Here is a 53,157-nt window from a genome sequence, read left to right on the forward strand (position 1 = left end):
CCTCAACCCCGACCCCTGGCCGGCCCACCCCTCGCTGCCCAACCCCTAGACGGCGGCGGAGGCCAGCGCCAGGCAGGCCGCGGCCAGCACGAGGAAGGTCCCGGGAAAGGGCAGGTGCGCGAGGACGCGGGCGCGCGCGACGGCGAACACGGCGCCGGCGAAGAAGAGCACCAGCCCTGCCGCAGCGGCGATGCCGATCGCGGGTACGGCCAGCCCGGCCAGCAGCCCGACCGCCCCCGCCGCCTTGGCCACGCCCAGCCAGGTGATCCACGAACGCGGCACGCCGTACTTGTCCATGTTGACGAGGACCCACTTGGCGCGGGCGAAGTCGACGGCGGCCGCCGCGAAGTTGCATGCGGCGGCCACCACGACCACCACGACATAGGCGGTGAACACCGGCTGTTCCCCCTTCGCTGGATGTGTGTTCCACCCTTGCCGAGCCGCGCCGAAGGCGTCCAATAGCTGTATCGATAACCTGATGGAATGGATGTGGACACGCGGCTCGTCCGCTCCTTCCTCGCCGTCGCCGAGGAGGGCAACCTGACCAGGGCCGCCGAGCGGCTCTACGTGTCCCAGCCCGCGCTGACCAAGCAGATCAAGAGCCTGGAGACGCAGCTCGGCGTGCGGCTGTTCACCCGCTCGCGGGCCGGGATGGCGCTCACCGAGGCGGGGCGGGCGTTGCGCGAGCGGGCGCCCGGCATGCTGGCCGCCTGCGACCAGGCGCTGCGCGAGACGAAGAGCGCCGCGAGCATGGCCGCCCGCGTGCTGAGGGTCGGGTTCCTGGCCAGCGCGGCCAACGAGGCCACGCCGGACATCGTCGCCGCGTTCGGCCGGCTGCGTCCCGGCTGGCGGGTGGAGATGCGACAGGCCGCCTGGTCCGACCCGAGTGCCGGGCTGGCGGACGGCGAGGTGGACGCGGCCCTGCTCCGCCTGCCGTTCCCCGGACAGGAAGCGCTGCGGCACGAGGTGCTGCTTGAGGAGCCGCGCTGGGTCGCGCTGCCCTCCTCCCACCCGCTCGCCGTACGCGCCGAGATCGCCTTCGCCGACCTGTGGGACGAGGCCTTCGTCGCCGCGCCGCAGGAGACCGGCCCGTGGCGCGACTACTGGCTGGCCGCCGACGAGCGCGACGGCCGCCCGCCGCGCGTCGGTGCCACCACCGACCAGCCCGACGCCTGGCTCCAGGCCATCGCCAACGGGTACGGCGTCGCCCTCGCCCCCGCCTCATCGGCCCGCTACTACGCCCGGCCCGGGGTCACCTATCGCCCGGTGACCGGCGTCAGCCCGACCCGGGTCGGCATCGCCTGGCCACCCGCCGCCGACACCGACCCCGTCGTCCAGGACTTCGTACGCTGCTGCCGGGACGCCTGCGGGTAGGGCTCATGCGGCGGGCTTCATGCAGTGGGCAGGCCCATACAGCGCGTAGGGCTCTTTCAGCGGGTGGGGCTCTTTCAGTCGTCGGTGAACTGCTCGGTGGCGGTGCGGCCGGCGCCGGTGGTGCGCTGGAGGAACCCGGCGATGAGCGCGAGCTCGCTGTCGGTGTAGTCCTCGCAGAGCGCGTCCATCTGCGCGTTCATGCCGGAGAAGAGCCGGTAGACCTCCCGGTTGCGTTCGCGGCGGGCCCGCACGGTGATGGCGCGGCGGTCGGGGCCGTCGGGGTCGCGTTCGCGCACGATCCAGCCGCCGCGCTGGAGCCGGTCGAGGATGCCGGTCAGCGTGGCGGGGTGCAGACCGGCCTGGCGCGCCAGCGCGCCGGGGGTGAGCGGGCCGTGCCGGTTGAGCAGGTCGAGGCAGCTCCAGTCGACGTCCTTGAGGTTGACCTGCGCACCGATCTGGCGGTTGAGCAGTGCCAGCTGGATGTTCAGGTCGCGCAGGGACTCCTTGACCGCCCTGACGACCCGCCTCCGCTCACGCGGATCACCTTCTACGAAACTCATATCGTATGACTCTCAAACTATATGTTACGGTTTCCATATGATACGACTTCCGAACGCCACCGTCCTGGTAACCGGAGCCACCGGCATCGTCGGCCGCCCGCTGATCGACCTCCTGCTCGCCCAGGGAGCCAAGGTGCGCGCGGTGACCCGCGACGCGCGCGCCGCCGCCCTGCCCGACGGGGTCGACGTCGTGGAGGGCGACCCGGCCGGCGCCCTGGACGGCGTCTCCAGCCTGTTCCTCAACCCGCGCGCCCTCGGCCTGCACCCCGACCCGCGCGCCGTCACGGCCGCCGCCGACCGGCTGCTGAGCCTGGCCCGCGAGCACGGGGTCGGGCGAGTGGTCACCATGTCCGCCCTGAACGTCGACCACGACCTCGACGAGCAGCCCTCCCGGCTGCGCGGCGAGTACAACAAGGAGACCGAGGCGGCCGTCACGGCCTCCGGCATGGAGTGGACGGCCCTGCGCTCCGGCTACTACGCCGTCAACACGATCGGCTCGTGGGCCACCCAGATCCGCGCCGGTGACACCGTGCGCGGCGCGTACGCCGCGGCGGCATGGGCGCCCCTGCACGAGCGCGACCTCGCCGCCGTGGCCGCGCATGCCCTGCTCACCGGCGACCTGGCCGGCGAACGCCCGGTCCTGACCGGCCCCCGGGCCCTCACCCAGCAGGAGATGATCGAGACCATCGGCGCGGCGATCGGCCGGCCGCTGCGCTTCGAGGAGGTGGCGCCGGAAGCCGCGCGGCAGGGGTTCCTGCGCGCCGGGATACCCGAGGCGCTGGCCGACGGCTTCCTGACCCTGCAGGCCCGCTCCTACCTCCAGCACGACCTGGTCACCGGCGAGGTCGAGAGAATCCTCGGCCGCCCCGGACTCACCTTCACCGAATGGGCTACCGAACACGCCACCGACTTCCACCCATAGCCGCCACAAGACCCAAGAGCCCATAGCCGCCGCCTCAAGAGGCTGTAGCGGCCCCAGAGGGCCATGGACGCCTTGGAGCGGCCTAAAGGCAGGAGGCCCGGGGTACGCCGTGGAGCCGGGAGAGACTGGGGAGACCGGGGAGGCTGGGGAGAGCGGCCAAGGCTGGGAGACCGGGAGGCCGCGGGACCGGGAGACCGGGGAGGGTGGGGAGGCCTTTAGAGGGTGGCGGGGGTGGGTTCGGCTAGGTGGGTGGCCTGGCGTCCTGTCTGGGTCCAGTACCAGCCGAGCGAGCCCGTGAGCCGCGTGGCCAGGCGGGTGTCGCCCAGCAGTTCGGCCGCCTCCCGCGCGCCGCGCAGGTTGGCGCTCTCCACGTCCAGCCGGCTCACCCAGCGGTGCCGGGCGGGACCCGACCTGTACGCCTCGGCGCACTCGGCGAGCTGTGTGTAGTACGTGGCATACCACCGCAGGACGAGGTCGTGCTCGCCCGACTCGCGCAGCCGTTCCATGCCATAGGCGGACACGGACTCCAGCAGCCGGTACCGCCCCCCGGAGCGCACGACCAGCGACCGGTCCACCAGCCGGGCCAGCAGGTCGGCGACGCCGGCCGGGTCGAGGTGGTCGGGCCCGAGCCCGGCCGCCTGCGCCTCTGCGGCCAGTTCGACGTCACCGGGCGGGCCGCCGGGCAGCGGCATGGGCACCGCGCACACCCGTTCCGCCGCCTCCAGCGTGCACCCGCCCACCTGTACGGCCAGCCGCCGCAACACCACGCGCTCCGGCTCGCTGAGCAGGTCCCAGCTCCAGTCGATGGCCGCCTTGAGCGTGCGCTGATGGGCGGGCCCGGCCCGGCGTCCGGCCGACAGCAGCCGGAACCGGTCATCCAGCCGGTCGGCCAGGGCGCGGATGCCCATCGAACGCACCCGGGCCGCCGCCAGCTCCAGGGCCAGCGGGATGCCGTCCAGCCGGCGGCAGATCACCTCGACGGCTTCGGCGTCCCGGGGCGGTAGCGGCGTACCGGGGAGGGCTCGGGTGGTGAACAGGCGCGCGGCGGCGGCGGGGTCCAGCGGCGCGACCTCCCGCACGACCTCGCCCGCGACGCCCAGCGGCTCCCTGCTGGTGGCCAGGACGCGCAGGTCCGGTGCGGCGCGCAGCAGCAGGTCGGCGAGCTTGGCCACGGGCTCGACGACGTGCTCGCAGTTGTCGAGGATCAGCAGCGCCCGCCGTGTACCCAGGGCGGCGGCGAGGTCGCCGTCGTCACGCAGCCCGAGCGCCGCGGCCACCATCCCGGGCACCTCCGGCTCCGAGGAGGCGGACAGCTCCACCAGATGGGCGCCGTCGGGGAAGCCGTCGGACAGGCGGCGGGCGGCTTCCAGAGCCAGGCGGCTCTTGCCCACCCCGCCGCTGCCGGTCAGCGTGACCAGGCGGGCCGAGGCGGGCAGGCCGAGCAGGTCGGCCAGCGCCTTTTCCCTGCCGACGAGTTCGGTCAGCGGCTCGGGCAGGCGGGCGGGCGCGGGCGCCGGGGCGGGCGCGGGGCGGCGGAGGGCGGGGCGCTGTTCGAGGATCGCCTGGTGCAGGGCGGCGAGTTCGGGGGCGGTGTCGAGGCCCAGCTCCTCGCGCTTGCGCTCACGCAGGGCGCGGTAGACCTCCAGGGCGTCGGCCTGCCGTCCCGACCGGTAGAGGGCGCGCATGAGCAGCGCGTGGAAACGCTCCCGCAGCGGGTGCTGGGCGGTGAGCTCGCTCAGCTCGCCGACCAGCGCGGCGTCCTGGCCGAGCGCGAGCCGTACGTCGGCATAGTCCTCGACGGCGGCCAGGCGCTGCTCCTCCAGCCGGAGGGCGGTCCTGTGCACGAGCGGCGAGTCGGCGAAGTCGGCGAACGCGGGCCCGCGCCACCACGCCAGCGCCTCGGCGAGCACGGCGGCCCGCTCGCCGGGCCCGCCGGACGCGAGGCCGGGGCCGCCCGTGGACGGGAAGCGGTCCAGGGTCGCCTGGAAGCGGTGCGCGTCGGTGTCGGCCTCGATCAGGTAGCCGGGCGCGCGGGTGACGACGAGCAGCCTGGCCCCGGGCTCGGCCTCGTCCAGCGCCCGGCGCAGCTGCGACACCTTGGCGCGCAGCGCGGCCAGCGGGTTGCCCGGTGGTTCTGGCCCCCAGAGGCTCTCGATCAGCCGTACCGCCGGAACGACCCGCCCGTTGTGGGCGAGCAGCCCGGCCAGCAGGGCCCGTACCTTGCGCTCGGGCACCCCCACGGCACGGCCGTCGGCGATCACCTCAAGCGGCCCCAACACGGCGAAGCGCATGAAGCTCACCCTAAACACCTCCGAACATTTCCCGAACGTCCGCCCTTGAGGCTGATCACATGACTACTACTGTTCCCCGTACCGGGGCCGGGGCGTGGCTGGGGCTGTCCGTGCTCGCCCTGGCCACGTTGTTGCTCGCTGTGGACAACACCGTTCTGCTGCTGGCTCTGCCCCATCTGGCCGCCGATCTGAATCCCAGCGCCACCGAGCTGCTGTGGATCACCGACGTGTACGGCTTCATGATCGCCGGATTCATCATCACCATGGGCTCGCTCGGCGACCGGATCGGACGGCGCAGGCTGCTGCTGATCGGCTCGGTCATGTTCGGCGCCGCCTCCGCGCTGGCCGCCTACTCCACCTCGACGACCATGCTGATCGTCGCGCGGGTGCTCCTGGGCGTCGCCGGGGCGGCGATCGGGCCGTCGGCGCTGGCGCTGGTGGCCGGGTTGTTCCCGGGGGCCAGGCAGCGGGCCATCGCGATCGGCGTGTTCACCGCGTGCTTCATGGGCGGGGCGGCGGCCGGGCCGGTGATCGGCGGGCTGCTGCTGGAGCACTTCTGGTGGGGGTCGGTGTTCCTGATGGGCGTGCCGATCATGGCGTTGGTCGTGCTTGGCGGGCTCGCCTATCTGCCGGAGACCGGGGGCGGCGGCTCGGCCCGGCTCGACCTGGCCAGCGTTGCCCTGTCGATGGCCGCGCTCCTGCCGCTCGTCTACGGGCTGAAGGAACTGGCCGACGATCCCGGCCAGGTGGTGGCGTACGTGGCCGTTCTGGTCGGGCTGGTGTGCGGCGCGGCGTTCGTACGGCGGCAGCGCACGCTGGCCGAGCCGCTGCTGGACATGAGCCTGTTCGCCAACCGGTCCTTCAGGACGGCGCTGCTGATCCTGGCGCTGGCGATGGTGACGCAGGGCGGCGTGTACCTGTTCGTGAGCCAGCACCTCCAGCTCGTCGAGGGCCTGTCTCCGCTGAGCGCCGGGCTGTGGATGGCGCTGCCCGCGCTCGGTCTGGTCGGCGGCTCGCTCGCGGCACCGGTGATCGCCGGGAGGTTCCGGCCCGGACTGGTGGTCGGGGTGGGGCTCGTGGTGTCGGCGGCCGGCTTCGTCGTGATGGTGGCCGGCGACGGGCTCGTCATGCTCTTCACCGGCGTCACGATCGCCTTCCTCGGCATGGCTCCCGTGGGCGCCCTGGGTCTCGGCCTCATCGTGGGTTCGGCGCCGGAGGAACGGGCCGGGTCCGCCTCGGCCATCGGGGAGTGCGGCGGCGAGCTGGGCATCGCGCTCGGCGTCGCGCTGCTCGGCAGCGTCGGCACCGCCGTCTATGGCGGCCTCGCCACCTCACCGCAGGCGGGCGACTCGCTCAGCGAGGCACTCGACGCCGCCTCCGGCCTCGCTCCCGCGCAGGCCGCCGCCCTGATCGCGGAGGCGCAGAGCGCGTTCACCCAGGGGCTGGTCGTCGTCTCGGTCATCAGCGCGGTGATCGTGCTCGCCCTGGCCGTCTCCTCCCTGACCCTGCTCAGGCACCTACGCCCGATCGGGCAGTCGGGCGACGGCGCGGCGATCCTGCGCGAACCCTGATCCGCTGGCGTTCCCTGTCACATCTCCCGATCGACGTGGAAGCGGAACCACCGAGAAGGAGAAACCCATGAGAAAGATCGTCGCCGGCCTGTTCGTCTCGCTCGACGGAGTGGTGGAGGCGCCGGACAAGTGGCACTTCCCCTACGTCAACGACGAGCTGACCGGGGCCGTCATGGCCCAGCAGCAGGGCGCCGACACCCTGCTGCTCGGCCGGGCCACCTACGAGGTGTTCGCCGCGTCCTGGCCGCACCGCAGCGACCCGATGGCCGACCACCTCAACAACGTCCGCAAGCTGGTCGTCTCCACCACGCTGCCCAGCGCCGACTGGAACAACTCCACCCTGATCAGCGGCGACGCGATCGAGGAGCTGCGCCGGATCAAGGAGGGGCCCGGCGGGAACATCGGCATGACCGGCAGCGTCAAGCTGACCCGCGCCCTGCTCGGCGCGGGTCTCGTCGACGACCTGCACCTGTACGTCCACCCGATCGTGCTGGGCCCGGGGACCCGCCTGTTCGACGAGACGGCGGAACGGCTGCCGCTCAGGCTGGCCGGCTCCGCCACCTTCACCACCGGCGTCGTCCACCTTCACTACCAGCCCGCGTGATCAGCCCGCGTTGCTGATCACGCGCTGCGGAGTCAGCCGGATCACCACGCGGACCGCCTCCTCTGGCAACTCCAGGTACGCCCGCCCGGCGCCCTCGCCCTCGTACTTCTCCGCCAGCTCCACCGCCAGCCGCCGGCCCTCGTCCTCGGTGACCGTCGTCAGGCCGCGGACCTCGACGTACCGGTCGGGGTCCGTGAGCTCGAACACGCTCAGGCTGGCCCGCGGGTCGCGCTCCAGGTTGGTGACCTTGCGCCGGCCCGACTGGGAGGAGATCACGACGTCGTCACCGTCCGTGCCCACCCACACGACGGAGGTCTGCGGACTGCCGTCGGGGTTGAGGGTGGCCAGAATGCCGATGTTGGGAGCGTCGAGGATCTTTCTGGCGGTGTCACTCAGAGACAAGTTCATGACCGGATCACATCACACAGGCACCCGGCGCGGGGATCCCGCACCGGGTGCCTGCCACAAGACGTCAACCGGGAGAACGGCTACCGGCGGCCGGACGTACGGTCATCGTCGTCGTCCTCAGCGCCGTAGTCATCGGCGTAATCGGCATAGCGATCCGCCAGCTCATCGTTGAGGTCGTCGGCGTCGTCGTCGGTCTGGCCGGAGTCTCCGACCCCGAGTTCATCGCGAAGACGTTCAAGATCTGTGCCACCGCTGTTGTACTTCAGCTGGCGAGCAACCTTGACCTGCTTGGCCTTTGCTCGGCCGCGCCCCATTGGCTCGACCCCCTCGTGTGGGGTCGTCCCCGACCCCTCGTCGCTAACGCACCACTCGCTGACGCCGCTGTCTTCGGACGTCAGCCTCTCGTTCGCCTATTACCGTACCTGTTTTGTGCCCAGCTCGGTACGTCGTATGGGCGCGGGGCGTCAGGCGCCCAGCCAAATGCCCCTGATTCGCCCGACTTCCGACATTCTGCGCTCCGCCAGCCTATCGGCTGCCACCGCAGGAGGTACGCCCTCCTCAGCGGCGATTCCGAAGATCTTCAAGGTCGTGTCGTAGATCTTGGCGGCCCTGGACCGCGCGCGGTCCATGTTGAAGCCCTCGATCTCGTCGGCGACCTGGATGACCCCGCCGGAGTTCACCACGTAGTCGGGAGCGTAGAGGATGCCCCGGTCGGCGAGCTGCTTCTCCACGCCGGGGTGGGCGAGCTGGTTGTTGGCGGCGCCGCACACGATCTTGGCACGGAGCGTCTCCACCACCGCGTCGGTCAGCGCGCCGCCCAGGGCGCACGGGGCGAAGACGTCGATGTCGGAGACGGCCATGGCGGCGGCGTCTGCCACCACCTCGACCTCCGGATGGCGCTGGCGCACCCGCTCGATCGCCTCCTGGCTGACGTCGCAGACGACCACCTCGGCGCCGTCCTCGCGCAACAGGTCGACGAGCCGGTGACCGACCTTGCCCACGCCCTCGACGCCGACCCGCCTGCCGTGCAGGGACGGCGTGCCGTAGACCCGCTCGGCCGAGGCGCGCATGCCCTGGAAGACGCCGAACGAGGTGAGGATCGAAGAGTCTCCGGCGCCGCCGTGCTCCACGGTGCGGCCGGTGACGAAACGCGACTCCCTGGCGACGATGTCCATGTCGGGGCTGTAGGTGCCCACGTCGCAGGCGGTGATGTAACGTCCGCCGAGCGACTGGATGAAGCGGCCGTAGGCCCGTAGCAGAGGCTCGGACTTCTGTGTCGCGGGGTCGCCGATGATGACGGCCTTGCCGCCGCCGTGGTCGAGGCCGGCGAGGGCGTTCTTGTACGCCATGCCCTTGGCCAGGTTGAGCACGTCGGCCAGCGCGGCCGCCTCACTCTCGTAGGGGTAGAAACGTGTACCCCCGAGTGCGGGCCCGAGCTGGGTGTTGTGGATCGCGATGATCGCGCGGAGGCCGCTCTGCTCGTCGGCGCAGAAGACGACCTGTTCGTGTACGTCCTTGTGGGACGTGCCGAAGACGTCGGTCACGGTAGTGACTCCCTGTCCGGTTCCGCCGCATCTTCGCGGCGGAGATCACCTCTCAGGGTAGTGGCAGCAACGGTGCAAGCAGGCTGTCTTCATGACACGATGCCTTCCGTGCTGCCCTACGCCGCGTACCTCCGCGTCTATGAGCCGCTGACCGCCTTCAGCGAGTCTGAGCGGAAGGTCTGGGCCGAATACGCCGAGTCGCGTGACCGCCCCCGCCGGGCGAACGCGCTGCAGGCCGAGCACGGCGAGTCCGTCCGGCGCCTGCTCGGCATGCCGCCGAACCCCGCACCGGCCCAGGAGAGCCCCAACGCCTATTTGCGCCGCGTTGAGGATCGTCTCTATGTCTGCCCCTGGCAGACGCGGCTGCGCTCGTGGCTGGCGTTCTCACGGCTGCGCGGGACGGTTCCCGTGAAGATGATGGACCGATTGGTCCCGAAGACGATCGCCGAGCAGACGGCCGACGACTTCGACCGGTTCAAGCGCACGGGCGGCTCCTCGGTGCTGCGCACCCACATCAGGACCACGACCTGGCACGTGCCACCGGCGTGGTTCATCCCCTTCGACGGCAACGAGCGGTGGCTGGTGCTGGGCTCGACGCCGCCCAAGGGCCAGGACCTCACCACCACGACCGGCCGCAACCTCATCTACGTGACCTCCATGGCGCAGGCCAGGCGGCGCTCGGCCAAGGCGCTCCAGGTGCTGCGCAAGCATCTGGGGGACGTGGCGGCGGGTCTGGACGTGGAGGACGTGGCCCGCTGGCTGGAGGAGTTCCATCCGCACTCGCTGGTGGAGCTCGACTACGGCGGCCTCGTCCATCTGATGGACGACGACGCGCTCCAGGCGGACCAGTCTGTAGCGGAGCTTTCTGCGGCTTTGACCGGATTGGACACGGGTCAAGAAGAACTTGCGTTCGCGATGTATCAGCGGGTGATCTTGCGCTGGAAGTCAATGCAACTTCTGGAATCTGCCAACTGAACCCCATACAGGGGTCCTGACCAGCAAGAGCACGGCATGAGTGGGTCACGTGTCACGCCTGCTGGCTTCTGCGAACTGAGTAGTTTGCCGTTTTCACTGCGATACCACGAAACGTGTCGCTAGAATCACCGAGCGTGACATCGCCATGTGGGCGGGCAGTTGGGTCAAAGAAGGGCTCGCCAATCGCTCTGCGTGGCGGTATGGTCACTTCGGGTGATGCCGCATATGGCTCAGAAAAGCCGCACGCTCTGGGCTATAGGGGGACATCCGTGACACGCGCAAAGGCAGTCGCAGGGATCGCAGATGCCGGTCCACACGGAGGAGAGGCCGCACAAATGTCAGCTCGTACACCCGAGGCCGAGCCACTGCTCACGCCCGCCGAGGTCGCGACCATGTTCAGGGTCGACCCCAAGACCGTTACCCGGTGGGCCAAGGCGGGCAAGTTGACGTCGATTCGCACCCTCGGCGGTCACCGGCGATACCGGGAGACCGAGGTCCGCGCGCTGCTGGCGGGGATTCCGCAGCAGCGCTCGGAGTAACTCCGAGGTCGTCACGGACCTATAGGGGGGTTTCACGGTGGGCCAGGGTCTCCGGCCCGGTCCACCCGCGTGACGACGTCATGTCGCCCCGCGCGTCGGGGGACGCATACGGGAGTTGGCGCCGCCCGCCCGGCGCCATCCTTCCCACTCCTGGGCGGCCCGCTCTCCTGGCGCGAGAGCCGGGCGAGAGAGCCGGGCGAGAGAGCCGGGCGAGAGAGCCGGGCGAGAGAGCCGGGCGAGAGAGCCGGGCGCGACCGCCCGTTCAGGCGGGGAACTGCTGGTGGGCCAGGCCCTCGAAGAGGGTGCGCACCTCGCGGTCGTAGTTCGCCGCGACGCCGAGCAAGGCGATCATGTGGTCCACGAGCATCTTCTCCAGCACGGGACGCTCGATGTCGCGGTGCTCCAGCCAGTCGAGCCCGGCCGTCTCCACCGAGGCGATCCACGACACGATCGTGGTGCGCAGCACCGGCGAGGGCTGCTCGACGCGCATCTGCTTCTGGATGAGGCGGAACAACCGCTGCCGGACCCCGTCGACGATCTCGCCGACCTCGCCGGCCCGGTTGGCCGGCCCGCCGCGCAGCAGCGCGGCGAACCCGGGCGCGTGCTCTTCCACGAAGTCGAAGTAGCGCCTGAGCCCGGCGGCCAGCTCGTCGAGCGGCCTGCCGCCCTCCTGCGGCCGAAGCCGGGACTCCAACTGTTGTGCCGCGCTTTTCAGCGCGGCGACATAGAGCTCCTGCTTGCCGCCGAAATAGTGGTACACGAGCGCCCGTGAGGCGCCCGCGGCGCTGGCCACGTCGTCGATGGAGACGTCTTCCGCATCGCGCTTACTGAACAGCTCAAGCGCCGCAGCCATGAGCTCTTCGCGACGCCGGTCGACGCTGAGCCTGCGCCGTGCAGGGCGCGCTGCTTCGGCGGAGGACTTCCCGGGTGTCACACCTGCACAGTATCCGACTCCATGCCCAATAACGGCCGCCTGCCGTCCGGGTCAACATCAGGCTTACCTCATGAAAGCCGTACCCTGCGGCGAACTCGATCGTTCTGTGAGGCAGGTGCCCGTATCCGCATCGCGGGGGAGACACATGTCAGGACCGCCCGTCAACACGACCGTCGCCGAGGTAGACACCCTGCCCCGGCCCAGGCCAACCATCCGCAACGTCGCCGAGCGAGCAGGCGTCTCGAAATCGCTCGTCTCACTCGTGCTGCGTGGGTCGCCCCACGTGAGCGAGCATCGGCGACAGGCGGTGCTAGCCGCCGCACGCGAGCTCGGCTACCGCCCCAATGCCGTGGCGCGCAGCCTCGTCGAAGGCCGTACCCATCTCGTCGGCGCGCTCGTCGCCGACCTACACAACCCGTTCTACGCCGAGTTCCTGGACGGTCTCCAGGAAAGTCTGCACGGCGACGGGCTACGCATGCTGATCGGCAACAGCCAGTGGGACCCCGCGTTCGAGGACGAAGCGGTGGAAGCCTTCCTGGAGCTCCGGGTCGACGGCCTGGTGCTCTTAGGCATAGCCCCGACCAGCGAAACCCTCATCGAGGCGACCTCCTACACGCCCACGGTCGTCGTAGGGGAACGTGACATCGAGCTCGACGGCGTCGACATCGTGGTCGACGACGATCAGCTCGGCGCCCGGCTGGCCATCGACCACCTGGTCGAACACGGCCACAAGCGCATCGCCCACATCGAGGGCAACCGCTCCTCGCGCTGCGAGGGGTATCTGGTCGCGATGCGGCGGCACGCGCTGGCGCCGTACATCATGGTCGAGCACGCCGAGTGCTCGGAGGAAAGCGGCAGGGAGGCGGCGACGGCGCTGCTGACCCGTGAGCCGCGACCCACCGCGATCTTCGCGGCCAATGACATGGTCGCGCTGGGTGTCATGTCGGCGGCGGTGGATCTGGGGCTGCGCATCCCCGAGGATCTGTCGGTGATCGGCTACGACAACACGCATCTCGCGGCCTCACGCCACATCTCACTCACCTCGGTCGACCAGCCCAGACGTACGATGGGCCGCTCGGCCGCCGCCCTGCTCAGCGACCGCATCGGCGACCCCGCGAAGGCCTCCCGGCTGCGCGAGGTCACCCCAGAGCTGATCGTACGGCGGAGCACGGGACCGGCCTAAAGAGCTACCCAAGGGCTGGTCAATCCCGGATGCCATGGCGAGTCTCCCCGCTTTACTCGTCAGCGTCATGGCGTCATTTCCGGGGGGAACAGTCATGCGTGATCCAGAACTGGTGTCCTGTGCCCAGCGCGCGGCGGCCGAGCTCGAACGCGCCTGGGCACACTGGCGCGCCGGCAGGGGCAGGGGGAGCGACGTCGGCGCCGAGTCCGTGGCCAGTTACGTCGCCCACTCCCTCGACCATCCGTGGGGCCGCCCGCGCGTGGTTCTCGGCCTCGACGCGGAGGACGCGAGGGACCTCGCGGCCCTCCTCCAGCGGCAGGAAGTGGGGGAACACGTCTGGTGAGACCGGATCGTGACGTACCTTGGAGCTCATGCGTGCTCTACCTGCCACCGTTCTCGCCCTGCTCGGCCTGACCGCCGCCGCTTGTGGCGGCGTCGCCAACAGTGACGCCGCGGGCGGTCAGGACCTGGCCGTGTCGGCACAACCACAGCAACCCGCGCGGGCCGCGACCACCGAGGCCAGGAAGCCGCTCGACGGCAAGGTCATCGTCATCGACCCCGGCCACAACGGCGGCAACTTCCGCGACCCCAAGGCCGTCAACCGCAAGGTGAACGTGCTGACCAAGTGGAAGGCCTGCGACACCACCGGTACGGAGACCGCCGACCGCTACACCGAGGCGGCCTTCACCTGGGACGTGTCCAACCGCCTGGTCAAGATCCTCAAGCAGCGCGGCGCGAGCGTGAAGCTGACCAGGGCCGACAACGACAGCGTGGGCCCGTGCATCACCGAGCGCGCGGCGATCGGGAACAAGGCCAAGGCCGACGCCGCGCTCTCGGTGCACGCCGACGGCTCCTCGCCGGGCAACAAGGGCTTCCACGTGATCATGCCCGAGAAGATCAACGGGCCGGTGGACCCGGTGGTGGGCGACTCCAAGAAGCTCGGCCTCGCGGTACGGCAGGCGTTCAAGACCGGCACGGGCCTGCCGTACTCGACCTACATCGGCAAGGACGCCCTCGACTTCCGCGACGACCTCGGCGGGCTCAACCTCTCGACGGTGCCGAAGATCTTCGTCGAGTGCGGGAACATGAAGAACGCCGGCGAGGCGGCGAAGTTCCGCGACCCCGAGTTCCGGCAGCGCATCGCGTTGGCGTTGGCCAACGGGTTGCAGCAGTATCTCAAGGCATGATCCCTCGCCCCAATCTGCTCAGCCAGCTGTCCGGCTCCTACGAGCTGACCACGGGCGCCGTGGTGTCCGGCCCCGCCGACCTGGTCGAGGCGGTACGCCTGGCGCTGCCCGTCCTCGACCTGCGGCCGGGTGACTCCGGCGCCGTCGACATCCGGCTCGACCCGGCCCTGGGGCCCGAGTCGTACCGGCTGACGGCCGGCTCGCGGGGCGTCGAGATCTCGGCCGGCGACCGGGCGGGGGCGTTCTACGCCGGGCAGTCGCTGCACCAGTTGCTGCCCGACGCCTCCTACCGGCATACGCCGGGGGCGGAGTGGCGGGTGCCCGGCGTGCGGATCGAGGACGCGCCGCGCTACTCCTGGCGCGGCCTGCACGTGGACGTGGCACGGCACTTCTTCCCCAAGCGGGAGATCCTGCGCGTCGTCGACCTGATGGCCGTGCACAAGCTGAACCGGCTCCACCTCCACCTGGTCGACGACCAGGGCTGGCGGGTGGAGAGCCGGGCCTTCCCGCGCCTGCACGAGGTGGCCTCGCACCGCCCGCGCACCGCGACGCATCACTACCGGGAGCCCGAGTCGTTCGACGACCTCCCGCACGGCGGCTACTACACGCTGGACGATCTCGCGGAGATCGCCGGGTACGCGCGGGCGCGGGCGGTCACGATCGTGCCGGAGATCGACGTGCCGGGTCACGCGTCGGCGATCCTGGCCGCCTACCCCGAGTTCGGGGCCACGGGCGAGCCGGTCGAGGTGCTGGAGCGGTGGGGCATCTCCCCCGCGATCCTGTCGCCGCTGCCGGCGACGGTCGGCTTCCTGACCACGATCTTCGACGAACTGCTGGGCGCGCTGGGCGAGACGCCGTACGTGCACGTCGGCGGGGACGAGGTCGTCCTCGACCAGTGGGACGCCTCCCCCGAGATCACCGCCTACGCGCGGGAGCTGGGGCTGGAGTCGGTGGCGGCGCTGCACGCGTGGTTCCTGCGGCGGCTGGCGGACGTGCTGGCCGAGCGGGGCACGCGGGCCGTGGTGTGGGACGAGGCGTTCGTCGCCGGTGACCTGCGGCCGGACACGCTCGTCATGCCGTGGCGCGGCATGCCGGTCGGCCGGCGGGCCGCTGCGGCCGGCCACGACGTGGTGGCCACGCCGGTCTTCCCGCTGTACTTCGACTACGCCGAGGCCGCCTCGTCCGACGAGCCGATGGCGATCGGCGACGCGGTCACCGTCGCGGACGTGGCCGCCTTCGACCCCGCGCCGGCCACCTGGTCGCTCGCCGAGCGCAGGCACGTGCTCGGGCTCCAGGCACAGCTGTGGAGCGAGCGCATCCCGGACGCCCGCACGCTGGACTACAAGGCGTGGCCCCGGGCGTGCGCGCTGGCCGAGGTGGGCTGGTCGGGCGCTGCGGGTCCCGATTTCCCCGAACGGCTCCGCGCCCACCTGGGGCGGCTGGACGCGCTCGGGGTGGAGTACCGGCCGCTGGAGGGGCCGAGGCCGTGGCAGCGCCGCCGTCCCCACCGGCCGGGCGTGGTCTCGGTGGCCGAGGTCATGAACCACGTGGAACAGATGGCCGAGAGCGCCACCTCGACCCGGCCCAGCATGTGAGTCAGGCGACCTGGTAGCCGGCTTCCTTGATGGCGGCGCGGATGAGGGAGTCGTCGGCCGCGCCGGTGACCGCGACGCGGCCGGAGGCCAGGTCGACGTCCACGGCTGTGACGCCGGGGACCTCCCCCACCTCTTCCTTCACGGAGGCGACGCAGTGGCCGCAGGTCATGCCGGTGACGGTGTACGTGGTGCTCATGGGAACAAGCGTATGCCCCCGGCCGGTATGCAGGGGGCGGTTGCCGTACAACCTCAGTGTCCTTCTTCGCGGGCGAACCTGGGGAGCAGGAACGAGAGCGCGAACGTGGCGGCCAGCAGCCCGATCTCCACGGCGATCGTGATCTGGAGGGCGTCGGGGAAGGCCATCCGGCTCTTGAGCAGGTTGAAGAACAGCGTCCCGAGTACGGCGGCGCCGAGCGCGCCACCGAGCTGCTGGACGGCGGTGAGGGTACCGGAGGCCGAGCCGGACTCGTGGGGTTCGACGCCGGCCAGGATGATGTCGAAGAACGGGGCCATGGTCAGGCCCATGCCGATGCCGACCAGGGCGAGCCCGGGGGCCAGCTCCCAGTAGCCGATCTGCGTGCCGTTCAGGTGGATGAACAGGGAGAGGACGGCGGCGCCGAGCGCCATCACGACCGCGCCGATCTGCATGAGGCCGCGACCGAGCCTGGCCTGCAGGCCGGACATCGCGAGGCCGAAGCCGATCACGCCGCCGATGGCCTGCGGGAGGCCGGCCATGCCGGCCTGGAGCGGTCCCCAGCCGAGACCGACCTGGGTGAAGAGGTTGAAGACCACGCCGAACCCGACCATGCCGGAGAAGAACGCGAGCCCGGCGATGAGGCCGGTGGTGAAGGCGCGCTTGCGGAAGAGGGCGGGCACGACGAGCGGGTCCTTGCCGTTGCGGACGCGGGCGCTCTCGTAGCGGCCGAAGAGGGCGAAGACGACGATCGAGGCGGCCATGGAGACGAAGGTCCAGGCGGGCCAGTCGTGCTCCTGTCCCTGGATGAGCGGGAAGATCAGCAGGAACGCGGCCACCGAGACCAGGAGCATGCCGACGAGGTCGAGCCTGGTGGCGTTGGAGAGCCGGTACTCCGGCAGGAACTTGATCGCGGCGAACGCGGCGGCCAGGCCGAGCGGCAGGTTGATCAGGAAGATCATGCGCCAGCCGGTGCCGAAGAGGTCGGCGTCGATGAGCCAGCCGGCCAGCACGGGGCCGCCGACGGACGAGATGGTCATGACGGGCCCGAAGGCGGCGAACGCCTTGCCGATCTCCTTCGGCGGGAACATCTCCTTGATCAGGCCGAGGCCCTGGGGGATCATCACGGCGCCGAACAAGCCCTGCACGACGCGGAAGACGATCAGCATCTCGGGACTGCCGCTGATGCCGCACAGCAGTGAGGCGGCGGTGAAGCCGAAGGCGCCGATCACGAACATGCGCTTGCGGCCGTAGAGGTCGCCGAGGCGGCCTCCGGTGATCAGGCCGACGGCCATGGCCAGCGCGTAGCCGGCGGTCAGCCACTGGACCATCGCGTTCGAGCCGCCCAGCTCACGCTGGATGGTCGGGGCGGCGATCGTGGTGATCAGCGCGTCGAGCAGGTCCATCACCTCGGCGGCGAGGATGACGAAGAGGGCGACCCAGCGCCATCTGTAGGGCTGGACGTCTGCGGGGGTCCCCGCGGGGGCGGTGACGGTCATGCGTACTCCTAGAGGGAACATCGTTCTTAGAACGAACAGCGTTCGTGTACGGACACTGTTCTAATGACGAACGGCGTTCGTGTCAAGTACACTGTTCCACGAGGAGGAGAACATGACGTCAGTGCCCACCCCGCCGTGGCGCAAGTCGCCCAAGCCGGTGAAACAGCAGCTCAGTCAGGCGTTGATCGTGGAGACCGGGTTGCGGATCCTCGACGCGGAAGGACTCGACGCGCTGAGCATGCGCAGGGTCGCCCAGGAGCTCGACACGGGCCCGGCCTCGCTGTACGCGCACGTGTCCAACAAGGAAGAGCTGCTGGAGCTGATCTACGACCTGGTTCTCGGCGAGATCGAGGTAGGCGAGGCCGACCCGGCCAACTGGAAGGCGCAACTGCGTGAGTACGCGATGGAGTCGCACCGGGTCCTGGCCCGCCACGCCGACATCGCCAGGGCGGCCATGGCGGCCGTGCCGACCGGACCCAACGCGCTGCGGCTCGGGGAGTACATGATGGCGTTGCTGATCTCGGCGGGGATGGATCCGCGCGACGCCTCGTTCGGGGTGGACCGGCTGTCGCTGTACATCGCCGGCGACGCCTACGAGGGCTCGCTGCACTACGCGCGGATGCGAGCCAGAGGCCTGAACGACCGGGAGACCTACCTCAACAGCTTCGTGGGCCAGATCAAGGACTACTACAGATCGCTGCCTCCCGAGCGGTTTCCCATGCTCGTGACCTATGTGGACGAGCTGACCGACCCCGACGGGGAGGCCCGGTTCGAGTACGGGCTCGACCTGTTGATCGACGGCATGGCGGCCCGGATGAAGTAGACGCGCTCGTATGCGATCAAGCGTTCAGGCCATGGACCGTCTCAGGGCGAGTGCGTCACGATAGTCGCATGATGACACTCGCTCTGATCACCCTCGTCCTGCACGGCGCCATCGCCGGCCTCTTCTACACCTTCTCGATGTCGGTCATGCCCGGACTCAACGCGATCGACCCCGCCCAGGCCGAGACGGCCATGCGGAGCATCAACCGGAAGATCCTCAACCCGTGGCTCTACATCCCCTTCATGGGGGCTCCGGTCGCGGCCCTGGCGGCCGGGTTCCTCGCGGGCTCCCCGGCCGCCCTGTGGTTCTTCCTCGCCGCCGGCGTCAACTTCGTCGGCTCGTTCCTGGTCACCGTCGCCATCAACGTGCCGATGAACAACAAGCTCGACGCGGGCACGATGACCTACCCGGAGTACTCGCCCCGGTGGACGGGGTGGAACACGCTGCGCGCGGTGGCCGGCTTCGCCTCGGTCGTGCTGGTCGGCATCGGTATCGCCTACCTGTAGGCGGCTACATGTTGATCATGTGGCCGGCCAGACCGTGGACGGCCTCCTTGACGGCCTCGCCGAGCGTGGGGTGGGCGTGGATGTTACGCCCCACCTCATGCACGGTGAGGTCCCACTGCTGTGCCAGGGTCAGCTCGGGCAGCAGCTCGGTGACCTCGGGGCCGATCAGGTGGGCGCCGATGATCTCGCCGTGGGTGTCGTCCGCGATGATCTTGACGAAGCCGTTGGCGTCGCCCAGGCCATGGGCCTTGCCGTTCGCGGTGAACGGGAACTTCTGCACCTTGACGTCGTACCCCAGGTCGCGGGCCTGGGCTTCGGTGTATCCGAAGCTGGCGACCTGCGGCTGGCAGTACGTGGCCCGCGGCACCATCGCGAAGTCGATCTCCATCGTCTCCGCGCCCGCGATCGTCTCGGCCGCGACGACCGCCATGGCCTCGGCGGCATGCGCCAGCATGAGCTTCGCCGTGACGTCACCGATGGCGTAGATGTGCGGCACGTTGGTACGGCCACGGCCGTCCACCTGGATGGCGCCCCTGTCGGTGAGCGCGACCCCGGTCTTCTCCAGGCCGTAGCCCTCGACCCGAGCCTGGAAGCCGATCGCCTGCAGGACCTTGTCCGCTTCGAGCACCTGGGTCTGCTGGTCGCGGGTGACCGTGACCTTGACCGAGGAGCCGGTGTCCTCGATGTTCTCCACGCGGGTCGAGGTGAGCACCTCGATGCCGAGCCGCTTGTAGCGCTTGGCCAGCTCCGCGGAGACCTCTTCGTCCTCGAGCGGCACGACCCGGTCGAGGAACTCCACGATCGTCACCTTGACGCCGTAGTTGTGCAGCACGTAGGCGAACTCGACGCCGATGGCGCCCGCGCCGGCGATGATGATGCTGCCCGGCAGGTCCTCGCTGAGGATCTGCTCCTCGTACGTCACGACCCGCTCCGACAGCGAGGTGCCGGGGATGAGCCGGGTGGTGGCGCCGGCCGCGATGATGCAGTGGCCGAAGGTGACCGTCTCGCCGTTCACCTGCAGGGTGTTGGCGTCGAGGAACTGGCCACGGCCGTTGTACTCCGTGATGCCGTTCTTCTTCATCAGGAAGTGCACGCCCTTGACCCGGCCGTCGGCCACCTTGCGGCTGCGCTGGAAGGCGGCGCCGTAGTCGAAGGTGACCTCGCCGCTGATGCCGAAGGTCTTGGCCTCCTTGGTGAAGATGTGGGCCAGCTCGGCATTGCGCAGCAGCGCCTTGGAGGGGATACAGCCCACGTTCAGGCAGACGCCACCCCAGTACTTCTCCTCGATGACCGCAGCCTTGAGGCCAAGCTGGGCGGCGCGGACCGCAGCCGTGTATCCCCCGGGTCCAGCGCCGAGAACGACGACGTCATAGTGAGTGCTCATGCGTCGGACGATACCGCCCGCCGGACCCCCACCTTGTACGGCACTGCCAGGGGCCAAGATAGAGACCGTGATTCGCATCCTCCTCGCCGACGACGAGGCCATGATCAGGGCCGGCATCAAGGCCATCCTCGGGGCCGACCCCGAGCTTGACGTGGTCGCCGAGGCCGCCGACGGCAAGGAGGCCGTCGACCTGGCCATCAGCCACCACCCCGACGTGGTCCTGCTCGACATCCGCATGCCCAGGATGGACGGCCTGGCCGCCGCCGCCGAGATCCGCCGGGCCGCGCCCGGCAGCGCGGTCGTCATCCTGACCACGTTCGGCGAGGACGACTACATCGCCAAGGCGCTCGACGTCGGCGCCAGCGGCTTCCTGCTCAAGTCCGGCGACCCGCGCGAACTCCTGGCCGGCATCCACGCCGTCGCCGGCGGCGCCGCCTACCTGTCACCCAAGGTGGCCCAGCGGGTCATCTCCCAGCTCGCCGGCGGCCAGATGTCGCGCGGCGCCGCGGCCCGCGACCGCATCGAGCCGCTCACCGAACGCGAACGCGAGGTCCTCGCCCTCGTCGGCGCCGGCCTTTCCAACGCCGAGATCGCCGCCAGGCTCTTCATCGTCGAGGGCACCGTCAAGGCGTACGTGAGCGCCATCCTGACCCGACTCGGCGTGCGCAACAGAGTGCAGGCCGCGATCATCGCCCACGAGGCCGGATTGGTAGCCTGACCTGTGATGTACCGCCTCTTCTTCACGCTCGTCCTGCGCCGGTTCGACGCCGAGAGCGTGCACCACGCCACCGTCCGCGCGCTCGCCGTGCTGTCCGCGCTGCCGTTCGTCAAGCGCCTGCTGCACCGGTGGCTCGCGCCGCACGACCCGGCGCTGCGGGTCACCGCGTTCGGCGTGCACTTCCCCGGGCCGTTCGGGCTGGCCGCCGGGTTCGACAAGGACGCCGCCTGCGCCGAGGCGATCTCCGCGCTCGGCTTCGGGCACGTCGAGGTCGGCACCATCACCGCCCACGCCCAGCCGGGCAACCCCCGGCCGCGGCTGTTCCGCCGGGTCGGGCAGGCCGCGATCATCAACCGGATGGGGTTCAACAACCACGGCGCCGCGGCGGCCGAGCGGCGGCTGCGCCGTACGCGGGGGCTGCCGGTGGTGGTCGGGGTCAACATCGGCAAGACCAAGGTGGTGCCGGAGTCCGGCGCCGCCGCCGACTACGTGGCCAGCGCCAGGCGGCTCGCGCCGCTGGCCGACTACCTCGTGGTCAACGTGAGCTCGCCCAACACCCCGGGGCTGCGGAACCTGCAGGCGGTCGAGCTGCTGCGGCCCCTGCTGTCGGCGGTGAAGGAGGTGGCGGACGGGACGGCGCGCCGTACACCCTTGCTGGTGAAGATCGCGCCCGACCTCGCCGACGAGGACGTCGACGCCGTGGCGGACCTCGCCCTTGAGCTGGGGCTCGACGGCATCATCGCGACCAACACCACGATCAGGCACGACGGCGAGCAGGGCGGCCTGTCCGGCCGCCCGCTGAAGGCGCGTTCGCTGGCGGTCCTGCGCCGCCTGCGCGCCAGGGTCGGCGACCGCCTCACGCTGGTGTCCGTGGGCGGCGTCGAGGACGTGGACGACGTGTGGGAACGCCTGCTCGCCGGCGCCACCCTGGTCCAGGGCTACACGGGCTGGATCTACAACGGCCCGTTCTGGCCCTCTCGCATCAACCGCCGGCTGAGCCGCCGCCTGCGCCGCCACAGCATGAAGTCCATCACCGAGGCCATCGCCCGCACCGCCTGAGCGCCCGCCTGCCCCGCGCGGCCCAGGGGCCGATCGGCTCTGGGCCGCGCCGGCGTGGTTCGCTTGCCGGGCGCCGCCATCGCTAGGCCGTCAGGGCGACCGTCGGGGACAGGCGGGCGGCGCGCATGGCCGGGTAGATGCCGGCGATGGTGCCGATCAGGAGGGTGGCGGCCACGGCGCCGCCGATCGCCCAGGGCGGGACCACGGGGGGCCAGTCGCGGGAGACGGCGTAGCCGACCGTGGCCACGGCGCCCAGGAAGGCTCCCGCCACTCCGCCCAGCGCCGACAGCAGCAGCGACTCGGCCAGGAACTGGATGCGGACCTGTCCCCTCGTGGCGCCCAGGGAGCGGCGCAGGCCGATCTCCTTGCGGCGTTCGAGGACGGAGATGACCATGGTGTTGGCCACTCCCACCCCGCCCACCAGCAGGGCCACCGCGCCCAGGCCCAGCAGGAGGTTGGTGAAGGCGCCCGCGGCGGCGGCCTTGGCGGCCAGCGCGTCGGAAGGACGGCTGACCTCCACCTCGTTCGGGTTCTCCGGGTTGACGGTGCGGGGCAGGGCCTCGCGGACCGCGCCGACCGCCGCGTCGTCGGAGCGCTCGTAGATGGTGGTCGGGTGGCCGTCGAAGCCCAGGTACTTCTCGGCGGCGGGGAAGCCGACCAGCGCGGAGCGCTCGATCTCGGGGGCCAGCGGCATCGGGCCGAGGATGCCGAGGACGGTGAACCAGCGGTTGCCGATCCACACCCGCACGCCGGTTCTGGTGATGCCCAGCCGTTCGGCGGCCTTGGCGCCGAGCACGACGGCCGGCTGGCGGCCGGTGGCGGCGTTGAGCCAGGCCCCCTCCACCACGCTGCCTTCCAGGGTCTTGAGCAGCGGAACCGTCGCAGCCTGTACGGCGATGCCCCCGGTGACCGCCTCCGGGATGTGGCCGGTCCTGCGCACGCTCGTCTTGATGGAGCCGGTGGCCCCCGCTGTCTGCACGTGCTCCATGCGCTCGACCATGCCCGCGGCGTCCTCGGGCAGCTTGGCCTGCTGGCCGAAGAGCGTCTGCCCGGCCGAGACCGTGAGCAGGTTGGTGCCGAGCTGGTCGAGCTGGCGCAGCAGTTGTTCCCTGGAGGACGACGAGATCCCGATGACCGCGATCATCGTGGCGATGCCGATGGCGATGCCGAGCGCGGACAGCACCACCCTGGTCGGACGGCTGCGCAGCCCGGCCGCGCCGACCCGGAAGACGTCCGACGGGCTGAGCCTGGCGGGCTTCATGACACGGCTCCGTCCCGCACCTTGACCTGGCGCGGGCACCAGGAGGCCACGTCCATGTCGTGGGTGATGATCGCGATGGTGGTGCCGGAGGCGTGCAGTTCGCCCAGGATGCGCAGGACCTCGGCGCCGGAGGCGGAGTCGAGGTTGCCGGTCGGCTCGTCGGCCAGGAGCAGCGGCGGGTCGCCCGCCACCGCCCTGGCGACGGCCACCCGCTGCTGCTCGCCGCCGGACAACTGGTTGGGCCGGTGGCCGAGCCGGTGGCCGAGGCCCACGCGTTCGAGCGCCGCGGCGGCCTTCTCGCGACGTACGCGCCGGGGCGTGCCGGTGTAGAGCAGGCCGTCGGCCACGTTGTCCAGCGCGCTGACGCCGGGCGCCAGGTGGAACTGCTGGAAGACGAAGCCCAGGTTCTTGGCGCGCAGCGCCGACAGCTCGCGGTCGCTCAGCTTGGAGATGTCGTGCCCGGCGATGCGTACCACCCCGCTGGTCGGCCGGTCGAGCGTGCCGATCAGGTTGAGCATCGTGGACTTGCCGGAGCCGGAGGGCCCGACGATCGCGACCAGCTCGCCGTAGTCGACCTTGAGGTCCACGCCGCGCAGCGCGTGCACGTCGCCGTTGTAGGTCTTGGTCACCTCGCGGAGCTCGATGACGCTCATGCCGTGGGCACCCCGACCTTCATGCCCTCCGCGAGGCCTGAGCCGGTGACCTCGACCCGGCCGCTGCCGAACGCGCCGAGCTCGACCGGCACGATACGGCTGCCGGAACCCTCGACGACCTCGACGCCGAATCCGCCCTCGCGGGTGGCGAGCAGCGCCTCGACCGGGACGGTCAGCACGCCCTTGACCCGCTTGCTCTCCAGCTCCACGTCCACGGGCGCCTGGTCGAGCTTGGTCTTGGGCTTCTTGTCCAGCGTGATGTCCACGTCGATGGTGGTCGTCTTGTCGTCGTCGCGGCCTGAGGTCTGGGCGACGGTGCCGACCTCGGTGATCTTTCCCTTGGCCCGCTCGCCGCCGGGCAGCTCAACGGTGACCTTGGCGCCCTTCCTGGCGAGATGCTGCTCGTCGGTGTCGAGGTCCACGTGGACGAGCCGCTGGGTGCCGGTGGCCTTGAGCGCCTCCTGGCCCGGCATCGCCTTGCCGCCGACGGTGGCCTTGACGTCGCCGACGCGTACCTCGCCGGGCTGGAAGACCACCTGGGTGGCGTCGACCCTGCCGGTCTCCTCCAGGTCGCGGTCCTCCTGCCATTCGAGGACGGCCAGGTAGGTGGCGTAGGTGAACTCGTCGTCCACGGTCAGGTCGTCGCCGTAGCCGAGCGCCTTGAGGTTGCGCTCCAGCTGGGTCACGTCCGGGCCCTCGACGCCGCGTTCCAGGGTGCGGTAGAGGGGCAGCTTGCCGTACATGAGCGTGACGGGCTTGCGGTCCACCTTGAGCAGCGAGCGGCCGCGCTTGATCAGCGCGCCTTCCTCCGGCACCCAGGTCACGGTGCCCCGGGCGTCGGTGGTGATGGCGCGCTCGTCGTTGTAGGCGAGCGTGCCGTCCACGGTCTGGGTGTCGACGAGGTCCTGCTTGGTGATCTCCGTGGTGGCCGGCGCGGGCGGGCGGGTGGGCGCCGCCGTTCCCGTGCCACTGTCACTCAGTACGGCTGTCGCCGTCCACGCGGCGGCCGCGCCCACGAGCGCGACCGCCGCCGCTGCCAGGAGCTTTCTCACGACTGCTTCTCCGCGCCCGGCTGGAACTGCTTGCAGGCCTCCTGGGCCTTCTTCATCTTCTCTTCGTCGCCGGGCCCGCCGGTCATCATGATGCCGCCGTTGGCCGTGGGGTCGGGGACGTCGATGCCGTTCTCGCGCATGCACTGGGCGAACTTCACCATCTGGTCGCGGCGCTTCGGGTCCATGGCCCCGCCCTGGTCGCCCATGACGCCCTTGAGGTGCTTCTGGCACTCCTTCTGCGCCTTCTCCATTTTGGACCGGTCGGTGCGCTGACCGACCTTGAACTGGATACGGCCGTCCTCGGCTGGGTCGTCCATCTCGACGCCGTTCTCCCGCATGCACTGGGCGAACTTGAGCTGGGCGTCGCGGGCGTTGCCCGACGGGCTGGCGGAGGCGCCGGAGGTGGTGGCGCCGGTGCCTGTGGTGGCGCTGGTGGAGCCGCAGGCGGCGAGTGCCAGGAGCATGGCCGCTGCGGCCGGAATGAGGCGAAGGTTCATGGCACCGCACTTCATCGGAGCGGGTGCTAAACGCGGATAAGCCGCCGGACTTACCCCCCGCTAACACCGCGTCGGTGAGTCTTTGCAGCATGCGGGTGCTTGTCGTGGAAGACGAGGAACAGATGGCCGACGCCATCGCGCGGGGGCTGCGGCTGAACGCGATGGCCGTCGACGTGGCCTACGACGGGCAGGAGGCGCTCGACCTGGCCTCCTACGTCGACTACTCGGTCATCGTGCTGGACCGGGACCTGCCCGAGGTGCACGGGGACGACGTCTGCCGCGAGCTCATGGCGCGCAGCCGGATCATCATGCTCACCGCCGCCGGGCAGCTGCACGACCGGGTGGACGGGCTGACCATCGGCGCGGACGACTACCTGGTGAAGCCGTTCGCGTTCGCCGAGCTGGTGGCCAGGGTGCGTACGCTGGCCCGCCGTACGGGCCGGGCGAGCGCGCCGGTCGTCGAGCGGGCGGGCATCCGGCTGGACCCGGCCTGCCGTACGGTCACCCGCGACGGCAGGGACGTGAGCCTGAACCGCAAGGAGTTCGACGTGCTGCACGAGCTGCTGCGCGCGGACGGCGAGCTGATCACTTCGACCGGGCTGCGCAAGAGCGTGTGGGACGAGTTCGCGGAGAGTGGCACGGGAGTGCTGCGCGTCACGCTGACCTCGCTGCGCAGGAAGCTGGGCGCGCCCGCTGTGATCACGAACGTGCCCGGCCAGGGGTATCGCCTGTGAAGCGGCTCGGGCTGCGCATGCGGCTCACCCTGATCTACGGCGGTCTGTTCTTCGTCGCCGGCTCGGCCTTGTTGTGGATCACCTATCTGCTGACCGCCCGCTCGCTTGAGGCGAAGTTCGTCAAGGTCATCGGAACCGGGCCGCCGCTCCCGACCGGTGCCCAGTCCAGGGACGCCGTGTTCTTCCAGGCCCAGGCCCAGGCTCAGGCGGAGGTGGGCGAGCGCGCGGACAAGGCGCTCAGCGAGATCCTGCAGTGGTCGGTCAGCGCCATGGTGATGATCGGGCTTGCCGCGGTGGTCATCGGCTATCTGGTCGCCGACCGGGCGCTGAAGCCGCTGAACAGGGTGACCGAGACCGCGCAGCGCCTGTCCGAGAGCACGCTGCACGAGCGGATCGCGCTGGAGGGCCCGCAGGACGAGGTCAAGCGGCTGGCCGACACCTTCGACGCGATGCTCGGCCGCCTGCACCGGGTCTTCGACGCGCAGCGCAGGTTCATCGCCAACGCCTCGCACGAGCTGCGCACCCCGCTGGCGATCAACCGGACGGTGCTGGAGGTGTCGCTGGAGGAGCCGGAGGCCTCTCCCGACCTGAAGGCGCTGGCCAGGGCGCTGCTCGGCACCAACGCGCGCTACGAGCGGCTGATCGAGGGCCTGCTGCTGCTCGCGCAGTCCGAGCAGGAGCTGACCACGCGCAAGCCGGTCCGGCTGGAGCGGGTGATACGCACCGCGCTGGAGCTCACGCCCGTCAAGCGGGGGGTGACGATCGTCGAGGACCTGCGGCCCGCCGTGGCCGAGGGCGATCCGCTGTTCCTGGAGCGCTGCGTGTTCAACCTGGTCGAGAACGCGATCAAGTACAACGTCCGCGGCGGGCAGGTGTGGATCACCCTGCGCGAGTCGTACGGCGGCGGCGGAACCGTCACCGTCGAGAACACCGGGCCCGTGGTCTCCCCGTTCGAGGTGGAGGACCTGTTCGAGCCATTCCGGCGCAACGGCGACCGGGTGCAGTCCGGGCGCGGCGCGGGCCTCGGCCTGTCGATCGTGCGGGCGATCACCGAGGCCCACGGCGGCACCGTGACCGCCAAGCCCCGCCCCGAGGGCGGGCTCTCGGTGACCCTGCGCCTGCCCGCCTGACCGTCAGGGCAGCAGGCCCGTGACCACCGTCGCGTGGAACTCCTCTGAGCGCAGCACCCGCGCCTTCAGCCCGCTGGAAGTGACCGCGTCGACGGCCTGATCGGCCTGGCGCTCGCTGGTCTCGAACAGCAGCAGCCCGCCGGGAGCCAGCCAGCGCGGCGCGCCCTCGGTGACCCGCCGCAGCACGTCCAGGCCGTCGGGGCCGCCGTCCAGCGTGACCCGCGGCTCGTGGTTCCTGGCCTCGGTCGGCAGCAGGGCCAGGTCGGCGGTCGGGACGTAGGGGACGTTCGCCAGCAGCACGTCCACCCGGCCGCGCAGCCTCGGCGGCAGCGGGTCGAACAGGTCGCCCAGGTACACGTTCTCGCCCAGGTTGCGGCGCGCGCAGGCGACCGCCGCCGGGTCGACGTCGGCCGCGTGCAGTTCGCCGCCGGTCAGGACGGCCAGCGCCGCGCCCATGGCGCCGGAGCCGCAGCACAGGTCGAGGATCACGCCTGGGCCGGGGGCCAGCGCGGCGGCCCGCCGTACCAGGAACTCGGTACGGCGGCGCGGCACGAACACGCCGGGATCGATGCGCACGCGCAGGCCGCAGAACTCCGCCCAGCCCACGACCTGCTCCAGGGGAAAGCCCTCGGCCCGCCGGGCCACCATGGCGGCCAGTTCGCCGGGGTCGGCGGCGGTGGAGAGGATGAGCTCCGCCTCGTCCTCGGCGAACACGCAGCCGGCGGAACGGAGCTTGGTGACGACTTCTTCGGGTGACACGGAACGCCTCTCGGGGTTACCCGCGGGCGTCTCCGAACGTCACTGGTGAGATCGCCCGCGTCTCGGTTGCGGAAATCGGTCTCACCTCCTCAAGTCGCTCACAGGATATAGGGGACGCCACGGACCGGTCACCGGCGGGCTCGGGGGCTCCAGCCGAGGTCGCGTTCGGCCGGTGTCCAGTCGAGGATCCGGCGTTCGTGGTCGCCGGTGATCGTGTACGCGGCGAAGGCGGGCCGCGGGTGGTCCAGGGCGGCCAGGAAGGCGGCGGCCACGTCGCTGCCCGCCGTCATCACCGGGGAGACGTCCGGTGCCAGCCACTCGTCGTCGTTCATCGGCCCGACCAGGCGCAACGCGGTCGCGGTCAGGCCATGGGCGGTGACGGCGGCGGCGCACACCTGCTCGCCCAGGCGCTTGCTGAGGCCGTAGGCGTCGGTGTTGTCGGGCTCGGGGTCCGTGCTGTAGTCGCGGGACTGGTATCCGGCGAAGACGGACATGCTGCTGGCATAGACGACGTGCCGGACGCCGGCCGCCGCGCAGGCCTCGATGGTCAGGTACAGGCCGGTCACGCTGACGGTGAAGTGGGTACGCGCCCATTCGAGGCCGTCGCGCCAGCCCGTCTTCCTGCCCATGGCCAGGTAGAGGAGGGCGTCCTGGCCGTCGGCCGCCCGCTTCAGCGCGGCCGGGTCGGTGACGCTGCCCTCGACGAACTCCACGTATCCGACGGGCTCGGCGGGCGGGCGCAGGTCCATGACGCGCACCGTGTGGTGGGCGGCCAGGGCGGGCAGCACCAGCGCGCCGACCGCCCCGGAGCCTCCGGCGACCAGGACGCGCATCATTCCTCCTCGGCGAAGGCGCGGGCGAACTCCAGCGCCCGGCCGTAGGCGGTGTCGACGATCTTGTGCCCCATCTCGGGCGTGGCCAGCCTGGCGTCGCCCAGCGCGCCCGTGGCCGACAGGCGGTGGTAGGCGAGCGCGAGATCCACCCTCGGCGCGGGCGGGGCGGCGTGCGGGAGGACGGGCAGCGGGTCGGCGGGCGGGCCGATCCGGTCGGCGCGTACGAGGTGCGGCGCGAGCACCATGGCCACGGAGGTCTCGCCTTCGCAGGCGTGGCCGTAGCGCTCGCTGCCCATGAGTTCGGCGATGACGTCGCCGGCCAGGCCCGCCCACATGACGTGGGCCATCGTCACCTGGTGGTCGCGGCGCAGGACGCGGGCGGCCAGCCGTACGGCGTCGACGTTGCCGCCGTGGCCGTTGACCACGAGGACCTTGCGCACGCCCGCCTCGGCCAGCGACTCGGCCAGGTCGCGCAGCAGGGCCAGCAACGTCTCCGGGCGCAACGTCATCGTGCCGGGGAACCCCAGGTGGTGCTCCGACAGCCCGTACGGCACGCCGGGACACAGCACCGCGTCAGGACCGAGGTCGGCGGCGAGCCTGCGGGCGAACGCGGCGGCGATGGCGAAGTCGGTCTCCAGTGTCAGGTGCCTGCCGTGCTGCTCGGTCGCCCCGATCGGCAGCAGCGCCAGCCTGGCCGTGCGCAGCGCCAGCGCGGCCTCCTCGGCGACCATGGCGGCCAGTTCGTTCATCGTGCTCCCCACTCGTGCAGCACCCGCGTCGCGGGCAGGATGTCGGCCGCGGAGCAGCCGGGCGGCCGTCCGAGGGTGATCGCGTCGAGGAAGTCGGCGTCCTGGCGGGCCAGGCCGTCGGCTTCCATCCGGTCGCCGCAGTCGAGCAGGACCGTGCCGTCGTGCTCGCGCAGCAGGCCGCCGGACAGGTGCAGGGTGCGTTCTTCGCCGATGATCGTCAGCTCGCGGGCGGGCAGCCGCGAGTGGTAGGACAGCGCGATTGTGGCCAGCGCGCCGCCGGGCGTTCGCAGGACCGCTCCGGCGTCCATGGGCGGCCCGCCCCGCCACGGCTCGCCGCGCACGCCGCGCACGTCGGCCCGCCATGGCTCTTCGCCGGTGCCTTGCTCGTCTGCCCGCTGGGCGCCGAGCAGCCACAGGGCCGCGTCCACGGTGTGCGCGCCGTGGTGCCAGAGCACGTCGTCGGTCCAGTCGCGCGGCCGTCCGTCCATTCCGCTGTCGTCCTGGCGCAGCATCAGCGTGCGCGCCACGATGTGCGTGACGGTCAGCGCGCCCCGCTCGATCTCCTCCCGCACACGCTGGTACGGCCGGCAGAACCGCAGCGTGTGCGCCACCGCGACCAGCCTGCCGGTGGCGCGCGCCCGCTCGGCCACCGCCTCGGCCCCGGCCAGGCTCAGGGCCAGCGGGATCTCGCACAGCACGTGCAGTCCGGCGTCGAGCGCGGCCAGGGTCTGGGCGGTGTGGTGGGCGTGCGGGGTGGCGATGACGACCGCGTCGAGACCGGGGTGGGCGTAGAGGTCGCCGGCGGTGCCGTACACCTGCTTGATCCCGAAGCGCGCGGCGAACGCGTCAGTCTGCCCGCGGTCGGGACCGGCGACGGCGGCCAGGTCGGCGCCGGCCGCGGTGAGCGCGGCGGCGTGCCGCTCCGCGATGGCGCCGGGGCCGACGATGCCCAGGCGGGGCGTCATCCGCCCATGCCGAACAGCGCGGCGGAGGCGCCGCCGAGGATCCAGCGCTTGTCCTCGTCGGTGAGGTAGGGACGCTCCAGCACGTGGTTGATCGCGGACTTGTAGTCGCCGGGCGCGGGGTCGGGCCGGTTCCAGTCGCCGCTCCAGGTGACGCGCCGGGCGCCGTAGGCGGCGACCGCCTCGCGCAGGAAGGGGTCGGCGTCGGGGTGCGGGTACGGCCGGCCGCTGTTGGCGTGGAAGCCCGCCCACATGGTGTGGACGAGTGGGCGTTCGGCCAGCGCCAGGAAGTTTCTGAAGTGGGCGGGATCGGCGTCGGGGTAGGTGGTGAAGCCGAGGTGCTCCAGGCGTACCGTGAGGCCGGGCACCTCGTCGAGCAGCGTGGCGAAGGCCGGGTCCGCGATGTCGGCGAGCGGGCCGCGCACGCTTGCCACGAGCCCGGCGGCGGCGATGGCGCGCCACAGCGCGTAGGGGTCGGGGCCGGGTGAGCGGGTGGCCGCCCACAGCCGCACGCCCTTGACGTGGGGGGACGCGACCAGGCGGGCGACGTGCTCGGGCGCGCCGTGCGTCTCGGTGTCGACCATGGCGACGACCGCGAACCTGCCGGGGTGGGCCTCGGCGCAGCGCAGCAGGTAGGAGTTGTCGGTGTTGCCGACGAACTGGACAAGGACGGCGGCGTCGACGTCGGCCAACTGCGGGAGGTAGGCCGAAATTTCGGGGTACTTCCAGGTGCCGACGTGCACGTGCGAGTCGATGATCATTCGGCCGCCTTGATCAGCGCCTGCGTGCCCCGGTCGCCGCCGTGAACGGCTCTGACCCGCTCGGCCACCTCGATCACGTTGGCCAGTCCGGACAGTTCCAGCCCGCCCCCGGCCTCGCCGGCCAGCGTGAGGTCCTTGATGAAGTGGTCGAGCTTGAAGCCCGGCTCCAGGTCGCCCGCGCGCAGCTTGCCCCACAGGAAGTCCAGCAGAGGTGAACCGGCGACGCCCGGCCGTACGGAGGCCAGGACCTTCTCGATGTCGAGCCCGCCGTGCCCGGCCAGCGCGTACGCCTCGCAGGCGGCCAGCGTCACCCCGGCCACCAGCGTCTGGTTGACCAGCTTGGCCAGTTGCCCGGCGCCCGGCCCGCCGTGGTGCACCACGGTGCCGGCGACGGCCGCGAGCACCGGCCCGATCCGCTCCAGGGCCGTGGCGTCGCCGCCGACCATCACCGACAGGGTGCCCGCCTGGGCTCCGGCGGGGCCGCCGCTGACCGGCGCGTCCAGGACGGCGACGCCACGCGCCGCGCCCCGCTCGGCCAGGTCCCGCGCCAGCGCCGGCGCGGAGGTGGAGCAGTCCACGGCGACCAGGTCCGCGCCCGCGTGCTCGAAGACCTCGCCGTAGACCCGCTCGACGTCGGCCGGGTAGGGCAGCATCGTGACCACCACCTCGCTGCCCGCCACGGCCGCGGCGACCGACCCGGCGACGTCGGCTCCCCTGGAGGCCAGGTCCGCTGTCCTGGCCGGTGTCCTGTTGAAGACCGTGACCCGATGGCCCGCCTCCAGCACGCGTCGTGCCATCGGCTCGCCCATCAGTCCGGTGCCTATCCATGCCACTCGCACGGCCCCGACTCTAAGCGGACATCGGCCGAAAGAAAAGACCTAGGTCCTATTTCAGGCCGGGGCGCGGGGACTCCAGGGTGATCTGCCCGTCCTGGACCGCCATGAACGCCAGGCCGTCGTTGGCCCGCGGGGCGTACTGCCTGCTGTTGCACTCGAACGGCGGCCACGACCACGGCAGCGTCGCGGCCAGCCGGGCCGAGTGCGCGAGGGCCAGGTCCACGGCGGTGAGGTCCTGGATCATCACGGCCAGGCCGTTCTCTCTCGCGTAGGCCCAGCTGCGCAGGGCGAGGCTCTGGCCCTTGGCGGCCTTGACGACCACGCCGCTCCAGCCGCCCGCCGCGAGCCGGTCGAGGTCGGCGACGCCGGCCAGCGACTCGTCGGCCAGGACGGGGATGCGGCGGGCCAGTTCCCGCATGCCGTCAGGGTCCGGGGGCGCGTCCCTGGGTACGGGCTGCTCCAGGTAGGCCACGTCGGCTAGGACCCCGGACGGCAGGGCGTCCAGCATCTCGGCGGCGTCGGCGGCGCTCCGGCAGCCCTCGTTCGGGTCCACGGAGACACTTGCGCCGGGGCCGAGCAGGGCGTGGATCGCGGTGATCCGGGCGGCGTCGGCCTGGGGGTCCTGGCCGGCGACCTTGACCTTGACGTGCCGGATGCCGTCGCGTTCGAGCCAGACGCGTACCTCGTCGAGTGAGTCGCCTACGCCTACCACGTGCTGGACGGGCAGGCGGGTCCTGGGCTCGCCGAGCCCCTCCTTCAGCAGGGCCGACAGCCGGGCGTCGGCCAGCGCCTCCGGGTACAGCTCGGCGGCCGGGCGGCCGGCCGCGCGGGCCCAGCCGTCGTGCACCGCGTTGTCCACGGCCCCGAGCACCAGCGACGCCGCCAGCCTCGGCACCCCGCGCGGCCCGGACAGGCGCGCCTCCAGGTCGGCGCAGATCTCCAGCGGGTCGCCCGAAACGGACCCGGCGTCCGCGCACAGGCCGGTGACCATGTCGCGCAACGTCTGATCGCGCGCGTGCCAGCTCAGCGGCGAACGCGGCCAGGCCCACGGGACCGACAGCACGCTCGCGCCGCTCCCCTCGGCCAGGCGCCCGTCCACGGCCTCCACCTCGGCCGTCACCACCGCGAGCGTGAACCGGTCGACCGTGGCGCCGGCCAGCCTGAGGGGGTGGTCGAGGATCACCTCCCTGAAGTCGGCACCGGCCTGTCTGATGCGCACATCCGTCATCTGCCGTCCTCCAAACTTAGGACCTAGGATCTAGCCATGAGCATTCGTGTCCTGCCGTACGACGGCCCGCCGCACCCGCGCCGCCGGCTCGACCTGCTGCACCCGCCGGCCGCGCACGCACCCTACGCGCTGTGCTTCGTGCACGGCGGCGGCTGGCGCGCGGGCGAGGCCGCCCAGTGGCACCGGCAGATGCGGCGGGCCGGGGCGCGGGGCGTCATCAGCGCCTCGCTCGGCTACCGGGTGGGCGAGCGGCTGCCCGCGCTGCTGGAGGACGTCACCGACGGGTACCGGCGCCTCCAGACCCACCTGGACGAGCGCGGGCTCGACGAGCTGCCGGTCTTCCTGGTCGGCAGCTCGGCCGGCGCCCACCTGGCCACGCTGCTGTCGCTGTCGCCCAACGGCCTGGAGCCCGCCGGGTGCGTCAGCGTCAACGGGCCGGGCGCGAGCCTGCGGCCCTGGCCGGGAATGGACCCCGAGATCCGCGCGGCCGTCGAGCACCTGGCCGACGGCGACTACGCCGCCGCCTCGCCCGCGCACCACGCCGACCCGGCGACCGCGCCGCCCATGCTGTTCATCGTGGTCGGCAAGGAGCGCTTCTTCCCGCACGAGCACGTGCGCGAACTGGCCGCGACGCTCCCCGGCGCGCGCGTGGTGCTGCTGCCGGGCGCCGAGCACGGCTTCTTCTACGAGCCGGGCAGCAAGGACAGCGGGCGGGCGCAGGCCGAGATCGACGTGTTCATCGCGGAGGTACTGCGCGGGTGAGCGCCTCCAGCATCCGGACCGGCGCCAGCAGGGCCGCCTCGTCCAAAGGCGGCTTTCCGCTCTGCACCATCTCGGCGAACAGCCGCAGCGCGGGCAGCGTGTAGTCCTTGCCCAGCGAGAGCTGCTCGGCGAGGACCCCTCGGGCGCCCGTCACCTGGACGGCGAAGGGGACCGCGCCGCCGGCGTCGCGCTCGACCAGGTTGAGCACGGCGTGAGCGGCGCCCGCTCGCGCCACGGCCAGCACCCCGCCGGGCAGCACCGAGATCCGCGGCTCGTCCTCGGGCGGGGGCAGCAGGTGCAGGGCCATCTCCACGACGTGCACGCCGTAGAAGGCCACTCCGCCGTACGGGCTCTCGCGCTGCACGGGGCCGGTGGCGACCACAGAGCGGATCGGCCCGAGCGCCTCCAGCCGATCGCGCATCGCCTCCACCGCCCAGCGCAGCGCACTGGAGGAGGTCACGGGTACGCCGCCCGTCCTGGCCGCGGCCAGGATCGCCTCGGCGTCGGCCGAAGTCCCGGCCAGCGGCTTGTCCACGAAGACCGGCACGCCCGCCTTGAGCAGGGGTTCGGCGTGAGGTCTGTGCAGGTCGCCGTCCCTGTCCATGACGATGGCCGCGTCGATCCGGCCGATCAGGTCCTCGGGCCGGTCCACGCCGAACTCGACGCCGCCCTGGCCGGAGAGCTGGGCGGTGCGCTCCGCCGTACCTCCGCAAAGAGCCACGATGCGGACGTCGCCCAGGGCGCGCTCGGTGTTGAGGTGGCGGATGGCGTGGTCGGCGTGGGTGTTGTCGAGCCCGATCAGTCCGAGCCTCATGGTGCACTCCTTCTCTCGTTATACCGGCATATTGACCTATTTCCCGGAAGACATCTAGAGTCCTAGGTCATAAGTTACGACGTGGAGGTGGTCCGTGCGGTTCGGGATCGTCGGGAGCGGAGTCATCGGCGGCTTGCACGCCAGGCTCATCGCGGACATGGCAGGAACGGCGGAGCTCGTCGCCGTCGCCGACAACGACCTGGCGCGGGCGAGGGAGCTCGCCGGAAAGCACGGCTGCGCGGCACTCGGCTCGACCCAGGAGCTCTACGCCCGCGACGACGTGGACGCCGTGGTGATCTGCCTGCCCAGCGGCCTGCACGCGGACGCGGCGGTGCCCGCGCTGAAGGCGGGCAAGCACGTGGTCGTCGAGAAGCCGATCGACATCTCGCTGGCCGCGGCCGACCGGATCATCGCGGCCGAGCGCGAGAGCGGCAAGAGCGTGACCGTGATCAGCCAGCGCCGCTTCGAGCCGTCCTTCCGCGCGGTGAAGGCGGCCGTCGACCGCGGCGAACTGGGCCGGCTGACCTCCGGGACGGCCGAGGTCACGCTGTGGCGTCCCCAGTCGTACTACGACTCGGGCGGCTGGCGCGGCACCTGGGCGATGGACGGCGGCGGCGCGCTCATGAACCAGGGCGTGCACGTCGTGGACCTGCTGCTGGCCCTGCTCGGGCCGGTGGAGTCGGTCAGCGCCTACTCGGGGCTGCTCGCGCATGAGAACATCGAGGTCGAGGACACGGTCGTGGCCGCCATCCGGTTCGCGAACGGCGCGCTCGGCCGCGTCTTCGCCAGCACCGCCGCGTACGGCGGGGCCAGCGTGCGCGTCTCGGTCCATGGCGACGCCGGGCACGCGATCGTGGACAACGAGGTGCCGACCAGCTTCCGGGTGGGCGAGGAGGACCGGGCGCGGAACGCCCCCGCCCGCCTGGGTCCTGAGTCGCACCGCGCCCAGCTCACCGACTTCATCGCCGCTGCCGCCGAGGGGCGCGCCCCCGAGGTCACCTCGGCCGACGGCCGGGCCGCGCTCGCACTGGTCCTGGCCGTGTACGAGTCCGCCCGCAACGGCGGCGCCCCCATCAAGCCCGCCTGACCCACGAAACCCCGCCCAGACCTCGGGCCCGCCTGAGGTCCGGCCAGATTTCCCTGCCTTCCGAGGCCGCTAAAGGCAGGGAAAACCGGGGCGGGAGGGAGAAAATACCGCATCCCCCTCCCGCCCCGGTCACCTACAGAAGCGGTCATTCCGGGTAGCGGAAGCGGTAGACCGCGTCCAGCCGCCAGATGTCCCCAGGCGCCACCTGCTCGCTGCCCGGCTTGCTGACCCTGGTCGGGTAGACCTTGTTGTACTTGTCGCCGTCGTAGACCCAGACCCCGCGCCCGTCCGACTGCGCGTAGCCGTTGAAGAAACCGGGCTCGACCTCGACCGACATCGTCGCCCCGTTGACGGTGTTGTACAGCTCCGCGCCGTAGCTGTCGGCCGGCGGCGCCCGGTGCCCCGCCGTGCCGATCTTGTGCTCGATCGCCTGGTCCAGGTAGCGGAACCGGGTGGTGACCCCGTCGGCCCTGACCGCCGGGAGCATGGCGCCGTAGGCGTACTCGATGGCCCGCGCGGCCCGCCAGCGCAGCACCCACCGGAGCCGCAGCCCCGCGGCGGTGAAGACGTGGCGCACGTTCATGTCGCCGAGGACCGTCGGCGCCTCGACGGCCGGATCGAGCACCTGGGTGTCCTGGGCCAGCTCGAACTCCCCCGCCCGGAGGATGCCGGACGGGACGGCGGCGCGGCCGTCCACGAGGAAGAGCAGGCTCCGCAGGAGCTCGTCGCCGTGCAGGCCGCCGAAGTGGTCGGGCGCGCCGGCCGGTTTGATGGCGTACGGGTAGGCGGCGGCCGTGGCGAGCTGGATGCCCTCGGCCGTGGCAGGAGGCGGGCCCGCCTGCCGGACGGCGGTGATCTCCTGGATGCGCCAGGCGTCCATGCGTTTGGTGGTGTCGGTGAAGTGGCGCAGGTCGTAGCGGATCCACAGGTGGCCGGGTTCGCGGGTCCAGACCATGAGCTGCCGGGGGCCGAGCCGTTCCACGTAGAGGCCCGCGGTGTCACCGGGGGCGGCGAGCACGAGCCCGCTCGCGGCCAGGGCGGCGGTGCCGCCGAACAGGGCGCGGCGCTCCATCAGGCCGGACCCGGCAGGGGCAGCCAGGTGCCGGGCTTGCCGGAGACGGTGCACACCCAGCCGAACGGCTGACCGGCGGCGGGGTTGCGGTTCTGGACGACCATGCCCTTCTCCCACCAGCCCTCGGTGGGCGCGGCGGTGCGGGTCACTGTGAAGGAGTAGCTGATGTCCTCCTGCGTGCCGGTGCGGAACATGCCCTCCTTGTTGCCGGTGAGCGTGTTGGCGCCGATGTCCACGCCGCGGGTCCTGGCGTGGATGAAGATGCCGTAGTCCTGGGTCTTGACCTCCTGGTCGTCGAAGCTGCGGTTGCCGCTGATGACCACGTTCTCGGCCTTGAAGCCGGTGCGGGCGTAGGTCCTGATGCCGCCGCGCGGCTCGTTGCTGAGGCCGCCGCCGTAGTTCTGGTGGTTGTTGTAGACGACGTTGCCGGTGACGGTGACGTCGTTGGACTGCCAGACGTTGATGCCGACGGTGTTGCAGTGGCCGACGATGTTGTCGGAGATGACCAGCTTTCTGCAGCGGTCGGTGGACAGGCCGGCGTCGCCGCCGTAGAAGAGCGTGTTGCGCTCGAAGACGCCGTCGAAGATGTCGTAGACGGCGAGCAGGTCGGCGTTGCCGCCCTGGCCGTAGGCGAGCTTGTTGCCGATGACCAGGTTGTCCATCGCGCGGACGAAGCGGTGTTTGTGCGCGGCCGGGTTGTTGCCGCCGCAGGTGATGTAGATCGGATAGCCGACCTGGCCGGGCTTGCCGCCGATGCGTTCGAGGCGGTTGCGGCTGACGGTGAGGTATTCGGTGTGCGACTCGGTGTTGCCGAGCACGTGCAGGCCGAACTGGGTGACGTCCTGGAAGTCGCAGTCGTCGACCGTGATGTTGGTTCCGTTGCCGTTGACGTTGATCCCGACGTAGGCCTTGCTGATCCGGCAGCCGCCGACGTGGACGCGGTGGCAGCCGGTCAGGCGCAGCAGCGCGGTGGAGGCGGTGCCGGGCAGGGGTTCGTACGAGCCGGCCTTGAGTCCCTCCAGGTGCACGTTCTCGATCAGCACGTCCGTGCAGCCCGTCAGATGTACGGCCCGCGTCAGTGAGGCCCGGTCGTCGCAGAGGATCGCCAGGTTCAGCAGGCCCACGACGGACAGCCCGCTCCCTTCGATCACGTGGTTCTGGCCGTATCCCGCGGAGAGCACGAGCGTGGCCCTGGTCCGCTCCGACCGCAGGCTCACCCCGTTCTTGAGCCGCAGAGGGGCGCCGAGCAGGTAGCGCTTGCCCGCGCCGAGGTGCACCGACCCGCCTCCGGCGGCGGAGGCGGCGTCGATCGCGCGTTGTAACGCCGCGGAGTCGTCGGTGGTGCCGTTGCCCACCGCGCCGAACGCGGCGGCGGGGTAGAGGTTGAGGTCGTTCTCCTTGAACCGGGTCTGGGCCTGAGCAGGGCTCGCGGCCAGCGGGACCACCGCCGCCGCCGACACTCCCAGCAACCCCAGCACACGCCGTCGATCCGTTGAAGTCACGATAAGTCCTTTCAAGTAGGACCTAGGACGGAAGATTGAGCGGAATGTATGCCTCGGCGACATGTCCGTCAAGTGGGCTATTGACCCACCAGCATTGCGCTGTACCGTGAGCACACACGATGGTCTGTCCTATGTCTTACTTGGCGAGAGGCAAGAAACATGAGGTTAAGAATCGCTGCGAGCCTGCTCGCCCTCCCCCTGGCCGCCACCGCCTGCGGCTCCGGAGGAAGCGGCGAGAAGGCGGCGGAACTGCGCGTCTGGAGCATGTGGTCGGAAGGCGAGCCGAACCAGAAGGTGCTCGCCGAGGCGTTCAAGGACTTCGAGAAGGCCACCGGCGTCAAGGTCAGGGTGCAGTGGAAGGGCCGCACCGCGATGAAGTCGTTCCTGCCCAGCCTGAACACCGCCAACGTGCCCGCCGACCTGATCGAGGGCAACAACAGGGAGCTGACCCGCCAGTTCGCCGCCGCCAAGGGCGCGCTCGACCTGTCCGACGTGTACGCGGCCACGATCCAGGGCGAGCAGGCCACGGTCGGGCAGACCGTCGGAGACGCCTACAAGCGCATGGCCACCTCGTCGCAGGGCGTGCTGGCCCAGCTCCCGTACCAGGTCTCCACGTACGGGTGGTTCTACAACGGCAAGGACTTCCCCACCACGCCCAAGACCTGGGAGGAGTTCGTGAAGGTCCTCGACGAGCGCAAGGCCCAGGGCCGCAGGCCGCTCGGCCAGGACGGCAGCATCCCCAACTACAACATGCGCTACCTGGAGCACTTCGCCCGCGCGATCATGGGCGACGAGGGCTGGCACGCGCTGGCCCCCGACAAGAGCGGCCAGGGCTGGCTCAAGCCCGAGGTGCTCAAGGCGGCCCAGATGGTGGAGGCGCTGGCCAAGGGCGGCTACTTCCCCGACGGCTTCAACGCCGCCAAGTTCCCCGCCATGCAGCAGAAGTGGGCCAACGGCGAGTCCGACTTCCTCTACCAGGGCACCTACCTGCCCAAGGAGGTCGCGCCGTACGCCAAGCCCGGCCTGGAGTTCCGGGCGTTCCGCTTCCCGTCGGTCGAGGGCAAGGCGCCCACGATGAACGTCACCACCACCGGCTTCGGCATCCCGGTCAAGGCGGCCAACCCTGACGCGGCCAAGAAATTCCTGGCCTTCTTCCTGCAGAAGAAGTACCAGGACAAGGTGGCCGGGGTGGCGCTGGAGATGTCGGTGCGCAAGGACGTGCCCGCCGCGCCGCAGGTGGCCGACCTGAAGGCCGCCCTCGACAGCGGCGAGATCAACAAGGCCGACGTCCTGGACATGGGCGACTTCAACACCAAGGTCCTGCTGCCGCTCAGCGACCAGCTCCTGTTCGGCAAGATCGGCGCCGCCGACTTCACCAAGCAGATGGCCGAGCAGTCGGCCGCCTACTGGAAGTCCAAAGGATGACCGCGGTCCTGGAGCGGCCTCCGGTCGAGGCCGCTCCCCGATCACGGCGTGGCGGCAGCCCGTTCGAGGCCGCGCGGCGGCGGATGATCGGCCCGTTCCTGCTGCCCGCTTTGCTGGTCTACGCGCTGGTGATGATCGTGCCGAGCGTGATCACGGTCTGGATCAGCTTCAACGAGTGGGCCGGGGTCGGCGCCATGGAGTGGGCGGGTCTGGCCAACTACCGTGAGATGGTCGCCGACCCCGTCTTCGGCACCTCCTTCGCCAACACCATGAAGATCCTGGTGCTGGTGGGCGCGGCGGTCTTCGTCATCGCGTTCACGCTGACCATGCTGCTGCAGGACATGGTCGGCAGGAAGTTCGTGCGGGCGGTGATCTTCTTTCCGAGCCTGGTGCCCGGACTGGTGATCGCGATCCTGTGGGGCTTCCTGCTGGACCCCGACGGGCTGGCCAACTCGGTGCTGAAGTCGCTCGGGGTGGCCGAGCCGCCGCTGTGGCTGGCGCCGGAGAACATGTTCACCACGGTCATGGCCGGGATGACCTGGCTGGCCGCGGGCACGTACACGGTCATCTTCATGGCCGCGGCCGACCGCATCCCCCGCTACTTCTACGAGGCCGCCGAGCTCGACGGCGCCGGTCCGCTCACGCGCTTCTGGCACATCACGCTGCCGTTGATGTGGGACGTCATCGGCGTCTGCGCGGTGCTGTGGGCGATCGGCGCGCTGAAGACGTTCGAGTTCGTGCTGGTCTTCGCGGGCGCGACCGGCAGCCTGCCGCCGACCGGCCTGTGGACGTTCTCCGTCTACGCCTACGCCGGCGCCTTCCCCTCCGACGGCGTCCCCAGGTACGGCATCGCCTCGGCTGCCGCCGTCCTGACCATGCTGCTCACGGTCGTGCTCACCATCCTGGTCCGGCGGGTCATGGGCCGCCGCGAGCAGGCCACCTACTGACGCAAGGAGGTCACATGAGACTCCTCGCCATGCCGCTGGCCTGGTCGCTGGCGTTGTTCGACCTGTTCGTCGTGGCCTGGATGGCCCTGTCGTCGCTGAAGACCACGCGGGAGGTGGTCCAGGACCCCTGGGGTCTGCCCGCCTCCCCGCAGTGGGGCAACTACGGCGAGGCCTGGACCTCGGCCGCCTTCGGCGACGGCGTCGTCAACTCGCTGCTGCTGGTGATCGGCAGCGGGCTCGGCACGATCGTGCTGGCCGCGCCCGCCGCGTACGTGCTGGCCCGCTTCCGCTGGCGGCTGTCCGGCCCGGTCACCATCTTCTTCGCGCTGGGTCTCGGCATCCCCGCCCCGGCCATCATGATCCCGATCTACCTGGGCCTCGACCGGGTCGGGCTGATCGACTCGCTCGGCGGCCTGCTGATCGTCTACATCGCCACCAACCTGCCGTTCGCCGTCTTCTTCCTGACCGCCTTCTTCTCCTCGCTCCCCCGCGAGCTGGAGGAGGCCGCGGCGCTGGACGGCTCCGGCCCGTACCGCACGTACTGGCGGATCATGCTGCCGCTGACCAGGTCGGGACTGCTGGCGCTGTTCATCCTGCAGGCCATCGGCGACTGGGGCGAGACGTTCTTCGCCCTGTCGTTCCTTCAGGAGAAGAAGACGATCTCGCTGACGTTGCTGAACTTCATCCAGACCATGCAGTACACCGGCGCCCGCTGGTCGGTGCTGTTCGCCGGGATCTGCATCGTCGTCATCCCCCTACTGCTGCTCTACCTGTGGATGAGCAGCCGCCTCATCGAGGGCATCGCCGCCGGATACGGGAAGTGATCATGAAACGCCGCCAGTTGTTCGGCCTCGCCGGGGCCGTCGCCGCCACCCCGTGGATCCGCCCCAAGGCGGGCCTGCCGATCGTGCGTTCCGGCAGGGCGATGGCCGCGGTCATCGCCCCGCCGGACGCGGAGGAGGCCGCCGCCGAGCTGGTCGCCTACGTCGAGCGCGCCACCGGCGTGCGCCTGCCCAGGACCGCGGCGCCCGGCCTGACGCCCGTCCATGTGGGCTCGCCCGGCCCCGACCCCGCCGTGCCCGGCCTGCTGGCCAAGCTGGACAGGGACGGTTTCCTGATCCGGCCCTACCAGGGCAGCCTCACCGTGGTGGGACCGAGCCCGGCCGGCACCGCCAACGGCGTGCGCGAGTTCCTGGAGCGCTACGCCGGGGTGCGCTGGCTGATGCCGGGCCCCGACGGCGACGACGTTCCGGCCCTGTCCACCCTGGAGGTGCCCGCGGTCGCGCTCTGCCAGCAGCCGTCCTTCGCCATGCGTTCCTTCAGCCCGCTGCGCGACACCCGCTACCCGCCGCAGCAGCTCTGGGCCCGCCGCAACCGCATGCAGGGCACCACCACCGAGCCCATCGCCTTCCACCACAACCTGCACGCGCTCTTCCCCGTCGAACGCTACGGCGTGTCGAACCCCGAGTTCTACCCGGGCGGCAAGCCCCCGCCGCCCGGCAAGCTGACCGGCTGGCAGCCCGCCTTCACCGTCCCCGGCACGATCGACGCCGCCGTCACCGGAATCCTGGAGTACTTCACCGCCAACCCCGGCGCGAGCTCGTACTCGCTCGGGGTCAACGACGGAGAGGGCTTCGCCGAGGCCGATCCGGTGCCCGCCTACTACGCCTGGGTCAACGAGGTCGTGCGCCGGGTGCTGCTGGAGCGTCCCGGCAAGCGGTTCGGGCTGCTGGCCTACCGCAAGCTGGAGACGCCGCCGTCGTTCAAGCTGCACCGGCAGGTGGTGCCCTTTCTCACGCAGGACCGCTACGCCTGGACCGACCCGGCCGTCGAGTCGGCCGGGCACGCGCTGACCGACCGGTGGCTGGCGGTCAGCTCGCAGCTCGGGTTCTACGACTACCTGTACGGCGCGCCGTACCTGCTGCCGAGGATGTTCACCCGCCGCTACGCCAAGACCATGCGCTACGCGAAGGCACGCGGCATCGTCGCCCATTACGCCGAGCTGTACCCGAACTGGGGCGAGGGGCCCAAGCCGTGGGTGAGCGCCAAGCTGCAGTGGAACGCCGACGCCGACCCGGTGGCGCTCCAGCGGGAGTGGTGCGAGCGCGCGGTCGGCAAGACAGCCGCCGGGGATCTGCTGGCATATTTCGATTTATGGGAGAAGTTCTGGGCCGAGCGGGTGCCCGGCTCGGCGTGGTTCCTGCCGAACGCCACCTACCAGACCTTCAACCTGCCGCACTATCTTGAGCTGGTCCAGGACGGCGACATGACGCGCAGCCGTACCCTGCTCGACTCGGTGGTGGCGCGGGCGGCCACGGCGCCGCAGCGGGCCAGGGCGACGGTGCTGCGGCGCGCGTACGAGTTCTACGAGGCCTCGGCGCTCAGCTACCCGCGCGCGGTCACCCCGCCCGCGACGCAGGAGGCGGCGCTCGCGATGCTCCAGAGCGGCGCGGACGCGCATCAGCGCCGCCTGGAACAGGCGGCGCGGCGGCTGGCGCTGATCAAGGAGTTCGCCACCGACCCGGTGCTGGTACTGCAGATGAACCCCGCCTCCCACCCCAACCTGGTCTGGACGGGCTGGAACGCCGGCGAGTACTGGAGCGTCGTGGCCTACATCCGCGCCCACGAGCCCACCGGCGGCCCGGTCACCGACCTGGCCAGGAGCCTGTCGGCGGCCAACCCCTACGCCGCGCTCGTGCTGCGCGGCCTGCCCGCGCCCAACCTCGTCGGCAACCCGGACCTCACCTCCGGCCTGCCCCCGTGGACACTGCTGCCCCGCTCCAACGGCACCAGGGCCGTCTCCCGCCCGCCGGACCAGGCCGTGCTGCGGGTGAGCGGCAAGGGTTGGGGCGGGCCGTGCCAGAAGATCGCCGTCACACCAGGCCTGGCCAGGTTCACCGCCTCCTACCGGGCCCCGGCGGGCACCTCGGCGTCGGTGCAGCTCGCGCTCGACCTGTGCGACGCCGCGGGCACTCCCATCCCGAGCAGCTCCGTGCGCTCCCCCGTGATCAGCCTGCGCGCCAACGACACCTGGACGCCGCTGCGGCTCGACTGCGAGATCCCCGACAAGGCGCGCAACATCGCCGTCGGCATGGTCGAGCTCATCTTCCTGGTGGACAGCGCCGCCGAGGTCACGGTGGACTTCGACGACATCTCCCTGCTCAACATCGCCAAGGAGGCTCCGTGAGCCTGCGCGTCACCGCCGTCGAGCGCGTCACCCTGCGGGTGCCGTTCAGGGAGCGCTCGCGGCCGTGGAACGAGATCCTCGTCTCCGAGTTCGCCGTCGTGGAGGTGGTGCGGGTCCGCACGAACTCCCCCGGCCTCATCGGGTACGGCGAGAGCCTGCCCCACTACACCTGGGCCAGGACCACCGACGCGTCCGTGGCCCGGGTCCTCGACCGTCACCCCGCCGAGCTGATGGGCGACGACTCGCTCGGCGCCGGTCTCCAGATGGCCCTCTACGACGTGGCGGGCAAGGCCCTGGGCGTCCCGGTGTACCAGTTGCTCGGCCAGCCGATGGTCCGCCAGTGGTGCCCGCTGGCCTGGTGGAGCACCAAGATGCCGGCCCGGGTGCTGGCGGAGGAGGCCAAGGACGCGCTGGCCGAGGGCTACCTGGCGCACAAGCTCAAGGCCAGGCCGTGGTTCGACGTCCATGAGCAGGTGGCCGCCATCTCCGCCGTCACGCCCGCCACCTACGTCCTCGACCTCGACTGGAACGGCATGCTGCGCACGCCCGGCGAGGCGGTCGAGGTGCTGCGCGAGCTCGACCGCAGCCCGCGCGTCGGGGTCTACGAGTCGCCGGTGCTCCAGTCGGACGTGGCCGGGCAGAAGGCGCTGCGCGCCCGCGTCGACCGGCCGCTGGCCGAGCACTACAACAAGGCCCTGTTCCCTCTCTGGATGCGCGAGGACGCCATCGACGGCTTCGTCTCGTGCAACGCGGGCGTGGCCGGGACGATCGCGCAGGGCCTGCAGGCCGCGGCCTTCAACAAGGACCTGTTCCTGCAGATCGTCGGGCCGGGCCTGACCACCGCGTGGACGCTGCACCTGGGCGCCGTGCTCACCCAAGCCCGCTGGCCCGCGGTGACCTGCCTCAACGTGTACGCCGACGACCTGATCACCACGCCCATCGAGATCAGGGGCGGCTACGCGAGGGTGCCCGAGTCGCCGGGACTGGGCGTGGAGTTCGACGAGGAGGCGCTGGAGCGCTGGCGGGTGCCGGACGGGTTCACCCCGTCGCCGTCGCGCAAGCTGCTCGGCTTCCACCTCGGCGACGGCAGGGTGCGCCGCTACGCCGGGATCAAGCAGCTGTTCGAGGAGTGCAGGTACGTGGGCAACCTGCCGGTGCAGCCGCGCGGGGCAGACCTGGAGGTCTGGGAGGACGACGGCACGGCCGAGTTCGACCGTCGCTACCGGGAGGCGGAGCGGGCGCCGATCTGGGAGTGACCTGCTGTAGGCCGCGACCTGCTTCGGGTCGCGGCCTATTCCAGGTCGTCGCCGCGGAAGGTGCGCTGCACCCGCTCCAGGTGGGCGCGCATCTGCTGCTCGGCCAGCGCCGCGTCGCGGGTGCCGAGGCCGAGCAGCAGGGCCCTGTGCTCGGCGTCGCTCTCGGCGTGCGTCTCGCCGAGGAACTCCGTCAGCTCCTTGCCCTTCTCGCGCTCGTTGGCCAGCACGTCGGACAGGGCCTCCAGCACCGCGGTGAAGAAGCGGTTGCGGGCGGCCTTGACGATGCCGAGGTGGAAGGCGAGGTCGAGCTCCACCCGCCGCTGCAGGTCGTCGCCGACCGCGTCGGCCTCCTCCAGCAGCGCGCGCAGGCCCTCCAGCTCGCGGTCGGTGATCCTGGCCGCGGCCAGCCCGGCGGCCTTGGTCTCCAGGGCCAGGCGCATCTCGACCAGCTCGTCTATGGCCGAGCCGTCGGCCTCCATGGCCAGGCGGAAGTAGCTGTGGACGGCGACCGGGCGCAGTTCGCTGACCACGGCGCGCTTGCCCTGCCGGGTGCGGATGACGCCCTGCTGGCTGAGTGAGCGGAAGGCGTCGCGCACGACGCGCTGGCTCACGCCGTACTCCTCGGCCAGCCTGGCCTCCGACGGGAGCTCGTCGCCCTCCTTGAGGCCCTGCTTCCTGATGTAGTCCGTGATCAGGGCGGCGACTCGGGTGCCCAGCAGCGCGCGCCCGCGCGGCAATGCCTCGGTGTCCACGTCTCGCCTCCACTCATGTCCTATGTTCCACGTCATCGTAGACCATCGGCCCAATTTTGGCCGCAAAACTTGAGACTCTTGACTTAGGTCCTTTCTATTCGGACGATTAGGGCATCATCGGGAGAAGGAGCCATCGAATGCGCGTGACCGCCGTCCGGCAGTGGATCGCCGAGTTCGGGTACTACAACGCGATCTACGTCAGGATCGAGACGGACGAAGGCGTGGAGGGAGTGGCCGAGGTCGCGATGCGCCGCCGGACCAAGACCGTCTCCGCGATCGTCGAGGAACTCGGCGAGTACCTCGTCGGCAAGGACCCCACCCGCATCGAGCAGCACTTCGAGCGCATGTACCGCGACTCCTTCCTCGGCGGGACGCTGCTGACGATCGGTATCTCCGCCATCGACGTGGCCCTGTGGGACCTCAACGCCAGGGCGCTCGGGGTGCCCGTGCACCGGTTACTGGGCGGGAAGTTCCGCGACTCCGTGCCCGTCTACACGCACGCCAGGGCGACCGAGACGCCCGAGCAGTTCGCCGACGAGATCGCCGACCGGCTGGCCATGGGGTTCACCGCGATCAAGACCACGCTGCCCGGCTTCTACACGAAGGTCTCCAGCGTCCACCACGAGACGCCGGCCGCCATCCCCGCCCGGCAGACCGAGACCGAGCTGCTGCCCAACTGGTTCTGGCCGCTGCTGGCCGAGTACTTCGAGGCGGCGCGGGAGGTCGCCGGGCCCGACGTGCACCTGATGCTCGACTGCCATGGGCGGCTCAACGTGGCCAACTCGATCCGGCTGTGCGAGGTGCTTGAGCCGTACCGGCTGGCGTTCGTGGAGGAGCCGGTGCCGCCGGAGCGGCCGGAGTGGCTGGCCGAGGTGACGCGCCGGTCCACGACGCCGATCGCCGCCGGGGAGCGCTGGGCCGGGCCGTACGCGGCGGCGCCGTTCCTTGAGCGGCGCGCGCTGTCGGTGGCACAGCCGGACGTGATCTTCTGCGGCGGCATCACCGCGGCCAAGCGCATCGCGACGCTGGCCGAGGCGAACGCGGTGTCGATCGCCTTCCACAACCCCTTCGGCCCCCTGGCCAGCGCGGCGACCTGGCAGCTCGGCGCCACGCTGCCCAACCTGCTCATCTCCGAGTCGATGCTCACGCCGGAGCAGATGGTGTTCTGGGAGCGCTACACCGAGGACCCGCCCCAGGTGCGCAACGGCGAGTGGGTGGTCTCCGACGCGCCAGGACTCGGGCCCAAGCTGCGCATCGAGGAGATCGTCAAGCACCCCTTCCGCCCCGAGTACGACGCCGGCGGCACCCGGTGAACGGCGTCTACCCGGCCGCGCTGACCATGTTCGACCGGTTCGGGCGCCTGGACCTGGACGCCACCGCCGACCACTTGGACTGGCTGGCCGGCGAGGGCGCGCACGGGCTGGTCGTCGGCGGCACCAGCGGCGAGTTCGTGGCGCTGACCGGCGAGGAGCGCAGGGCGCTGCTGGAGGCGGCCGTGGCGACGGTCGCCGGCCGGGTTCCCGTGCTGGCCGGGACCGGCGCGTACACCACCGCGGAGACCGTCGCGCTCACCGCCCACGCCGAGGCGGCGGGCGCCGCGGCGGCGCTGGTCGTGCTCCCCTACTTCCAGCGGCCCTCGCGCGAGGAGGTGCTGGGCCACTACCGCGCGGTGGCCGCGGCGAGCGGGCTGCCGATCTGGGTTTACAACATCCCGGTCAACGCCGCCGTCCCCGCGCTGGACGTCCCCGACCTGACGGCGCTGCACGCCGACGGGGTCATCCAGGGGGTGAAGAGCACGCTGCCCACCGTGCACCAGCTGAGCGAGCTGTCAGCGCTGCCCGGCTTCCACGCCTTCTACGGCGGGTTCACCTCGCCGCTCGAGGCGCTGGCCGGCGGTGCGCACGGGTGGATCAGCGGGCTGCTCAACATCGTCCCCGCCGCCGCCGTGGGCGTGTGGGACGCCGTGCGCGCGGGGGATCTGTCCCTGGCGCGCGCCCGGTGGGCGGAGCTGCTGCCACTGCGCCGCATGCTCTTCCAGCCGCCGGTACGCGGGGTGGGCGACCTGGCGCTCTACCGGGGCGTCCTGCGGATCAGGGGCAGAACGGCCGGATACTGCCGCGCCCCGCTGCGCGACCTCGGCACCGAGGAACTGCGGGTGCTGGAGAAGGCCATCTCCGGCTGAGGCGGTCAGTGGCGTTTCTCCGCGCGCCGGACCAGGGCGGCGATCCGCTGAGGCGGTCAGTGGCGATTTTCCGCACGCCGGACCAGGGCGGCGATCCGCGCGGCCAGGTCCGGCCACAGCCGCCTGGGGAAGTTGTGGCCCATGCCCTCGACCACCACGAGCTCGGCCCCCGGCACCGCCGACGCCGTGGCCTTCCCGCCGCTGACGTCGAACATCAGGTCGTCGGCGCCGTGGATCACCAGCGTGGGCGCCACGACCTCCCGCAACCTGCCGGTACGGTCCCCCGAGGCGATCACCGCGACCGCCTGACGCGCCATCCCGGCCGGATCCCAGCCCCGGTCGTAGACCCGCTCCGCCCGCTCCCGCGCCCCGGCCAGGTCGGGCTCGAACCCCGGCGACCCGAGCACGCTCATCGCCCTGACGGCCTGGTCGGCGTACTCCTCCCGGTTGGCAGGCGGCGCGCCGCCGCCCATCGCGCGCAGCGCCTCGGCGTCCGAGCCCCCCACGGAGGGGTCGCCGGTCGTGGACATCATGGAGGTCAGCGACCGGACCCGGCCGGGGTGCTCGATCGCCATCGTCTGCGCGATCATCCCGCCCATCGAGGCGCCGGCGACGTGGGCGCTGCCCAGCCCGAGCGCGTCCAGCAGCCCGGCGCAGTCGGCGGCCAGGTCGGACAGCGTGTAGGCGACCGCGGACAGGTCTCCGGCCATGGCCGCGGCCACGTCGGGGACGGGCGCGTCGCGCAGATGCGTCGAGTGCCCGCTGTCCCGGCTGTCGAAAAGGATCACGTGCAGGCCGCGGGCGACCAGTTCGGCCACGAGACCGCTCGGCCAGGACACCAGCTGGCCGCCGATGCCCATGATCATCAGCAGCGGCGGGTCGTCGGGGTCGCCGTGGCGCTCGTAGGCCACCTCGATGCCGGCCGGCCCCACGTTCAGCGCCTTTTCCTCAGCCATCGGCTTCCCTTCAGAAAGACCCGAGGAAAAGCTAGCAGCATTCCGCCCTTGAGTTTCGTCCTCGGAAAAGGCGCTATTTACTGAAATCGAGGACCACTTTGATGTCGTCGCCGGGCTCGAAGGCCTCGTGCGCGCGCTCCAGCGGGATCCGGCGGGTGATCAGCCGTTTCAGCCAGTCGTGGTCGGCTTCGGCGAGCGCCGTCGCGGCCTGCTCATAATGGTGGCGATTGGCGTTGACCGACCCGAAGATCAGGTCGTTCTCCAGCACGATATTGCGGTTGAGCGTGCCCGCGTCGACCCGCAGCGGACGGCCGGTCGGCGTGACGCCGGTGAGACAGACGATGCCCGCCGGGCCGTTGGTCGCCATCACCCCCACGGCCACCTCCGAGACGCCGGTCGCCTCCACGACGATGTCCGGGGCGATCCGCTCGGCCACCTCGATCACGTCGCCGGTGTGGTACGTGCCGCCGAGATCGCGGACCAGCTCCGGCTTGGGTCCGTCGGCGACCCGGTCGAACACGTGCACCTCCAGGTCGCGCCGCCGGCCGAGCAGCGCGGCCAGCAGCCCGATCGGGCCCGCGCCGGTGACCAGGACGGTACGCGGGCCGTACCAGGCGCGTGCCCCGATGCGCTCGATCTGGTCCCACACCTTGGCCAGGACGGTGGCCGGCTCCATCAGCACGCCGACCTCCTCCAGGGACGGGGCCAGCTTGACGGCGTAGTCGGTCTCGATGGTCCACAGCTCGGAGCCGAAGCCGTCGATCTCCTTGATACCGCGCTCGGTGTAGCGGCCGTTGCGGCACATGTCGAACTCGCCGTGCGCGCAGGCGCCGCAGGGCTCGGGGTCGGGGCGGCGGACGATGCCGACCACCAGGTCGCCCGCCAGAAACCCGCTGTCCCGCGGCGCCTCGCGGACCCGGCCCAGGCTCTCGTGGCCGAGGATCAGCCGGTCGCTGCCGGGCGGGGCCCAGCCGTACTCGCCGTCCGCGATCTCGCGGTCGGTGCCGCAGACGCCGAGCGCGATGGCCTCGACCAGCAGGTCGTTCGTGGCCGGGACCGGGTCGGGCACGTCCTCGACGCGCAGGGAACCGGTGGCGCCGGGGGCGATGGTGAGTGCACGCATGAGCCTGTCCTTGTCCGTTCGCGGGGTTCGACCCGATAACTGCCCGCCATCTGCCCTTTGTGCGGTCAAGGACTCCAAGACTTGGCACAGGCCTGAGCCGGGGCGCTGCCGTACCATGCGGAGCTATGCCGAAGGTGGTCGATCACGACGCGCGCCGCGAGGAGCTCATCGCGGCGACCTGGCGGACCATCCGCAGGCTCGGGCTGGCCGGCACGACGACGCGGGAGATCGCCAAGGAGGCCGGGTACGCGCACGGGCTGCTCGCCTACTACTTCCCCGACAAGGACGCCATCCTCGAGGCCGCGCTGGAGCGCGCCTACGCGGTGGCCCGAGAGCAGCTCGGCGCGCGCATGGCCGGGCGCTCCGGCCGCGACGCGGTGCGCGAGGTGCTGCTGGCGGCGCTGCCGATCGGCGCGGCGAGCGTGGAGACGCAGGTGCTGGTCCTGTCGTGGGGTGCGATGGTGACCTCGCCCGCGCTGCGGGAGCGGCGCTTCGCCAGCTTCCGGGAGTGGCGCGACACGGTACGCCTGCTGGTGCGGATCGCGATCGCGGTGGGCGAGATGAGCGGGGAGCAGGAGCCGGAGGAGATCGCCGACGCCCTGGTGGCGGTGGTGGACGGGCTGACCCTGCACGGGGTCATGAATCCCGGGGAGTACCCGCCCCACCGGCTGATCGCCACGCTCGACAACGTGCTCGACCGCTACCGCTAGTCGCGTCCCGCTTCCCCCTGCTTGGTCAGCACCAGCTCGTCCAGGCCGGGAGCGGCGGTCAGGGTGGCGGCCATGGTGTTCCCTTTGGGGAGCGGGGGCCGTCTCCTCCTTCAGAAGGGGCCGCCGCGGGCTGACGTACGACCGTGGAAGGATTGGGGCCGTGAGTGCCGACGCCGACGAGGGTTCCCCTGACGCTGCGCGCGCGCCCGGCGAACGGCAGGCGAAGGGCAAGGCGCCCAAGCGGGGGTCCAAGGCCACGCAGAGCCGGGCGGCGACCGAGGCGGCGCTGATGGCGGCGGCGCTGCGGCTGCTGGAGCGTGACGGGGTGCTGGCCGGGCTCAGCCTTCAGGCGGTCGCCGACGAGGCCGGGGTCAACCGCGGCCTGATCCACCACTACTTCGGCAGCCGCCAGGCGTTGCTGCGCGCGGCGCTGGAGGCCAGGAAGAACGCCGGGGAAGCACCGTTCGAGCAGGTACGCGAGGACGCCCCGGCCGACAAGGAGGCGTGGTCGTTCGAGGCGCATGCCCGGGATTCGAGCTATGCCCGGGTGGTGGCGCTGCTGGCGCTGGACGGGGACGAGGAGTTCGCGCCCATGCCGTACGTGGAGCGCCGCCTGGCCGATCTGCGCCGCGAGAGTGACGAGGGCCGGCTGCCCCAGGACGTGGATCTGGCCGCGATCTTGGTCATGTGGGACAGCTTTTTCTACGGATATTTCGTCATGCGTACGGCTCTCGCCCGGCAGCTCGACGTGACCCCCGAGCAGCTCGATCAGCGTGTCGTCGGCACCTACAACCGTCTGACCGGCCGCGACCACCGTTAGCGTTTCGCTAAGTAAGGGATTGACCGGCGATCTCGTCATGTGTTCCGATTTAGCGAAACGCTAATTTCTGGAGGACGGATGAGGACGACCCTCGCCTTGCTCACCGCCGCCCTGACCCTCAGCGCCGCCGCCCCGCCGGCCGCCGCGATCCCACCGGCGAACGCGCAGGTCCAAGCCCAGGGGCGGGTGGACGTGCGCACCGACAAGGGCCGGGTCAGGGGTGTCACCGACGGCCGGGTCAGCCGGTTCCTGGGTGTGCCCTACGCCGCTCCGCCGGTGGGGGCGCTGCGCTGGGCGTCGCCGCGGCCGGCCGTACCGTGGAAGGGGGTGCGGGACGCTTCGGCGTCGGCGCGCAGATGCCCGCAGTCCCCGCAGATGGGCGGGGGCGACAGCGGCGTGGAGGACTGCCTCTACCTGGAGGTGACCGCCCCGGCGAAGCCCGGCAAGCGGCCCGTGGTGGTGTGGTTCCACGGTGGCGTGGGGATGTCCGGCGCGGCCTCGGAGTACAACGCGAACAGGCTGGTCGCGGGCGGTGACGTCGTGGTCGTGTCGGCCGCCTTCCGCATCGGGATCCTGGGCGGGCTGCAGCATCCCGCCCTGGACGCCGCCTCCACCGCCGGTGACTCGGGCTTCTGGGGCACCGAGGACCGGATCGCCGCGCTGCGCTGGGTGAAGGCGAACATCGCCGCGTTCGGCGGCGACCCGGGCAACGTCACGATCGGCGGGCAGTCGGCCGGGTCGACCGCGGTGTGCGGGCTGCTGGCCGCTCCCCCGGCGGCGGGGCTGTTCCACCGGGCGATCCTGCAGAGCGGGCCGTGCAAGCTGCGGTGGGCGAAGAACTCCCTGTTCGAGGGCACTCCGGCCAACGACGGGCGGCCGCGCACCCACAAGGAGACACTGCCCGGCAACCTGGCCACCGCCGCCAAGCTGGGCTGCGCCGGACAAGCGGGCGCGGCGGCGTGCCTGCGCGGGCTGAGCGTGGAGAAGATCCTCCAGGTGCAGGCCGGCCCCTTCGAGGCCGGCGGCGGATCAGGCTCCGCGTTCCTGCCGAAGGGCGACGTGTTCGGCGACGGGCGGTTCAACCGGGTGCCGGTCCTCATCGGGGCCACCAAGGACGAGAGCCGCCTGTTCATGGTGTGGCGCTTCGACGGCGCCCACCCGTCGAAGCCGCTCACGGCCACCGAGTACCCGGTGAAGGTGCGCGAGAGCTTCGGCGCCGACGCCCCGGAGGTCCTGCG

Annotated in this window: 56 protein-coding genes (2 of these 56 running past the window's edge); 29 read left to right on the forward strand and 27 right to left on the reverse strand. The window is 71.3% G+C overall.

The window, feature by feature from the left end; translation table 11 throughout:
- On the forward strand, positions 1-49 hold the end of the coding sequence (locus ACFWY5_RS31020) for a GNAT family N-acetyltransferase (RefSeq protein WP_379614036.1). 554 nt of this gene lie to the left of the window's left edge; 49 of the gene's 603 nt are visible here — the last part of the coding sequence; its start codon lies beyond the left edge, outside the window; the stop codon is at positions 47-49.
- On the opposite strand, the gene ACFWY5_RS31025 is transcribed toward ACFWY5_RS31020, so the two are convergent.
- Entirely contained in the window at positions 46-396 is a 351-nt protein-coding gene (locus ACFWY5_RS31025; protein ID WP_379614038.1) for a DoxX family protein, read from the reverse strand. The genes ACFWY5_RS31020 and ACFWY5_RS31025 overlap by 4 nt on opposite strands.
- An 87-nt stretch (positions 397-483) precedes the next feature.
- On the opposite strand from ACFWY5_RS31025, the gene ACFWY5_RS31030 reads away from it, so the two are divergent.
- Positions 484-1,374 (forward strand): LysR family transcriptional regulator, encoded by an 891-nt coding sequence (locus ACFWY5_RS31030; RefSeq protein ID WP_379636160.1) that lies wholly within the window; start codon positions 484-486, stop codon positions 1,372-1,374.
- Between the two features lie 74 nt (positions 1,375-1,448).
- Here ACFWY5_RS31030 and ACFWY5_RS31035 read toward each other — a convergent pair whose 3' ends face one another.
- Entirely contained in the window at positions 1,449-1,934 is a 486-nt protein-coding gene (locus tag ACFWY5_RS31035) for a MarR family winged helix-turn-helix transcriptional regulator (RefSeq protein ID WP_379636162.1), read from the reverse strand.
- Positions 1,935-1,971: 37 nt separating this feature from the next.
- On the opposite strand from ACFWY5_RS31035, the gene ACFWY5_RS31040 reads away from it, so the two are divergent.
- On the forward strand, positions 1,972-2,856 hold the full coding sequence (locus ACFWY5_RS31040; protein WP_379614044.1) for an NAD(P)H-binding protein: 885 nt from the start codon (positions 1,972-1,974) through the stop codon (positions 2,854-2,856).
- Between the two features lie 215 nt (positions 2,857-3,071).
- On the opposite strand, the gene ACFWY5_RS31045 is transcribed toward ACFWY5_RS31040, so the two are convergent.
- Positions 3,072-5,147, reverse strand: coding sequence for a BTAD domain-containing putative transcriptional regulator (locus ACFWY5_RS31045; RefSeq protein ID WP_379636164.1), 2,076 nt, complete (start codon positions 5,145-5,147; stop codon positions 3,072-3,074).
- Positions 5,148-5,206: 59 nt separating this feature from the next.
- Between ACFWY5_RS31045 and ACFWY5_RS31050 the strand changes: the two genes are divergently transcribed.
- Positions 5,207-6,718 carry an MFS transporter gene (locus ACFWY5_RS31050; RefSeq protein WP_379636166.1) on the forward strand — a complete coding sequence of 504 codons (1,512 nt, stop codon included), beginning with the start codon at positions 5,207-5,209 and terminating at the stop codon, positions 6,716-6,718.
- Between the two features lie 67 nt (positions 6,719-6,785).
- Positions 6,786-7,322 (forward strand): dihydrofolate reductase family protein, encoded by a 537-nt coding sequence (locus tag ACFWY5_RS31055; RefSeq protein WP_379636168.1) that lies wholly within the window; start codon positions 6,786-6,788, stop codon positions 7,320-7,322.
- Here the strand turns inward: ACFWY5_RS31055 and ACFWY5_RS31060 are convergent, their stop codons facing one another.
- The 3 genes from ACFWY5_RS31060 to ACFWY5_RS31070 form a co-directional block, all read right to left on the reverse strand.
- Positions 7,323-7,730: a PPOX class F420-dependent oxidoreductase gene (locus ACFWY5_RS31060; RefSeq protein WP_379614052.1), complete on the reverse strand. Its 408-nt coding sequence runs from the start codon at positions 7,728-7,730 to the stop codon at positions 7,323-7,325. It abuts the gene before it with no gap.
- Between the two features lie 80 nt (positions 7,731-7,810).
- The gene (locus ACFWY5_RS31065) at positions 7,811-8,044 is read right to left on the reverse strand and encodes a DUF3073 domain-containing protein (protein WP_379614054.1); all 234 of its coding nucleotides are present in this window, start codon (positions 8,042-8,044) and stop codon (positions 7,811-7,813) included.
- Between the two features lie 150 nt (positions 8,045-8,194).
- Positions 8,195-9,274, reverse strand: a complete 1,080-nt coding sequence (locus ACFWY5_RS31070; protein ID WP_379614056.1) for a Leu/Phe/Val dehydrogenase — start codon at positions 9,272-9,274, stop codon at positions 8,195-8,197.
- Between the two features lie 108 nt (positions 9,275-9,382).
- On the opposite strand from ACFWY5_RS31070, the gene ACFWY5_RS31075 reads away from it, so the two are divergent.
- Positions 9,383-10,249 carry a hypothetical protein gene (locus ACFWY5_RS31075; RefSeq protein ID WP_379614342.1) on the forward strand — a complete coding sequence of 289 codons (867 nt, stop codon included), beginning with the start codon at positions 9,383-9,385 and terminating at the stop codon, positions 10,247-10,249.
- Positions 10,250-10,584: 335 nt separating this feature from the next.
- A complete protein-coding gene (bldC, locus tag ACFWY5_RS31080) occupies positions 10,585-10,788 on the forward strand; it encodes a developmental transcriptional regulator BldC (RefSeq protein ID WP_013133571.1) in 204 nt (67 codons plus the stop codon).
- A gap of 262 nt (positions 10,789-11,050) precedes the next feature.
- Here bldC and ACFWY5_RS31085 read toward each other — a convergent pair whose 3' ends face one another.
- On the reverse strand, positions 11,051-11,641 hold the full coding sequence (locus tag ACFWY5_RS31085) for a TetR/AcrR family transcriptional regulator (RefSeq protein ID WP_379636170.1): 591 nt from the start codon (positions 11,639-11,641) through the stop codon (positions 11,051-11,053).
- A 226-nt stretch (positions 11,642-11,867) separates the two neighbouring features.
- Here ACFWY5_RS31085 and ACFWY5_RS31090 point away from each other — a divergent pair, with 226 nt between their 5' ends.
- The 4 genes from ACFWY5_RS31090 (at position 11,868) to ACFWY5_RS31105 (ending at position 15,687) form a co-directional block, all read left to right on the forward strand.
- A complete protein-coding gene (locus ACFWY5_RS31090; RefSeq protein ID WP_379614060.1) occupies positions 11,868-12,905 on the forward strand; it encodes a LacI family DNA-binding transcriptional regulator in 1,038 nt (345 codons plus the stop codon).
- Positions 12,906-12,999: 94 nt separating this feature from the next.
- Complete coding sequence (locus tag ACFWY5_RS31095; RefSeq protein ID WP_379614062.1) at positions 13,000-13,248, forward strand: hypothetical protein; 249 nt, start codon at positions 13,000-13,002, stop codon at positions 13,246-13,248.
- A gap of 28 nt (positions 13,249-13,276) precedes the next feature.
- On the forward strand, positions 13,277-14,092 hold the full coding sequence (locus ACFWY5_RS31100; protein ID WP_379636172.1) for an N-acetylmuramoyl-L-alanine amidase: 816 nt from the start codon (positions 13,277-13,279) through the stop codon (positions 14,090-14,092).
- Positions 14,089-15,687 carry a beta-N-acetylhexosaminidase gene (locus tag ACFWY5_RS31105; protein ID WP_379636174.1) on the forward strand — a complete coding sequence of 533 codons (1,599 nt, stop codon included), beginning with the start codon at positions 14,089-14,091 and terminating at the stop codon, positions 15,685-15,687. The genes ACFWY5_RS31100 and ACFWY5_RS31105 overlap by 4 nt, the downstream gene beginning before the upstream one ends.
- Before the next feature lies 1 nt (position 15,688).
- On the opposite strand, the gene ACFWY5_RS31110 is transcribed toward ACFWY5_RS31105, so the two are convergent.
- Together ACFWY5_RS31110 and ACFWY5_RS31115 are read right to left on the reverse strand one after the other, a co-directional pair.
- On the reverse strand, positions 15,689-15,883 hold the full coding sequence (locus ACFWY5_RS31110; RefSeq protein WP_379614068.1) for a heavy-metal-associated domain-containing protein: 195 nt from the start codon (positions 15,881-15,883) through the stop codon (positions 15,689-15,691).
- 53 nt (positions 15,884-15,936) lie between these two features.
- A complete protein-coding gene (locus ACFWY5_RS31115) occupies positions 15,937-17,379 on the reverse strand; it encodes a DHA2 family efflux MFS transporter permease subunit (protein ID WP_379636176.1) in 1,443 nt (480 codons plus the stop codon).
- 112 nt (positions 17,380-17,491) lie between these two features.
- Between ACFWY5_RS31115 and ACFWY5_RS31120 the strand changes: the two genes are divergently transcribed.
- Positions 17,492-18,202 (forward strand): TetR/AcrR family transcriptional regulator, encoded by a 711-nt coding sequence (locus ACFWY5_RS31120; protein WP_379614072.1) that lies wholly within the window; start codon positions 17,492-17,494, stop codon positions 18,200-18,202.
- A gap of 68 nt (positions 18,203-18,270) precedes the next feature.
- Positions 18,271-18,708, forward strand: a complete 438-nt coding sequence (locus ACFWY5_RS31125) for a DUF1772 domain-containing protein (RefSeq protein ID WP_379614074.1) — start codon at positions 18,271-18,273, stop codon at positions 18,706-18,708.
- Positions 18,709-18,712: 4 nt separating this feature from the next.
- On the opposite strand, the gene lpdA is transcribed toward ACFWY5_RS31125, so the two are convergent.
- The gene (gene lpdA, locus ACFWY5_RS31130; protein WP_379614076.1) at positions 18,713-20,092 is read right to left on the reverse strand and encodes a dihydrolipoyl dehydrogenase; all 1,380 of its coding nucleotides are present in this window, start codon (positions 20,090-20,092) and stop codon (positions 18,713-18,715) included.
- Between the two features lie 67 nt (positions 20,093-20,159).
- On the opposite strand from lpdA, the gene ACFWY5_RS31135 reads away from it, so the two are divergent.
- Positions 20,160-20,810 carry a response regulator gene (locus tag ACFWY5_RS31135; protein ID WP_379636178.1) on the forward strand — a complete coding sequence of 217 codons (651 nt, stop codon included), beginning with the start codon at positions 20,160-20,162 and terminating at the stop codon, positions 20,808-20,810.
- Positions 20,811-20,816: 6 nt separating this feature from the next.
- Positions 20,817-21,869, forward strand: a complete 1,053-nt coding sequence (locus ACFWY5_RS31140) for a quinone-dependent dihydroorotate dehydrogenase (protein ID WP_379636179.1) — start codon at positions 20,817-20,819, stop codon at positions 21,867-21,869.
- A gap of 82 nt (positions 21,870-21,951) precedes the next feature.
- Here the strand turns inward: ACFWY5_RS31140 and ACFWY5_RS31145 are convergent, their stop codons facing one another.
- The 4 genes from ACFWY5_RS31145 to ACFWY5_RS31160 are packed head-to-tail and all read right to left on the reverse strand — an operon-like array spanning position 21,952 to position 25,332.
- Positions 21,952-23,130, reverse strand: a complete 1,179-nt coding sequence (locus ACFWY5_RS31145) for an ABC transporter permease (RefSeq protein ID WP_379614082.1) — start codon at positions 23,128-23,130, stop codon at positions 21,952-21,954.
- Entirely contained in the window at positions 23,127-23,783 is a 657-nt protein-coding gene (locus ACFWY5_RS31150; RefSeq protein ID WP_379614084.1) for an ABC transporter ATP-binding protein, read from the reverse strand. Before ACFWY5_RS31150 ends, ACFWY5_RS31145 begins: the two co-directional genes overlap by 4 nt.
- The gene (locus tag ACFWY5_RS31155) at positions 23,780-24,835 is read right to left on the reverse strand and encodes an efflux RND transporter periplasmic adaptor subunit (RefSeq protein ID WP_379636181.1); all 1,056 of its coding nucleotides are present in this window, start codon (positions 24,833-24,835) and stop codon (positions 23,780-23,782) included. The genes ACFWY5_RS31150 and ACFWY5_RS31155 overlap by 4 nt, the downstream gene beginning before the upstream one ends.
- A complete protein-coding gene (locus ACFWY5_RS31160; protein ID WP_379636183.1) occupies positions 24,832-25,332 on the reverse strand; it encodes a hypothetical protein in 501 nt (166 codons plus the stop codon). Before ACFWY5_RS31160 ends, ACFWY5_RS31155 begins: the two co-directional genes overlap by 4 nt.
- An 89-nt stretch (positions 25,333-25,421) precedes the next feature.
- On the opposite strand from ACFWY5_RS31160, the gene ACFWY5_RS31165 reads away from it, so the two are divergent.
- Both ACFWY5_RS31165 and ACFWY5_RS31170 read left to right on the forward strand, forming a co-directional pair.
- Positions 25,422-26,066: a response regulator transcription factor gene (locus ACFWY5_RS31165; protein WP_379614090.1), complete on the forward strand. Its 645-nt coding sequence runs from the start codon at positions 25,422-25,424 to the stop codon at positions 26,064-26,066.
- Positions 26,063-27,196, forward strand: coding sequence for a sensor histidine kinase (locus tag ACFWY5_RS31170; protein ID WP_379636185.1), 1,134 nt, complete (start codon positions 26,063-26,065; stop codon positions 27,194-27,196). Before ACFWY5_RS31165 ends, ACFWY5_RS31170 begins: the two co-directional genes overlap by 4 nt.
- Positions 27,197-27,199: 3 nt before the next feature.
- Here the strand turns inward: ACFWY5_RS31170 and ACFWY5_RS31175 are convergent, their stop codons facing one another.
- The 7 genes from ACFWY5_RS31175 to ACFWY5_RS31205 form a co-directional block, all read right to left on the reverse strand.
- Positions 27,200-27,955, reverse strand: a complete 756-nt coding sequence (locus ACFWY5_RS31175; RefSeq protein WP_379636187.1) for a putative protein N(5)-glutamine methyltransferase — start codon at positions 27,953-27,955, stop codon at positions 27,200-27,202.
- 128 nt (positions 27,956-28,083) lie between these two features.
- Entirely contained in the window at positions 28,084-28,791 is a 708-nt protein-coding gene (locus ACFWY5_RS31180; protein ID WP_379636189.1) for an NAD-dependent epimerase/dehydratase family protein, read from the reverse strand.
- Positions 28,788-29,537 (reverse strand): creatininase family protein, encoded by a 750-nt coding sequence (locus ACFWY5_RS31185; protein WP_379614098.1) that lies wholly within the window; start codon positions 29,535-29,537, stop codon positions 28,788-28,790. The genes ACFWY5_RS31180 and ACFWY5_RS31185 overlap by 4 nt, the downstream gene beginning before the upstream one ends.
- Positions 29,534-30,502, reverse strand: a complete 969-nt coding sequence (locus tag ACFWY5_RS31190) for a Gfo/Idh/MocA family protein (RefSeq protein ID WP_379636191.1) — start codon at positions 30,500-30,502, stop codon at positions 29,534-29,536. Before ACFWY5_RS31190 ends, ACFWY5_RS31185 begins: the two co-directional genes overlap by 4 nt.
- Positions 30,499-31,260: an amidohydrolase family protein gene (locus ACFWY5_RS31195; protein ID WP_379636193.1), complete on the reverse strand. Its 762-nt coding sequence runs from the start codon at positions 31,258-31,260 to the stop codon at positions 30,499-30,501. Before ACFWY5_RS31195 ends, ACFWY5_RS31190 begins: the two co-directional genes overlap by 4 nt.
- A complete protein-coding gene (locus ACFWY5_RS31200; protein ID WP_379636195.1) occupies positions 31,257-32,099 on the reverse strand; it encodes an NAD(P)-dependent oxidoreductase in 843 nt (280 codons plus the stop codon). Before ACFWY5_RS31200 ends, ACFWY5_RS31195 begins: the two co-directional genes overlap by 4 nt.
- A gap of 46 nt (positions 32,100-32,145) precedes the next feature.
- Positions 32,146-33,324 carry an enolase C-terminal domain-like protein gene (locus ACFWY5_RS31205; protein ID WP_379636197.1) on the reverse strand — a complete coding sequence of 393 codons (1,179 nt, stop codon included), beginning with the start codon at positions 33,322-33,324 and terminating at the stop codon, positions 32,146-32,148.
- A gap of 36 nt (positions 33,325-33,360) precedes the next feature.
- Between ACFWY5_RS31205 and ACFWY5_RS31210 the strand changes: the two genes are divergently transcribed.
- A complete protein-coding gene (locus tag ACFWY5_RS31210) occupies positions 33,361-34,086 on the forward strand; it encodes an alpha/beta hydrolase (RefSeq protein ID WP_379636199.1) in 726 nt (241 codons plus the stop codon).
- Here ACFWY5_RS31210 and ACFWY5_RS31215 read toward each other — a convergent pair.
- Positions 34,061-34,900, reverse strand: coding sequence for a Gfo/Idh/MocA family oxidoreductase (locus ACFWY5_RS31215; protein ID WP_379636201.1), 840 nt, complete (start codon positions 34,898-34,900; stop codon positions 34,061-34,063). The two genes, ACFWY5_RS31210 and ACFWY5_RS31215, sit on opposite strands and share 26 nt — an antisense overlap.
- A gap of 94 nt (positions 34,901-34,994) precedes the next feature.
- Here ACFWY5_RS31215 and ACFWY5_RS31220 point away from each other — a divergent pair, with 94 nt between their 5' ends.
- Complete coding sequence (locus ACFWY5_RS31220; RefSeq protein ID WP_379614112.1) at positions 34,995-35,987, forward strand: Gfo/Idh/MocA family protein; 993 nt, start codon at positions 34,995-34,997, stop codon at positions 35,985-35,987.
- Between the two features lie 145 nt (positions 35,988-36,132).
- Here the strand turns inward: ACFWY5_RS31220 and ACFWY5_RS31225 are convergent, their stop codons facing one another.
- Both ACFWY5_RS31225 and ACFWY5_RS31230 read right to left on the reverse strand, forming a co-directional pair.
- Entirely contained in the window at positions 36,133-37,059 is a 927-nt protein-coding gene (locus ACFWY5_RS31225; RefSeq protein WP_379636203.1) for a hypothetical protein, read from the reverse strand.
- The gene (locus tag ACFWY5_RS31230) at positions 37,059-38,561 is read right to left on the reverse strand and encodes a right-handed parallel beta-helix repeat-containing protein (RefSeq protein ID WP_379614117.1); all 1,503 of its coding nucleotides are present in this window, start codon (positions 38,559-38,561) and stop codon (positions 37,059-37,061) included. Before ACFWY5_RS31230 ends, ACFWY5_RS31225 begins: the two co-directional genes overlap by 1 nt.
- A gap of 159 nt (positions 38,562-38,720) precedes the next feature.
- Here ACFWY5_RS31230 and ACFWY5_RS31235 point away from each other — a divergent pair, with 159 nt between their 5' ends.
- The 5 genes from ACFWY5_RS31235 to ACFWY5_RS31255 are packed head-to-tail and all read left to right on the forward strand — an operon-like array spanning position 38,721 to position 45,376.
- Entirely contained in the window at positions 38,721-39,986 is a 1,266-nt protein-coding gene (locus tag ACFWY5_RS31235; RefSeq protein ID WP_379614119.1) for an ABC transporter substrate-binding protein, read from the forward strand.
- Entirely contained in the window at positions 39,983-40,933 is a 951-nt protein-coding gene (locus ACFWY5_RS31240; protein WP_379614121.1) for a carbohydrate ABC transporter permease, read from the forward strand. Before ACFWY5_RS31235 ends, ACFWY5_RS31240 begins: the two co-directional genes overlap by 4 nt.
- 14 nt (positions 40,934-40,947) lie before the next feature.
- Positions 40,948-41,757 carry a carbohydrate ABC transporter permease gene (locus ACFWY5_RS31245; RefSeq protein ID WP_379614123.1) on the forward strand — a complete coding sequence of 270 codons (810 nt, stop codon included), beginning with the start codon at positions 40,948-40,950 and terminating at the stop codon, positions 41,755-41,757.
- A 2-nt stretch (positions 41,758-41,759) separates the two neighbouring features.
- The gene (locus tag ACFWY5_RS31250; protein ID WP_379614125.1) at positions 41,760-44,120 is read left to right on the forward strand and encodes a DUF4838 domain-containing protein; all 2,361 of its coding nucleotides are present in this window, start codon (positions 41,760-41,762) and stop codon (positions 44,118-44,120) included.
- Complete coding sequence (locus ACFWY5_RS31255) at positions 44,117-45,376, forward strand: mandelate racemase/muconate lactonizing enzyme family protein (RefSeq protein ID WP_379614127.1); 1,260 nt, start codon at positions 44,117-44,119, stop codon at positions 45,374-45,376. The genes ACFWY5_RS31250 and ACFWY5_RS31255 overlap by 4 nt, the downstream gene beginning before the upstream one ends.
- Before the next feature lie 35 nt (positions 45,377-45,411).
- Here ACFWY5_RS31255 and ACFWY5_RS31260 read toward each other — a convergent pair whose 3' ends face one another.
- Entirely contained in the window at positions 45,412-46,128 is a 717-nt protein-coding gene (locus tag ACFWY5_RS31260) for a FadR/GntR family transcriptional regulator (RefSeq protein ID WP_379614129.1), read from the reverse strand.
- 137 nt (positions 46,129-46,265) lie between these two features.
- Here ACFWY5_RS31260 and ACFWY5_RS31265 point away from each other — a divergent pair, with 137 nt between their 5' ends.
- A complete protein-coding gene (locus ACFWY5_RS31265; protein ID WP_379614131.1) occupies positions 46,266-47,441 on the forward strand; it encodes a mandelate racemase/muconate lactonizing enzyme family protein in 1,176 nt (391 codons plus the stop codon).
- Positions 47,438-48,310, forward strand: a complete 873-nt coding sequence (locus ACFWY5_RS31270) for a dihydrodipicolinate synthase family protein (RefSeq protein ID WP_379614133.1) — start codon at positions 47,438-47,440, stop codon at positions 48,308-48,310. The genes ACFWY5_RS31265 and ACFWY5_RS31270 overlap by 4 nt, the downstream gene beginning before the upstream one ends.
- Before the next feature lie 56 nt (positions 48,311-48,366).
- On the opposite strand, the gene ACFWY5_RS31275 is transcribed toward ACFWY5_RS31270, so the two are convergent.
- Positions 48,367-49,266 (reverse strand): alpha/beta fold hydrolase, encoded by a 900-nt coding sequence (locus ACFWY5_RS31275; protein ID WP_379636205.1) that lies wholly within the window; start codon positions 49,264-49,266, stop codon positions 48,367-48,369.
- Positions 49,267-49,339: 73 nt separating this feature from the next.
- Positions 49,340-50,389: a glucose 1-dehydrogenase gene (locus ACFWY5_RS31280; protein WP_379614137.1), complete on the reverse strand. Its 1,050-nt coding sequence runs from the start codon at positions 50,387-50,389 to the stop codon at positions 49,340-49,342.
- Positions 50,390-50,514: 125 nt separating this feature from the next.
- Between ACFWY5_RS31280 and ACFWY5_RS31285 the strand changes: the two genes are divergently transcribed.
- The 3 genes from ACFWY5_RS31285 to ACFWY5_RS31295 all read left to right on the forward strand — a co-directional run.
- Positions 50,515-51,099 (forward strand): TetR/AcrR family transcriptional regulator, encoded by a 585-nt coding sequence (locus ACFWY5_RS31285; RefSeq protein WP_379614139.1) that lies wholly within the window; start codon positions 50,515-50,517, stop codon positions 51,097-51,099.
- 160 nt (positions 51,100-51,259) lie between these two features.
- Positions 51,260-51,919, forward strand: a complete 660-nt coding sequence (locus tag ACFWY5_RS31290) for a TetR/AcrR family transcriptional regulator (protein ID WP_379636207.1) — start codon at positions 51,260-51,262, stop codon at positions 51,917-51,919.
- A 78-nt stretch (positions 51,920-51,997) separates the two neighbouring features.
- Positions 51,998-53,157, forward strand: partial view of a carboxylesterase/lipase family protein gene (locus ACFWY5_RS31295; protein WP_379636209.1) — the 5' portion only. 454 nt of this gene lie beyond the right edge of the window; 1,160 of the gene's 1,614 nt are visible here — the first part of the coding sequence; its start codon is at positions 51,998-52,000; the stop codon falls past the right edge of the window.

This window comes from Nonomuraea sp. NPDC059007 (assembly GCF_042740555.1).
Taxonomy (GTDB): Bacteria; Actinomycetota; Actinomycetes; order Streptosporangiales; family Streptosporangiaceae; genus Nonomuraea.

Bases quoted from the DNA above. Each gene is read 5' to 3' on its own strand.
- ACFWY5_RS31030 (WP_379636160.1), top strand. From the start codon at position 484: ATGGATGTGGACACGCGGCTCGTCCGCTCCTTCCTCGCCGTCGCCGAG.
- ACFWY5_RS31035 (WP_379636162.1), bottom strand. From the start codon at position 1,934: ATGAGTTTCGTAGAAGGTGATCCGCGTGAGCGGAGGCGGGTCGTCAGG.
- ACFWY5_RS31040 (WP_379614044.1), top strand. From the start codon at position 1,972: ATGATACGACTTCCGAACGCCACCGTCCTGGTAACCGGAGCCACCGGC.
- ACFWY5_RS31045 (WP_379636164.1), bottom strand. From the start codon at position 5,147: ATGCGCTTCGCCGTGTTGGGGCCGCTTGAGGTGATCGCCGACGGCCGT.
- ACFWY5_RS31050 (WP_379636166.1), top strand. From the start codon at position 5,207: ATGACTACTACTGTTCCCCGTACCGGGGCCGGGGCGTGGCTGGGGCTG.
- ACFWY5_RS31055 (WP_379636168.1), top strand. From the start codon at position 6,786: ATGAGAAAGATCGTCGCCGGCCTGTTCGTCTCGCTCGACGGAGTGGTG.
- ACFWY5_RS31060 (WP_379614052.1), bottom strand. From the start codon at position 7,730: ATGAACTTGTCTCTGAGTGACACCGCCAGAAAGATCCTCGACGCTCCC.
- ACFWY5_RS31065 (WP_379614054.1), bottom strand. From the start codon at position 8,044: ATGGGGCGCGGCCGAGCAAAGGCCAAGCAGGTCAAGGTTGCTCGCCAG.
- bldC (WP_013133571.1), top strand. From the start codon at position 10,585: ATGTCAGCTCGTACACCCGAGGCCGAGCCACTGCTCACGCCCGCCGAG.
- ACFWY5_RS31085 (WP_379636170.1), bottom strand. From the start codon at position 11,641: ATGGCTGCGGCGCTTGAGCTGTTCAGTAAGCGCGATGCGGAAGACGTC.
- ACFWY5_RS31090 (WP_379614060.1), top strand. From the start codon at position 11,868: ATGTCAGGACCGCCCGTCAACACGACCGTCGCCGAGGTAGACACCCTG.
- ACFWY5_RS31095 (WP_379614062.1), top strand. From the start codon at position 13,000: ATGCGTGATCCAGAACTGGTGTCCTGTGCCCAGCGCGCGGCGGCCGAG.
- ACFWY5_RS31100 (WP_379636172.1), top strand. From the start codon at position 13,277: ATGCGTGCTCTACCTGCCACCGTTCTCGCCCTGCTCGGCCTGACCGCC.
- ACFWY5_RS31105 (WP_379636174.1), top strand. From the start codon at position 14,089: ATGATCCCTCGCCCCAATCTGCTCAGCCAGCTGTCCGGCTCCTACGAG.
- ACFWY5_RS31110 (WP_379614068.1), bottom strand. From the start codon at position 15,883: ATGAGCACCACGTACACCGTCACCGGCATGACCTGCGGCCACTGCGTC.
- ACFWY5_RS31115 (WP_379636176.1), bottom strand. From the start codon at position 17,379: ATGACCGTCACCGCCCCCGCGGGGACCCCCGCAGACGTCCAGCCCTAC.
- ACFWY5_RS31120 (WP_379614072.1), top strand. From the start codon at position 17,492: ATGACGTCAGTGCCCACCCCGCCGTGGCGCAAGTCGCCCAAGCCGGTG.
- ACFWY5_RS31125 (WP_379614074.1), top strand. From the start codon at position 18,271: ATGATGACACTCGCTCTGATCACCCTCGTCCTGCACGGCGCCATCGCC.
- lpdA (WP_379614076.1), bottom strand. From the start codon at position 20,092: ATGAGCACTCACTATGACGTCGTCGTTCTCGGCGCTGGACCCGGGGGA.
- ACFWY5_RS31140 (WP_379636179.1), top strand. From the start codon at position 20,817: ATGTACCGCCTCTTCTTCACGCTCGTCCTGCGCCGGTTCGACGCCGAG.
- ACFWY5_RS31145 (WP_379614082.1), bottom strand. From the start codon at position 23,130: ATGAAGCCCGCCAGGCTCAGCCCGTCGGACGTCTTCCGGGTCGGCGCG.
- ACFWY5_RS31150 (WP_379614084.1), bottom strand. From the start codon at position 23,783: ATGAGCGTCATCGAGCTCCGCGAGGTGACCAAGACCTACAACGGCGAC.
- ACFWY5_RS31160 (WP_379636183.1), bottom strand. From the start codon at position 25,332: ATGAACCTTCGCCTCATTCCGGCCGCAGCGGCCATGCTCCTGGCACTC.
- ACFWY5_RS31165 (WP_379614090.1), top strand. From the start codon at position 25,422: ATGCGGGTGCTTGTCGTGGAAGACGAGGAACAGATGGCCGACGCCATC.
- ACFWY5_RS31180 (WP_379636189.1), bottom strand. From the start codon at position 28,791: ATGATGCGCGTCCTGGTCGCCGGAGGCTCCGGGGCGGTCGGCGCGCTG.
- ACFWY5_RS31185 (WP_379614098.1), bottom strand. From the start codon at position 29,537: ATGAACGAACTGGCCGCCATGGTCGCCGAGGAGGCCGCGCTGGCGCTG.
- ACFWY5_RS31190 (WP_379636191.1), bottom strand. From the start codon at position 30,502: ATGACGCCCCGCCTGGGCATCGTCGGCCCCGGCGCCATCGCGGAGCGG.
- ACFWY5_RS31195 (WP_379636193.1), bottom strand. From the start codon at position 31,260: ATGATCATCGACTCGCACGTGCACGTCGGCACCTGGAAGTACCCCGAA.
- ACFWY5_RS31205 (WP_379636197.1), bottom strand. From the start codon at position 33,324: ATGACGGATGTGCGCATCAGACAGGCCGGTGCCGACTTCAGGGAGGTG.
- ACFWY5_RS31210 (WP_379636199.1), top strand. From the start codon at position 33,361: ATGAGCATTCGTGTCCTGCCGTACGACGGCCCGCCGCACCCGCGCCGC.
- ACFWY5_RS31215 (WP_379636201.1), bottom strand. From the start codon at position 34,900: ATGAGGCTCGGACTGATCGGGCTCGACAACACCCACGCCGACCACGCC.
- ACFWY5_RS31225 (WP_379636203.1), bottom strand. From the start codon at position 37,059: ATGGAGCGCCGCGCCCTGTTCGGCGGCACCGCCGCCCTGGCCGCGAGC.
- ACFWY5_RS31235 (WP_379614119.1), top strand. From the start codon at position 38,721: ATGAGGTTAAGAATCGCTGCGAGCCTGCTCGCCCTCCCCCTGGCCGCC.
- ACFWY5_RS31240 (WP_379614121.1), top strand. From the start codon at position 39,983: ATGACCGCGGTCCTGGAGCGGCCTCCGGTCGAGGCCGCTCCCCGATCA.
- ACFWY5_RS31245 (WP_379614123.1), top strand. From the start codon at position 40,948: ATGAGACTCCTCGCCATGCCGCTGGCCTGGTCGCTGGCGTTGTTCGAC.
- ACFWY5_RS31250 (WP_379614125.1), top strand. From the start codon at position 41,760: ATGAAACGCCGCCAGTTGTTCGGCCTCGCCGGGGCCGTCGCCGCCACC.
- ACFWY5_RS31265 (WP_379614131.1), top strand. From the start codon at position 46,266: ATGCGCGTGACCGCCGTCCGGCAGTGGATCGCCGAGTTCGGGTACTAC.
- ACFWY5_RS31275 (WP_379636205.1), bottom strand. From the start codon at position 49,266: ATGGCTGAGGAAAAGGCGCTGAACGTGGGGCCGGCCGGCATCGAGGTG.
- ACFWY5_RS31280 (WP_379614137.1), bottom strand. From the start codon at position 50,389: ATGCGTGCACTCACCATCGCCCCCGGCGCCACCGGTTCCCTGCGCGTC.
- ACFWY5_RS31285 (WP_379614139.1), top strand. From the start codon at position 50,515: ATGCCGAAGGTGGTCGATCACGACGCGCGCCGCGAGGAGCTCATCGCG.